Origin of the sequence: Paucibacter sp. DJ2R-2, from assembly GCF_025717675.1 — a bacterium.
Classification (GTDB): Bacteria; Pseudomonadota; Gammaproteobacteria; order Burkholderiales; family Burkholderiaceae_C; genus Paucibacter_A.
On sequence record NZ_JAJIRT010000004.1, the window covers coordinates 395,781 to 453,451 of the forward strand.

The window sequence follows — 57,671 nt, forward strand, 5'->3', positions numbered from 1 at the left end:
GCGTGATCGTCATCAAGGCGCAGGATTCGCGCAGCCAGGAGGCCAACCGAGCCGATGCGGTGGCCCGCTTGGTCGATCTGGTCCAGAGCGTGGCCCACACGCCCAAAGCCCGCAAGGCCACCAAGCCGACCTGGGGCTCCAAGCAGCGCCGCCTGGAGGGCAAGGCGCAGCGCAGCGGCATCAAGGCCAGGCGCGGCCGGGTGCAGGAATAGGCGATCCGCGGGTATACCCTGATTCCATGCAGCTGAGGCCCCGAGCCTTGCAGTTCGTCGCAGGCCGCTGGACCGACCCTGGCGGCCTGCGCACACTGACTTCCATGGCAACTCGCCATGCAAGACCAGGAGCCCCGCATCATGTCCCTCAGCAACGAACTGGAACGCCTGGCCGAACTGCATCAGCGCGGTCAACTGTCCGACGATGAGTTTCAGCGTGCCAAGGAGCGGCTGTTGCAAGGGCAGGCCAGCGAGTCGTCCAGCACCTACAGCCGTGCCCAGGCCCAGCCGGATCGCAAGGAGCAAGGCTTGGGCTCGGCCATCAACCGCCTGCAGCGCAGCCGCGATGAACGCTGGTTGGGCGGCGTCTGCGGCGGCCTGATGGAGATCAGTGGCACAGCGGCCTGGATCTGGCGCCTGATCTTCCTGTCCCTGCTGTTCTGCCACGGCGCCGGTCTGCTCGCCTACCTGCTGCTCTGGCTGCTGGTGCCCGAAGCGCCCAAGCCCGTCCCGGGCCTGGGCTGGCAGAACGACGAGGGCACTCGCAAAGCGCCCTCGCTTTGAGCGTGAACTCAATCGACGCGGAAGGCAAACTCCTGCTCGAAGCGATGGTTGCCGGGACAGACATAGTGTTCGCGCAGCGTGCTCTCGATGGCGCCCATCAGTTGGCGGCGTGTCTTGCCATCGAGGGCGCCGCGCGCGGCCAGCAGCTCGGTGGCCACCACGCGACCCTCGCGCACGGTGGCCAGGATCTTGAACACCGCCTCACCACTCCAACTCAGGGCGGGCAGCTCGGGCCGGGCCATCTGCGTGCAGACCATGCCGGCCTGACGAATCGCCGGCTCGACCACGGGCGGGCTCTGCACGGGCTCGGCCACGGTCGGCCGCGGGCTGTAGTCCACCACCGGCGGACCGTCGTAGCGGGTCTGGATGTCGGTGGGGCTGGGATCGCGCTGGATCACGATGTCGGGCAACGGCACCTTGATTGGCAAAGGAATGTCGCGCAAGTGCTGCGGCAGCTCCACCGCGATCGGCTGGGGCACAGGCTCGGGCGGCTTGGGCGCATCCATCAGAACCTCCACCTCGGTCTTGGCCGGTGGTTTGGGCAGGCTGGGTCGGGCAAAGCCCTGAATCAAGCCGACCACCAGAGCCACATGCACCAAGACCGCAATGCCCAGGCCGGTGTAGCGGGCCGGGCCCGGCTGAGGCTTCAGTGCAGTGTCGAATACAAAAGAGAGAGAAGTTGAAGAGGTAGCGAGCTGCTGAGTCATGCGATCCATCCTTTCGATCAAGGCAAGAGGGTCTTCGATGAAGGGCCTGACGTCTTCACTGGCGCGGGCCTGAGCCCAGGCTAAGGAGGAGCGGTGCCGCGCGTCAACGGCGAAACAGGACGCCCACCGCGCCTGTGGCTGCACGCAGACAAGCCCAGCCATGACCTCCGGGACCCCTGCGCGCTTGTGCCAAGCTCGGGGGTGCACCGCCCCCGCTTCGGGAAGAACGGCGGCACGCTTCAGGAGGCCCGTCCATGCCCGATTCCTCCGCCGCCCCGCAGCGGCTTGAACACGACAGCTTCGGCGACATCGCCGTTCCCGCCGAGCACCTCTGGGGCGCGCAAACGCAGCGCTCCTTGCAGTTCTTTGCCATCTCCACCGAACGCCAGGCGCCCGAGCTGATCCATGCATTGGTGCTGGTGAAGAAGATCAGTGCCCGTGTCAACGGCGAGTTAGGTCTCTTGGAACCGGCCAAAGCCGAGGCCATCGTCGCGGCCGCCGATGAAATACTGGCCGGGCGCTGGGCCGAGGAGTTCCCGCTGTCGGTCTGGCAGACCGGCTCGGGCACGCAGACGAATATGAACGTCAACGAGGTGCTGGCCAACCGCGCCAGCGAGCTGCTCGGCGGCCCGCGCGGCCCCGCGCGCCGGGTGCACGCGAACGACGAGGTCAACCTCGGCCAGTCCTCCAACGACGTCTTTCCTACCGCCATGCACATCGCCGCGGCGCTGGCGATCGAGCAGCAGCTGATGCCGGCCCTGGAGGAGTTGCGCAGCCAGCTCGACCTCAAGGCCCGGGCCTTCGCCGACATCATCAAGATCGGCCGCACGCATCTGCAGGACGCCACGCCCCTGACCCTGGGCCAGGAGTTTTCGGGCTATGTGGCGCAGCTGGCGCAAGGCCGGCTGCACCTGCAAGCCGCCCTGCCCCATCTCTACCAACTGGCCCTGGGCGGCACGGCGGTCGGTACCGGCCTGAACGCCCACCCCGCCTTTGCCGAGCGCGCTGCGGCCGGCATCGCCGAGGCGACCGGCCTGCCCTTTGTCAGTGCGCCCAATAAATTTGAGGTGATGGCGGCGGCCGATGCCCTCGTGCACGGCCATGGGGTACTGAAGACCGTGGCCGCCAGCCTGATGAAGATCGCCAACGACATCCGCTGGCTGGCCAGCGGTCCGCGTTGCGGCCTCGGCGAGCTGCAGATCCCGGAGAACGAACCGGGCTCCTCCATCATGCCGGGCAAGATCAACCCGACCCAGAGTGAAGCCCTGACCATGATCTGCTGCCAGGTCTTCGGCAACGATGTGGCGCTCAATTTCGGCGGCGCCAGCGGCAACTTCGAGCTCAATGTGTTCCGACCGATGATGGCCCACAACTTCCTGCAAAGCGCCCGCCTGCTCAGCGACGGTGCGCGCAGCTTCAGCCAACACTGCGTTGCGGGCATCGAGCCGCGGCGCGAGCGCATCCAGCAATTGCTCAATGAGTCCCTGATGCTGGTGACGGCCCTGGCTCCCCATATCGGCTACGACCAGGCCGCTCAGATTGCCAAACTGGCGCATACCCAGGGCAGCAGCCTGCGCCAGGCGGCCCTGCAATTGGGCCTGCTGAGCGAGCAAGACTTCGACCGCTGGGTGCGCGTCGAGGACATGGTCGGCCGCTGAGTCAGGAGCGGCCATGAAAAAAGGCGAGCGGCCCGAAGGGCGCTCGCCTCTCAGAAAGCTGCGTACGGAGGTTCAGGCGGCCGCGCCGGGCGCCAGCTTACGGCGGCGCGCCAGGGCGCCGATGCCGGCCAGGCCCAGCGCCATATAGACGTAGGAGGCGGCTTCAGGCACGGCCGTGACCGAGAAGCTGATCGGGGTCTCGATCGCCTGGCCATCGACCACCTGCAGGTCGAAATGCTGACCCTCGAAGAAATAGACATTGAAGTGGCCCGCATCTCCACCGCCCACGTCATAAAGCATGCCGGCATCGGTGAAGTAATTGCCGCTGTTGGCGAACTGGTTGTCGTAGGCAAAGTTGCCGTCTTCGCCCACGGGCACCAAACCTAGGATGGCCACACCATTGCGGCTACCGCTGATGCTGAGGATGTCCTCGGGTACCAGGGCGGCACCGGCGGTCGTGAAAGTGCCAGAGGCGCTCACGCCCGTGCCGGTATAGGACCAGGCCCAGCTCGTGTCGGCCTGCGCCAAGCCAGAGGCCATGAGGGCGGCGCCGCTCAGAAGTGCAGCAGCGACTTGCTTGAGAAACTTCATGGGACATCCTTTGCGTGAGTGGTGTCGCCCGGAAACCGGGAACTGAAAACCAAATCACGATAGGCCGGGCTTTCAGCAGCGTCAACGAGGGCAAAGCCCAAGAGGGCTTGCCCGGCCCCTAAGTTCAATCAAACCTGCCGACGCCGACGGGCGACCAGACCCAAGACACCCAGACCGGACAGCAGCAAGGCGTAAGTTTCAGGTTCCGGCACGGCCGCGACGGCTGCCAGGGTCAGGTTGTCGGCGGTGGGCCAGAGGACCGTACCGGCAGCCGGGGCCGACTGCAGCGTGGCGGACAGCAAAGCACCATCGGATACAAAACCGACGAAGCTGCTGGTCGTGGCGCCCGTGATGGTCTGAGTGACCGTGCCGCTGGCGTCGGTGGCGGTCAGCACCACATCGCCGGCCGCAAATAGGCCCGAGATGTTGGAACCGAAGAAGTTGCCGCCGAAGGCGCTCACACCGCCGGTGAAGCCGTTGAAGGTCACGGAGTCGGTGGCGATATTGGTGGACAACCAGGGATTGGCCACGGTGCCGGCACCCCAGAAGCTGCTGGTGCTGGCGGTCGCGGTGTAGCCATAGGAACCGGCGGTGCGATTGATGGGGCTGGGGGTGGCGCCAGTGATGGAAAAGCCGGTGAAGGTGTCGACGCCAGGCGCAGTCACAGCAGCCAGGAAGGCCGCTTGTGAGGTGTAGACCGTCACCGTGGCATGGGCGCCGCCGGCGAAGCAGACCAGCGTGGCCAGAGCCAGAGGCTGAAGCAGGAATTTGGATGTGAGCGACATGGACAGTTCCCTTGAGGTCAGTGCGTGGAGTTCGCGAAACGAGGCGCCAGGGTGGCGCTTCGAAGCCTCAGTGTCAGCAGCGTGACAAATGCTCACAAGTCTATGAGCTAGGGGGATCTGTCCCCGGCAAAGGGCTCAGGCCAACCCTGTGTTTCAGACTGGCACGGGCAGCCCAGGCACCGGGCCTTGGCACTCAAGGCCGCAATCAGCCCGTCTGATGCAGATCGCAAAAATGGTGGGACGCTGAGATTTGATTCGCGGTTAGCATGCCACCGCGCGCCTTCGCCATTGGGGTCAAAGGGCAGCTACGCAACCCTCCGCTTCATGCAATCGTGGCGCCAAGCCTTTCGTGAGCAGTCCCTGGCGCGCCAGCTGCTGTTGCAGCTGAGCGTGCTGGTGTTCCTGATGCTGCTGTCGCTGGCCGGCATGGCCTATATCTTGGTCGGGCGCCTGGTCGAGCAAGGCGTCCCGCCGATCTTGCAGCGCAGCGTGGAGCTGCAAGCAGCCCTGCAAGGCCAGACCTTCAAGTCGGCACAGATCAGCGTGGAAAGGCTGGCCAAGGAATGGCTGCATCGGATTGACCAGCCTTCCGACGCCGAGATCGAGCGCCGGTTTGCACAGCTGTTTGAGCGCCAGGCTGATGGCGTCTGGCGCATCCAAGCGCCATGGATAGACACGCTCCGAGCGCCGACTTTCTACCTTCAGCATGGCGCACAAGGACCCGATGCCTCGGTACGCCGCCGCGCTGTTGTCAGCCATACCCTGCTCAGTGAGCAGGGGCCGGCGCTCGTGCCGCCGTATTTTTCGGTGTACACCGACTTTGTCGAGAAGGGCCTGATGGTGTTCTCGCTGGGCATCGACTGGGGCAAGAGCGCTAGCTCGGCCACCGACAACTTCAGCTACCCCACCATGACCGGTTCGGACCCGGCTCGCAATCCGGAACGACGCAGCTTCTGGACGCCCGTCTACTACGACGGCGAAGCGAAGGCGTGGATGGTTTCGGTGATCCAGCCCCTCGATTGGCGCGGGCGCTGGGTGGGCACCATGGGGCATGACATCACCATCGACACCTTGCTGCAGCAGATCGCCGAAACCAAGGCACCGCTGGCTTCGGTGTCCATGATCTTCAGCCGCGACGGCCATCTGATCGCCCACCCCGAACTGCGCGAACGAATTGCCGCAGCCCAGGGTCAACTGGCTTTGGGTGATTTGAAAGACCCGGTGCTGAGCTCGGTGCATCAGCTGATCAAGAGCGCGCCCTCCGAGCAGCGCAGCGCACGTACACCGGATGGCCGCTATCTGCTGGTTTGGTCGCGCATCGATGGGCCTGACTGGTGGTCGGTGCAGCTGCTGCCGCAAGCGGCCATCAATGCGCTGCTGGAGCGACTCGTGGGCGCCTTGCTGACAGTCGGCGCCATCACGCTGCTTCTGACTTTGTTGCTCTTGAAGGCTTTGATCCGTCAACGCCTGCAAAGACCGCTGAATGCGATCACCGCGTCCACGGAAGCCTTGGCTGCGCACCTGCTGAGCGGGGCCGAACCGCAGGCCCTGCCGCCGCAGGCTTCACGGGATCTGCGGCGCCTGAACCAGGCCTTCGACAGCATGGCGACCGAGTTGGCGGTACATCGGCGCCAGGAACAAGCGGCCTTGCTGGCCTTGGAAGGCGAAGTGCAAGAACGCCGCCACGCCGAGGAAGCGGTGCGTTTACTGAACCTGTCTCTTGAAGCGCGCGTGCGCGAACGAGGCGACGCCTTGCAGCAAGCTCAGAACGAGCTGGTTCAGCGCGAAACCCTGGCCAGCCTGGGCTCCCTGGTGGCGGGGGTCTCGCACGAGCTCAACACACCCATCGGCAATGCCTTGATTGCCGCCGACACCGCGAGCAGCGCACTCCAGCAGGCACAGCAACAGCTGGCCGGAGGCACGGTCAAGCGCAGCGAACTGCTGTCCCGCATCGCCTTGGCCGAGCAATCACTGGAGCTGTGCCTTGGCAATCTGCGCCGCAGCGCCGGCTTGGTGCGCGACTTCAAGCAAGTTGCAATCGACCGGGCCAGCTTGCAGCGCCGCCCTTTTGAGCTGAGAAAAGTCAGCGAGGAGGTGGTGCATCTGCTGCATTTCGCCTTGAAGACAGGGCACCATGAAGTCTTGATTGACCTGCCCGAAGACCTCAGCCTGGACGGCTATCCGGGTGCTTTTGGCCAAGTGCTGACCAATTTGGTGCAAAACGCGGTGCTGCATGGCTTCGACGAGCGCACGGGTGGCCGCATCGAGATCAAGCTGAAGTCAGCCGATGTACAGAGTGTGGTGATCACCGTCAGCGACAACGGCTGCGGCATTCCGCCGGAGCATCTGGACCAAGTCTTCAAACCCTTCTTTACCACCCGCTTCGGCAAAGGGGGCAGCGGCCTGGGCCTGCACCTGGTGTACAGCCTGGTGCGCAATGTGCTCGGTGGTCAGATCGAATTGCACAGCGAGCTGGGCAAGGGCACCAGCCTGACCTTGACCCTGCCGCGCCATGCGCCTGTCGACAGTGGACCGAGCAAAGTGAACGGCTGAGCCGAAGAGGCGTCAGGCAGGCCGTGTCGCCATGAAGATGCTGCCCAGGCACAGCCCCATGCCCGCGAGCGACAGCACATTGGGCACCCAGCCCTCCAGAGCTGCCGAGATGCCCAAGGCAATCACCGGAATCACCACCCCGGTCAGCGCCGCCCTGGCCGGACCCTGCAATTGCGCGAGCTTGAAATAGAGCACAAAGGCCGTCACCGAGCCGAACACCGCCAGGTAAAGCAGGCTCAGCACATAGGGCGCACGCCAGTCGAAATGCAGGCCTTGGCCGCTCAGCAGCGACATCAGCAGCAGGAACACCGCGCCATAGCCCATGCTCCAGGCCAGGATGGGCACCAGGGGCAGGCCGCGCCGCGTCAAGGTCAAGGTCAGCACATTGCCGATGCAGGCGGCCAGCACAGCCAGCAGGCCCAGGCCCAAGCCCAGTGCCGCGGTCGGGCGCGCGCCGGTCTCGGCGATCTCGGGCCAGAAGATCATCACCACGCCGACCACCCCGCCGCTGGCGCACAGCAAAAAGCGCCGCGTCACCTTCTGGCCGAAAAAGAAACGGCCGCTCAGCGCATTGCCAAACACCATGAGGCAGAACAACACGGCCACCAAGCCCGTCGGGATGTGACGTTCGGCCTCGTAGACCGAGTAGTAGTTGCCGCTGTACTGAACGATGCCGGTGGCCAGCATCAGCAGATGGGCGCCCGCCGGCATGCGCAGCGATTCACGGCGCCAGAGCGCCAGCCCGAACAGCAAGGCGGCCGCGATGGCAAATCGCCAGCCCACGGAGTTGAGCACCGGCACGCCGCTGTCCAACTGGTACAGGATCACATGCCAGGTGCTGGCCCAGATCAGGGTCGGGCCCCAGAACAGCCAACGGGTGGAAATGGTGGGCATCGAAAAAAGAAAACGCCTGCTTCAGGCGTTTGTGAAAGGAAGGAAGGGGGAAGGAAAAAAGGCAGCGCCAAGCGGCCCAACACCAAGTGTCTGTCCCGGCTCAGCCTAACAGGCTTCGACCATAGACCCAGAAGACATAGGCTGTTGCCGCCAAAAGCACAGAAAAAGTCATGGCCATGCCAGCAATGCGAAAGCTGAAATTCTCACGCGCCTGGCTGACACCGTAGGCATGCGAACAGCGGCCAAGCACCAACAGGAAGCCCAAGCCAAGCATCGCCCAAGTCGGAGCGCCCAGGTTCTCGGCGAAAAACAGGAGCAAGAGCGTGATGGGCACATACTCAGCGAAATTCGAATGCACCCGCACCGCGCGCAGCATCTCGCTATTGCCCGCATCACCCAGACCAATCTTCAGCCGATGGCGCAAACGCAGGGTTCGCACACTCAGCGCAAAAAACAGCAAGGCCAGAATGGCTGCAAACAAGGGGACGATGGGCATCACGAACTGTCCTTCTACAAATCGCCGTCAAACGATTCAAACGCTGCGCTTGAAACTGGCCAGCAGGGCGCCCGCCACCACGAACAAGCTGCCGAAGGTGCGGTTCATGGCCTTGATGTGGGCGGGCGAACGCAGGGCCGACAGCACGCGCGCGGCCAGCACGGTATAGCCGGCCATCACCACCAGATCGGTGAAGCCCAGGGTGGCGGCAATCACCAGATATTGATGCAACAAGCTGGCCTTGAGGTCGAGGAACTGCGGCACCACGGCCAGCAGGAAGACCGTGCCCTTGGGATTGACGGCATTGATGGCCCAGCCACGCAGCACCAGCTGGCGCCGTGTCACCTGGGCCGCTTCGCTGTCGGCCGCCACCATGGGCGTAGCCGGCGCGCGCCATTGCTGGATGCCCAGGTAGACAAGGTAGGCCACACCGAGCCATTTGACGATGGCAAAGCCCAGGCTGGAGGTGGCGATCAGGGCGCCCAGTCCCGCGCCGACCAGCAGGATCTGGGTCAGGATGCCCAGGATCAGGCCGAAGGTGGTGAAGTAGCCGCGCCGAAAGCCATGGTTGAGGCCGGAGCTCATGGCAGCGATCGCGCCGGCACCCGGCGACAGGCTGATGGCCCAGGAGGCGGCAAAAAATGTCACCCAGGTCGAAAACTCCATGTACAGCTCCTTGCGGCCCTGGCAAGACGCCGGCCAGGGCCGGATTCTGTCATCTCGGCCACGAACTTGCTGGGGGCGATCTGCGCCCGATGCCCACCCCTGGCGCCGGCCCCGCTTGCCCAGCATCTCTGGCTGAGGAACACTTCAGCCCCATTCAACTTGATGGCGCTCGCCCTCCTTCTCAATGCACAAGACCCGACTCGAAGCCTTCAGCGACGGCGTGCTCGCCATCATCATCACCATCATGGTGCTGGAGCTGAAAGTACCCCATGGTGAAGACCTCGCCACCTTGCTGCCCCTGGCGCCGGTGTTTCTCAGCTATGTGCTGAGCTTTGTCTATGTGGGCATTTACTGGAACAACCATCACCATATGCTGCACGCCGCCCGCCAGGTCAGCGGCGGTGTGCTCTGGGCCAATCTACACCTGCTGTTCTGGCTTTCCCTGTTGCCTTTCGTCACCGGCTGGATGGGCGAGAACCATTTCGGCGCCCTGCCCACCGCCTTTTACGGGGGCGTGCTGCTGATGGCGGCCGTGGCCTACTGGATCTTGGCGCGCAGCATCATCGCCACCGAAGGCCGCGAGTCGACCTTGGCCCAGGCCATCGGCCGCGACGGCAAGGGTCTCCTCTCGGTCTTGCTTTACGCCCTGGCGATTCCACTGGCCTTCTGGCAGACCTGGCTCGCGCAAGCCCTGTTCATCGGCGTGGCCTTGATGTGGTTGGTGCCGGACCGGCGCATCGAGCGCCAGCTTCAGCATCCCGGCTGAGGACTAGCGGGCTGCCTGACGGCGAGCGAGGACAATCGCCCCATGGCCAAAGAGAAATCCATCTACACCTGCTCCGACTGCGGCGGCATCAGCCCCAAATGGCTGGGCAAATGCCCGAGCTGCGGCGCCTGGAACACCTTGATCGAAGGCGTGGCCGAGGCGCCCGGCGCCGGCGGTAAGAACAACCGCTACCAAGCCCTGGCCAAGAGCCAGCCAGTGGCGACGCTGAGCGAGATCGAGGCCACCGATTTCGAGCGTACCCCCACCGGCCAGGATGAGCTGGACCGCGTGCTCGGCGGCGGCATCGTCGCTGGCGGCGTGGTGCTGATCGGCGGCGACCCGGGCATCGGCAAATCGACCCTGCTGCTGCAGGCCATCGACGACCTGTCGCAGAAGCTGCCGGTGCTCTATGTGACCGGCGAGGAATCGGGCGCCCAGATCGCCATGCGCTCACGCCGCCTCGGCCTGGCCGGGCACAAGGTGCGCGTGCTGGCCGAGATCAGCCTGGAAAAAATCCTGGCCACGCTGGAGGCCGAGCGCCCGGCCTTCTGTGTCATCGACTCGATTCAGACGCTGTACTCCGAACATCTGAGCTCGGCCCCCGGCTCGGTGGCGCAAGTGCGCGAGTGCGCGGCCCAGCTGACCCGCACGGCCAAATCCAGCGGCTGCGCCATGGTGCTGGTCGGCCATGTCACCAAGGAAGGCTCGCTGGCCGGCCCGCGCGTGCTGGAGCACATCGTCGACACGGTGCTTTACTTCGAGGGCGACACCCACAGCAGCTTCCGCCTGGTGCGGGCAATCAAGAACCGCTTTGGTGCCGTCAACGAGATCGGCGTGTTCGCCATGACGGAGAAAGGCCTCAAGGGCGTGGCCAACCCCAGCGCCATCTTTCTGAGCACCCACGGCGAGCCGGTGCCCGGCAGCTGCGTGCTGGTGACCCTGGAAGGCACGCGCCCACTGCTGGTCGAGCTGCAGGCCCTGGTCGACGGCGGCGGGCCCAGCCCGCGCCGGCTCTCGGTCGGCCTGGACCGGGACCGTTTGGCCATGCTGCTGGCCGTGCTGCACCGCCACGCCGGTGTGGCCACCCAGGATCAGGACGTGTTCGTCAACGCGGTCGGCGGCGTGCGCATCAGCGAGCCGGCGGCCGACCTGGCTGTGCTGCTGGCCATCCAGAGCTCGCTGCGCGGCCGGCCGCTGCCCAAGGGCTTCATCGCCTTTGGCGAAATCGGCCTGGCCGGCGAGGTGCGGCCAGCCCCGCGCGGCCAGGAGCGGCTCAAGGAAGCGGCCAAGCTGGGCTTCAGCGTCGCCGTCGTACCCAAGGCCAATGCGCCCAAAAAGCCGATCGAAGGCCTGACCGTCCATGCGGTCGAGCGCATCGAAGAGGCCATGGACTGCGTCAGGGGCTTGTGAAGCCTTCGCCCCCAGCGCCGCTGGCCGGGTCGCGCGAGGGTGCTGCAGGCGCGGCGGGCGGCGGGCCATAGCGGGCCTCGCCCAGCCAGGGTCGACCGGCGCGCTTGTTGCGGTACATGGCGTCGTCGGCGCTCTTGGCCAGGCTCAGCTCGTCCTGGCCGTCCTCGGGGAACAGGGCCAGGCCCAGCGAGCAGGTCATCTCCAGGCGCACGCCGCCGAGTTCCATGGGCTGGGCCACCTGGGTGTAGATCTTGTCGGCCACGCCCTGGGCCGACTCGCGACTCAAGGGCCCGGTCAAGAGCACCACGAATTCGTCGCCGCCGATGCGACCCACAGTGTCGGTCTCGCGCACGGCCGCCTTGATGCGCCGCGCCACGGTCTGCAGCAGCTGGTCGCCGACGGCATGACCGAACTGGTCGTTGATGGGCTTGAATCGGTCCAGGTCGAGCAGGATCAGGCCGATGGGCTCCTGATAGCGCCGCGCATTGGCCAGGGCAAAACGCAGGCGCTCGTCGAAATGGGCCCGGTTGGCCAGCTCGGTCAGGGGGTCGTGCAAAGCCATGAAACGCACACGCTCCTCGGACTGGCGGCGCGCATTGATGTCGGACAGGGTGCCGATCATGCGCACCGGCCTTTGCTGCAGGCTGCGTTCGACCACGGTGCCACGGGCCAGCACCCAGTTCCAACGCGCGGCCGGACCGGCCACCCGGTACTCGACCGAAAACTGGGCGGCCGAGCCCTCCAGGCAGGCTTGCGCCTCACTCTGCACCCGGGTCAGGTCCTCTGGATGAATCAAACCCCAGACCTGGCTGATCGGGCATGCGGCTGGCTCGGCCGGCAGACCCATCAGCTGCTTCCAGCGCGCCGAGCTGGCGAGCTGGCCGCTGGGCAGGTGCCAGTCCCAGACGCCGTCGCCGGCACCCTCGACCGCAAAGGCCCAGCGCTGCTCACTCTCACGCAAGGCCTGGGTCATTCGCTCGGCCAGGGCCAGGGCGCGTTCACGGGCGCTGCCCAGCAACCAGGCCAACAAGGCCAGAAGCAGGCTCAGCACCACCCCGGCGCACAGCACATTGGGCGCGTAGTCCGCACCGTGTCGGGCCGCAAAGCCTGGCCCTGCGGCCAGTTGCAGCGTCCAGGTGCGCCCGCCCAGCACCAGGAACTCGCTGGCCTGGCGCACGGCCGGCGGCGGCGCCTCGGCCAAGCCCAGGGGGTCGGGCCGCCAGCCGGCATCGGCACGGCGGTAGAGCAGGCGGCTTTCGTCCAGATCTTGTCCGTCGAACAAGGCCAGGGACAGGGATGCGGGCAGCTCGCCATACAGGCTGGCCATCAGCTCCGCGGCCGCCACCGGTGCCAGCACCCAGGCCTGCAGGGCCTGGCGCCGCTCCTCGATCGAGGCCGGCATGCGCCCGCCACGGTAGATCGGCAAAGCCAACGCGAAGCCGGGCTGCGCCGTCAGGGCCAGCTCACGCAGATTCAACAGCGGCGACAGGGCCAGATGGCCCGAGTCGCGCGCCAGCAGCAAGGTCTGGGACAGGGCCGGCAAGGTGCCCAGATCGAGTGCCATCAGAGCACGGTTGCGCAGCAGGCCAGGTTCCATCTGCTGGATCTTGAATGCCTGACCGGCGCGCGAGGCTTGTGGCAGCACGACGGCGATGCCCTGCAGGCCGGCAAAATCGGCACCCAGGGGCAAGGCATCCACATAACGCTGGAATGCCACGGCATCGAGCGGGCCGTGAACGCCCAGAAAACCCTGCACGCCTTGCAACAGATGCTGCTGTGCGGCCATGCGCTGCTCGATGCGCTCGCTGAGTTCGCGCAAGCTGGCATCAAAGGCCTGGCGCTGCACGGCCTGCTCGCGCGCCTGCTCGGAATGCCAGAAGCTCAGGGTCAGGCCCAGACTGAGCAGCAAGACCGCCAAGGGCAGGCCGCGCCCGCGCAGCCAGTTCGCTTGCGAGTTCAGGCCAAGCACGCCGCTGAAACCTCTGAGGCTGAAACGCTTCATGGCAAGGCCACCATGGCCCGCGCCATCTCGGGGCGAAAGTATTTTTCAAAGATGCGCAGCAGGCTGCCATCGCGGCGCATGCCTTCGATCAGCTCGCGCCAACGCGCCTGCTCGGCCTCGCTGAGGCTGGCGCGCGACATGATCAGGCCATGGGGCACGGGCGCGTCGCCGAAGTCGAGCACCTGGGCCAACTCGCGGATGCGCGCCGATTGCAAGGTCGGCAGGTCGAAGGGCTCGATGATCATGGCCTGAATCTGCCCGGCGCTGAGGGCATCGAACAAGGCACTGAGGCCGGTGGACTGCACCAGGCGTTGCTGCTCGGCCAGGCTGTCGACGAGGCGGTTGGCGCTCTCGCTGTAACGGAAGCTGCGAATCACGCCCAGCTTCAGGCTGCGCTGCCGCTCGAAGTCCTCGATCTTCTGGACCTGACTGTCACGCCGCAGCAGCAGTTGGTAGCGGTTGCTGAAGCACCAGGCGAAGCTGGCAAATTTCTCGCGCTGCGCATTGCTGATGCCGGACAGGCTGAAGTCGAGCGCGCCGCTTTCGACCAGCTGCCAGATGCGGGCGCGCGGCAAGAGCGAAACGAAAAACCTGCAGCCACTGCGCCGGGCCATCTCGTCGGCAATGTCCTTGTCGATGCCGCTGCCGGTCTCGGCCGAGTAGAGCAGGCCATGGTCATGCAGGGCCAGGCTGAAGGGGCGCGAGCAATCCGGGCCGCCGGCGGCATGGGCCGGAGCCACCGGGGCAAGCAGCAGCCCGGCCATCAAGGCGCCGAACCTGATGCACCGCCCGACTCCCATGCTTGCGCTGCACAACTGCACTGCTGCGTCCTCTCTTGCTGAGCCCGGGCCATCACTGGCCCTCCGGCCAGCGGCACCCAAAGCCTGCTGAGGCGCGCTCTGCTGTTGGAGCGCGGCCGCAGCCCTCCCGGAAAAGACTTCAAGAATACGCCAAAGCCATGACCGGCCCAAGACTGGATGGTCAGAAGCCGTAGGATGCAGCCATGAACACATGGATCGGTATTGGTTTGGCGCTGATCGCCCTGCTGGGCGGCGGCTTTCTCTATGGTTGGCAAGGCGTGATGCTCGCCCTGACGGTGGTGGTGTTCTGGCTGCTGCTGCAGTTCTCGCGCCTGATGCGGGTGATGAAAGCGGCGTCAGAGGGCCCGGTCGGGCATGTCGACAGCGCCGTGATGTTGAATGCCAAGCTGTGCAGCGGCATGAAGCTGGTCGAGGTGCTGCCCCTGACGCGCAGCCTGGGCCAGAAGATCAGCGAACAGCCCGAAACCTATGGCTGGACCGACGCCGGTGGCGCCCGCGTCGAGTTGCAGATGGAAAAGGGCACGGTGAGCAGCTGGCAGCTGATCCGCCCCGACGATCAAGCCTCGTAAAATCACGTTTTTGCGTCCGACCTTGTTCACACGAAAGCACCCTCCCATGAGCGAAGCCAAATCCATCGTCGAAGTCACGGCCGCCGATGTACAAGGTCCGGGCGTCGTTGCCTGCCCCAACCCCAAGATGAGCTTGTGGAGCAGCCACCCCAAGGTCTTCATCGACATCAGCCACGACGGCCAGGGCAAGTGCCCCTATTGCGGCACCGTCTACAAGCTCAAGGCCGGCGAAACCCTGCACAGCCACCACTGAGCATGCAGCCGCGCAGCAAAGCTCAAGCCGCCGCCCTGCTGGCCTCGCCCGAGGACACCGAACAGCAGTTCTACGAGGCCCTGCAGCAGGCCGACCTGGAGCGGCTGATGGAGGTCTGGGCTGACGAGGATGAGATCTCCTGCGTGCACCCGGGCGGCCCGCGCGTGGTCGGCCTGGGCGCGATCCGCGCCGCCTTCGAAGCGGTGTTCCAGCAAGGCGCCATCCCAGCCCATCCCGAGCGCGTGCGGCGCCTGCACACCGGCGACACCGCCATCCACCAGGTGCTGGAGCGGGTGCAGGTGCAGGGCCCGGACGGCCAGCAAAGCGCCTGGGTGATTGCCACCAATGTCTACCTCAAGACGGCCTTTGGCTGGCGCATGGTCTTGCACCATGCCAGCCCCGGCAATGCGCATGACATTCAAGAAGTGATCGAAGAGCCCTCGGTCCTGCACTGAGCGCGCCGCAAGCGATGCAGTATTCCGCGCCGCGCTGGCTGCCCGGCGGCCACGCCCAGACCATCTGGTCCGCCCTCTATGCCCGTCACAAGGGTGGCCCCGAGCTGCGCTTCCAGCGCCAGCGCTGGGACACGCCGGATGGGGACTTCGTCGATGTCGACTGGCTGAACTACGCGCCGCCCGAAGCGCCGGCCGGCAGCTTTTTGGCCCACCCCGGAGCAAGTGACGAGCGCATGCCGCCCCTGTTGGTGCTGTTTCACGGCCTGGAAGGCAGCTCGCAAAGCCAGTACGCGCAAGCCTTCGCCACGGTGGCCCGCTCGCGCGGCTGGGCCTGTGCCCTGCCGCATTTCCGCGGCTGTTCGGGCGAGATGAACCTGGCCCCGCGCGCCTACCATTCGGGCGACTTCGAAGAGATCGGCTGGATGCTGGCCCGCTGCAAGCAGCAGCACGAGGGCCCGGTTCTGGCGGCTGGCGTTTCGCTGGGCGGCAATGCCTTGCTGCGCTGGGCCGAGGAGTCAGGCCAAAGCGCCGCCACCACGGTGCGCGCGGTCTGCGCCATCTGTTCTCCGATCGACCTGGCGGCCTCGGGCCGCGCCATCGGCCGGGGTTTCAGCCGCCTGGTCTACACCCGCATGTTTCTACGCAGCATGGTGCCCAAGGCCTTGCGCAAGCTGGAACAGCACCCGGGCCTCTTTGACGGCGAACGCCTGCGTGCCGCGCGTGACCTGTACGAGTTCGACAACCTCTTCACCGCACCCCTGCACGGCTTTCGCAACACCGAGGACTACTGGGCGCGCGCCTCGGCCAAACCCCATCTGAAGCGCATCGGCATCCCGGCCCTGCTGCTCAATGCCCGCAACGACCCCTTTGTACCGGCGCACTGCCTGCCGCGGCAGCAGGACGTCGGCTCCTTCGTGCGCCTCTGGCAGCCGGCCCATGGCGGCCATGTCGGCTTCACCCACGGCAAGCCGCCCGGTGAAGTTTTCACCATGCCCGAGCAGGTCTGCGACTGGCTGCTGCGGGCCTTGGACTGAGCCGTCAAGGCCATTCATAGCGCATAACCTTCCACTCAGGCGTGCCAGGCCTCCAATCGCCCGAGCCGCACAGCTTGTCATTTCGTTCGCCGTATGCTGCGGGCGCCCGACAGTCAGGAAGGAGGGGCGTCAGATGAATCAGAGTTCGACACCGGCCGCAAGGCAGGCGCCGCTGATGCAGCTCAGCGCGGCGGCCAAGCGCTACCAGCGCGGCGGGTCCGCCGTCCAGGCGCTGCAGGATTTCGAACTGCGGCTGGACACAGCGGAGGTGATCGGTTTGCTGGGGCCCAATGGCTCGGGCAAAACCACCCTGGTCAAGATTCTGACCGGCCTCTGCGGCGCCGACCAAGGCGAGCTGCGCTGGCGCGATGGACCGGCCCAGGCCGCTGGCTTGCCCGGCCCGCATCTGCGCGAGATCGGCGTGTTGCTGGAGGGCCGGGGCGCCGCCTACGAGCGCCTCACCGCCCAAGAGAATGCGCGTTACTTCTGCGAACTGCGCGAGCAGCGCTTCAGCCCTGAGTACTTCCGGCACTTGGCGCGCCTGCTGGGTCTGGCTGATGTGGACACGCCAATCCGCCAGCTCTCCACCGGCAACAAGCTGCGCGCCGCCTTGATCGGCGCCCTGATCCACCGGCCGGCCCTGGTGCTACTGGACGAGCCCACCCTGGGCCTGGACCTGGAAGGCGTGGAGCGACTGCATGAACTGGTACACCAGGGTGCGTCCGCAGGCCAGACCTTTCTGATCGGCTCGCACGATCTGCATTTCATCGAGCGCCTGTGTCCACGCATCGTCAGCATCCACCGCGGACACAAGCGTTTTGACGGGCCGCGCGAGACCTTTCTTCATCAGGAGTTCCGCTACCGCCTGCAGGTGTGCAGCGACAGCCCCTGCCCGCCGCCTCCCGACTGGCTGAACGGACGCCCTTGGCAGCAGCAGGCCGGCCAATGGGTCTTGCCCCTGCGCGACCCGGCCGAGGCCGCACGCCTGATGGCCGAATGGGCGCCCTGGCTGGGCGCCTGCAGTTCGCTGCAGCTGCGTGCCGTCGAGCTGCGCGAACACTATCTGGAACAACTGGGAATCTCGGCCTCAGAAGGCGGGCTTGAGGAGGCGCTGGCGTCATGAACAACACGCCCTGGATTCGCCACGGCCTCAACGAGGCCCGCCGCAGCCTGGCCCTGGCTCGGCGCTACTGGGTCGAAACCTTGCTGGGCCTGGGCTTTGTCTTCAGCCTGTTCGGCGGCCTGGTCTTCGCCGTGCTCAAAGCCAGCGGCCAGTCCTTCGACTCGGGTCAGGCCGATGGGCTGATCACCGGCTTTGCCCTGTGGATGTTCGCCAGCGGCCTGGCCCATGGCTGCGCCAAGGAAATCACCGAGGAGACCCAGCAGCGCACCCTGGAGCAGTTGCAGCTGGCACCGCTGAGCCTGGAGCGACTGCTGGCCGTGCGCTTGCTGCTGGAGACGGCCGTCGGCCTGGTCCTGTTGGTGCTGACCTTGGCCTTGATCGCCCTGCTGACCGAGGGGCGGGTGCAGTTGAGTGTGCCGGCCCTGAGCCTGGCGGTGCTGGGTGCGCCGGCCATGGCCGGCCTGGGCTATGCGCTGGCGGGCCTGAGCCTGCTGGTCAAGCGCGGTGAGTTGCTGATGATCGCCGCCTACCCCCTGGTGATCGGCCTGGTGTCCTTGCCCGCCTTGCCGCTCTCGGGACTGTCGGCCCTGCCCTATGCGCTGGCAGCGGCGGCGGCGCGCGCGGCATCCGCTGGTGACGCCATCCCGAGCGAGGTCTGGGGCTGGGTGGCACTCGATAGCGCGGTCTTCCTGACGCTGGGCCTGATGGTGTTCCGTGCCTGCCTGCGCCAGGCACGGCAGCTCGGCGTGCTCGGCCACATCTGAGCGGAGCACTGGCAGCGGAACCTACACTGGGGCCATGGATGCCATCGTCGAAGCGGCCTTGAAGAAGTGGCCAAATGTTCCGCACTGCTACGGCTGGCTTGCCCTGGATGCGCGCGGCAACTGGTATATGCGCGACGAGCGCTGCCAGGCGGCCGGGCCCTTTCCGCAGGTCAAAGGCAGCCGGGTCACGCATGAGAAATTGCGCGAGTTCATCGAGCGCAACTACGCCGTTGACGAACGCGGCGCCTGGTTTTTCCAGAACGGCCCGCAGCGCGTCTATCTACAGTTGGAGGCCGCCCCCTGGATCTGGCGTCTGGACGGCGATACGCTGGCCACACCGTCGACGGTGCGCAGCCACACAGGCTTGAGCAGCACGGTCGACGCGGTCTGGCTCGATGAACAGGACCGCCTGTTCTTGAGCACCCCACTCGGCCTGGGCCTGGTGCACAGCCTGGACATGGACTGGGCGGCCCAAGCGGTCGAACAAGGTTTGTGGGTGCCCGAGGTCCGCAGCCACGAAACCTTGTTGCAACAGTTCGGCATCGTGCTGGCGCCCGCTGCCGACTGAGCCCTGCCGCTGTGGCCCGGGCGAGTCAACCCGCCCTCAGGAAGCGACGTTCAGGAGCATTGCTGCTCGAAGGTCTTGCATGAGAAAAAACACCCTGGTCGCGTCCAAGCTCTGTGCCATCGCCATCGGCGCCATGCTGTTGGCTCCCTCGGCCTGGGCCTTCCGCTGCAACTCCTATGTCATCGACGCCGGCATGCCCAAGTTCGAAGTGCTGCGCAAATGTGGGCAGCCGAGCAACAAGGAGCAACGCATCGACCGCCGCATCGTGCGGGTTCGCGTGCCCGCGCCTGCAGGCCCGAATGTGCCGCTGGGCGGCCAGGTCGAAGTCGAGCGCGAGGTGCAGGTTCAGGTCGAAGAGTGGATCTACAACTTCGGACCCAACCAGTTCATGCAATTGCTGGTTTTTGAAGACGGGCGTTTGATGTCCGTGAAGGACATCGGCTACGGCAGCTGAGGCGCAGCGCTCGCCTTGCCTCGCCTCGGTCGCTGGCATCGTTCCATCAAAGCAGCGGGCACAAAAAAACCGGCCAGAGGGCCGGTTTTCGGGAGGTAGAGCTTGGCTCAGTTCGCAGCAGAAGCGGCAGCAGCCGGCGCCTTGGGCTCATCGAACTTGGCACCACCCTTGTTGGACATGTAGACCACGGCGCGCGCGATTTCGAAGTCGCTGAAATCACCGCCGCCTTGTGCGCCCATGGCACCCTTGCCCTTGAGTGCCGAGTTCAGCAGCGCTTCGTAGCCGGTCTTCACGCGCGGGCCCCAGGCGGCTTCGTCGCCGAGCTTGGGAGCGCCCGCTGCGCCGGTGGCGTGGCAAGCCGCGCATTGGGCCTGGAACACTTGTTCACCGGTCTTGAGCGCTGCGACATTGTTCAGGTCCTTCAACTCGATCGCGCCGACCGGCTGGATGCGGGCCGCGACGGCCTGGGCTTCCAGGGCCTCGGTACCTGCCGAAGGCTTGCTGTCGGTCGTCACGTAGTTGGCCAGCATGATGATCACGATGACGGGCACGACAAAGGCGAAGAACACGGCCCAGGCCAGTTGCTTGGGCGTCTTGATCGGGCCTTCATGGGCTTCGTCAGCATGATCGTGCTCGTGTGCGTGATTCTGGTTTCCGCTCATGAAATCCTCGTTGGCGTCGGCAAGGGAAGATGCGCTGCCCGGCAAATCACCGGACGCAAAACCGACAGATTATATCGTCGCCTACCCCGGAGCCTGGGCAAGGATTGAGCGTGATCACGGAGCTGCCGGCCACTGAGGTTAGAATGCGCGCTCCCGGCGACCGTGGTGAAGTGGATATCATTGGGCCCTCCGAAGGCTTAGGCGCAAGTTCGATTCTTGCCGGTCGCACCACCGGGACACTTCATTTTTCCCCACCAAGCCTGACAAATAAAGCATTTCCTGGCGGTATTGCCATGAAATGCCTGATGCCAAGTGGCGCCAGTATTTGCTTGATGCCGGCGCTGTCAGAGTGATTTCGAGACCAATAATGACAAAGCCGCTGCAGGCAGTGCCTGGCAGCGGCTCTTTTCTTTCCGGGTGGCGCGCGAGGCGCCCGGCCCGTCAGTCCGGCGAGAGGGGCAGTTGCAACTGATCGCCCTCGATCTCGGCACGCAGGCGAACGATGGACTCGTTGATCCGGAGGATGAACCGGTGCCCGAGGCGCGTTGCCGAAGCAGACAGCCGTGCTGACCGGTCACCGAGACCAAAGCGCATAAGGCTGAACACTGCAGCCTCCGCGCTGCTCGGCATGATGCCACCGACACCCAGACCCTGAGCATTCCGGGGCGTCAGCCGCCTGCCGCGCTTCGCAAGCTCCCGCGCCATGCCCTCCACCTTGTCGATCGCTGCGAGATGGCGAGCCTCTTCCTCCTGCGCTCTGCGCGCCGCCGCCGCCGCCCTCACCTGAACATACAGGTCACGGTGGCGTGTCAGCGTTTTGATGTCCACTCGTTGCGCCCTGGCCACCTCGGTCAGTGACAGGCCCTCCGCCAGGGCGCCAATCAGCGCCTGCTGAACTGCATCGTGGTCTACGCGCTTGGCCTGCCGGCGCTCCCGCGCAGGCGCCAGCCCCCCGGCCCCTGCCGGGTGTTCGACGCGACCTTGCATGAGCTCGGCCAGCTCCAACCCATCGGCCGCGCAGATGTCGAGCAGTTGATCCAGACTCATTCGCATGCCGGGCGTCCGCATCCATTCCGACAGCACCGACTTGTGCATGCCGGAACGGTGAGCCAGGCTGCAAGCGGTTCCACGCGGCGCGCAGTATTCACGCATGGCTGCACGCATCGCTTCAGGGCCCGCAGTCTCGATGGCGGAAGAAGCGGCAAGCACCTGCCGGCACTGTTCAGCCCGCCACACCTCGGCATCCGTCGCTGCTTCCGCTTGGTTGCGCCGGCAACGATGTCCGATCGAACAGCATTTCGAGCAGACCCCGCTGAACCTGATCCGCTCGTATTCGGGTTTCGAGTCCCGCGGGCTACGCCCGCACTCAGGCACGATCAGGCGCTTGCGATGAATTGGGCAGCAGTTCACCGGACGCATCCGCCACAGCAGGCGGCCGTAGGGGAGACCACCGTCAATCATGTCGACATCAAGGCAGTCGGTACAGACGCGCTCCTCGTCGGTGATCAGGTTGCCAGTCGTGAACTCCTGTAGTGGCAGAAGCGTCGCGCATCTCAGGCCCTTCAGCCCGGTGGCCGCCTCCATCACACGCACCCAGCGCTCAGCGGAGCGATGCATGCCGACCAGATCCAGGCCTGCATGTTTGTCCCAGCCCCAGCCGATTTGGTAGCGGGGCGTGTAGATGGTGGTGTCGATTCGCCGCTCCACCACGGGGAGAACGCGGTCGACGACCTGCCGGGGCGAGAGATGATGCGCATGACAGACAGACAGCAGGTGGCTGAACAGGGACTCAACATCTCCTGTCGAAGCGCCACGCGGCGCCAGGTGATAAAGCACTGTTGCCTGTACTGCCATCGTCGGAGACTGCAACGGCTCGACTGGGATGGGCTTCTCACGCACGGCGCTTCTCCAGCTTGGCCAGCCAGGCTTGCTGCCCTTCTCCAGAGACGAACTCCGCATCGCCATAGCAGGCGTCTCGGAGAGCCTGCTCGCCCTCGGAGATTTCAATCTCAATCTGATTGAGCATCTTGTTGGCCTTGAAGGCGCGCTGCACGTCCTTCGAATTGAACTTCTCGCCCTTGCTATGAGTTTGCAGTTGGGCCGCTTGCTGGAGCTGCGTTTTGAGCAGCCCGACCGAGCCCAACGACGCCATCATCAAATCCCTCCAGGCTGCAGACAGGTTCGGAACGTCCTCGCAGGGCCAGTGAGCTTCGAACTTGGCCAGCACCTTGCGGAACTCAGCTTCGTCAGCAGTCGGCGCATCGTCCTTCGGGGCGCTGGATAGGTGGTACCGCTTGTAGTGCAGGATTGCGCCGCGCCGGGCCAGCTGACCGTACGTCGTCATCAGAGGCGCGATCTGATACGTCCCGACCAGCATCAGCTTGGTCTCAGGCTGGATGTCCGCCATGCTTTTCAGCGTATCCATCATGGCCTCGGTCTGACCGAAACGCAGAAGGTGGTGTGACTCGTCGATGCCGAGCAGTCGAACATTTCGATTGCGAATCTCCGCCTCCAGCAGCTCCCGACGCTGCGCCACGCCGATCCTGCTGGCGTGCAAGGCGCGGAGTTCGCCGTCGAGCGGGGCATGGCTGCGCTGCTGGTCGGGCAACAGACCTCCACATGCATGGTGAAGCCGCGAATAGACGACCTTCCACGACAGCGAACGCTCCCCATTGGCTGGGGCGGAGATGAAGGCGACCGGCACCTCATGAGGCAGCCGCACGGGTGCATACCGCTGCACGATGGTACGCAGGCATTTGTCGACCAGCGAAGTCTTGCCGATGCCAGTGGGGCCGATGAGCATGATGAGCTTGACGTCGTTGTGCGGGTCCATCAGCTCGTGAAGGTGCCGGATGACCGTACGTAGATTTCGATGTTCGAAGCGCAACGACGCGAACCAGTTCAGCCGTTCTTGTGCGGACAGGCTCATGACTTCCTCGCGAGAGAGGCAGGCCAGATTTGCGGAGCTCCCGATGGCTGCTGCCGCAGCGACGGAATCAGCGGCGTTAGCGTTGATTTGGGTGTTCATGATGTTTCCTTGTCTTGGAGTCCATTCGATCAGCGCAGGCCCATGGCGGCACCCATGGATTCGAAGTTGTCGTCGTCGACATCGCACTCGTCCCAAGCAGGTCCTTCGATCGGAAACGCCGGCATGCGAATGGGCAGCACCTCCGCCTTGGGGGCCTGCGAGGCGCCAGGCTTGATCGCCGCACCGCCAGCCCTAAGCTTGTCCATGTGGGTAGCCTGCGCCGTCGCTTCGGAGTCATTGGCAGCAGTACCGATGGGCAGGGGCAACGCCGAAGCACCCATCCCAGCCAGCCCTTGATACATGCGCTTCACTTCACGTTCCTGCGCCGCAATCACAGGATCGAAGTCCTCAGGGCGGAGCTTTTCCGAGCCGAAGCCCGTGCCGACCCGAGCCAGGCCGTCCTCGCGAGCACGCGCCTGTGCCTCGCGCATGCGGGCGCGGTAGGCCAGCTCGATCTCGCGGTTGCCTCGGTCAGCGATGAACCGGGATGATGTGCCGACCGCCGTGACCCACACGCCATTGATATGCGCATAGACCACGCTCGCGTTCCACCATTCCACCCTGACTTCCACCGACTTACCCTCGGCACTCGCCATCGAGGGATGTCGGTAGTAGACGCCGTAGACATTCACTCCGCGACCTGACACCACCTTGCGCGTGGGCCGCCGCATAGGATGAGGAGATGTCAGCAGCATGAGGTTCTCGCCGAGTTGATGAATGACATGAGAACGCATGCCGGTGTCCTGCATGCGCTTCTCCTCGTAGTCGTTCGGCGACATGCCCAGTTCGGGATGGACGCGATTGGCGTGCTCCTCAAACAGGTACTTCGTCATGACGGCGTGCAATGCCACCAGGTTCCAGCGCACCCGGTTTTGAGGATTAACCGAGGCAGTGATCTCCCGCGTCGACGACTTCATGCAGCGCGAGTTGCCCTCGAGTTCTGCCAACACTTCTTCGTTGATGGAGCCGAAGGTGCGCTCAATCAGTGCGCCGCCACGAGGCTCCGCTGGTGGGCGGTAGCGAATTTCGATGCCGAGAATTCGGCAGAGGTACTCCAGCGCGTGGCTGTGGAATTCCTTTCCGTTGTCCACGGCAAGAACCCGTGGCAATCGCCCCCACCTGGCGACGTAGTCTCGAATCAGCAGCATCACCGCGCGTGCCGAAGCGGGCTCATATAGCAGCACGAATGCCCGAATCTGCCGAGTGCAGCCGTCGATAGCGACCGATAGCGTCGGCTTGCGCAGCGGCAGGCCATCCGGGCTTTGCGTTTCGATGTCCGCAATCGTGTGATCCGCATAGATCACTTCGTGGGGACGAAACCCGTGCGCAGGGTGCTCATTGCTAAGCAGCGGCACGAGGGCAGCTTGCCGGTAGGCCGAGCGCTTTCCTTCGCGGTCTTTGATGGATTTTCGTTGCTTGCATCGTCGCGTGAAAGTTTGCAACGAAACAGGAAGGACAGGGCCGCCGCCAGGCTCGCTCAGCTCCTGCACTGCTCGAACGTACTTCTTGTAAGCGCCCTTGGCCGTCGGGCGATCTGGCGTGTTGAAGTGGTCGGAGATGGCACATTGAATCTGCTCCTCGTTCAGCTCGGAGACGCGGGGCTCCCGGTTGCCTCTTTTTTCCTCGGCATCCATCAATGCCTCGAGAGCCTGGAGATCGTTCTGTGCACTGGCGATGCGCGCGCGGAATCGATCCAGCGAGCGCTCCGAATAGGCGGTTTGATGAGGATTCCGCACTGCCTCGAGTCGCGCCATGGCCTGTTCGACTTTTTTTGGTGGCGCCATCCACAAAGCCATGCGCTCATTGGCCAAGCGAAAGCCCTCTCCCGTCGCTTCGCCCCGACTGTGCAGCTGGCGAACCTCTTCGACAGACTTGCTGGTGGTTTTGCCCATAGGATCCTGCAGCAGTACATCTCGCTCGCCCTGAAGGATCACTTTGTATTCACGCCCGTAGATGCTGATCTTCCCGCCAGAGCGCAGCATCAACGTGCCAGGGATCGGCGGAAGAGGAGGTGCCTCCACGGCATCAATCAACGCGTGTGTCTGTGCAGTTACTTCATCTGCAAACACTTTCACCTGCTCTGTGTCAGCCAGCCGAGATGACTCAAGAGGAACGTAAATGACCCGCTCAGCAATCGCCTTGTAGACGGTGTCTGCGGAAATGCCTTGCCGGATCAGTTCACGAAGTGGAACCCAGCGGTCTGCGGCTACCGCCGCGACGACCGCTTGGCACTCTTGATCTGAGAGGGGCGGGCAATCCTCGCGGTAGTAGTCCTCAAGGAACCGACTGTTCTCGATCAAGCGGTGCGGCAGCTCACTGACCACGACGAACTGGTACGCAAGCCCCATCTCTGCGAAGTGGTCTTCTGCTGCGATGTTGTGGTGCACGCCATCGACATCCCGAAAGTACCGCTCCGGATTCTTCTTGCTGTCGGCATGGAAGCGCGCGTCATCGCGGACTTCGATGATGGAGATGCCGTCATCACGGACGACCATGAAGTCTGCGGTGTACTGATGCACCGACGCACGACTGCCATCTGCCCTACGAACCTGCATTGTCACCGTCGTAGGCTGAGCGAAGTACGCATGCACCGAGGTGTCCGACTCGAGCTTCCATGCCATTGCACTTTCACCGCGCCGGCTTTCCAGCATCATGGTGGCCTGCATCTTTCTGCTGAAGTGGCGAATGCAGGTGTTGCCGCGCCTGCCTTGCACTTGCCGAGCAGGCCCGCTGGCAATGGTGTGCCTCACGTAGTTGCGACCGGATTCAGGCATTTGCGTTCGGCGGAAGATTGTTTCGAGGTGCGCGTGTAGTTCTGGGCCCATGCGCCAAGGCTTGATGTGATTGGGGTTCATTTGATTGGACTTTTCTGGTTCGCCGCCTCTTGCGGCATTGGCTTGTGATGGCCCGCTTCGCTCCCCAGCGTTCAACTGGGAAGTTCGGGCGTGGCTCCGCCCATACCGCCTGAATTGGCGGCAGAACGGTTGGCGATGAAGATGCAGGGCCCGGCGCCCGGGTCAGGTCAGGCCGGCGGCGGTTGCGGTCGGCATTCGATGGGGCAGTGGTGGCTCAGATCAGGATTCATGGTGCAGCGCTCTTGCGATTTGGGGTGAGCTCCGCCCTGACCCACGCAACAAGGGTCATTTGGCGGTAGACAAAGGGGACAGGGGTGCTGAGGTGTCAGGCCCCTTTTGCTCGCGGCGCTACGGTGGATCCGCTGTGCAGGGAAGGATGATGGTCATGGAAGCGTCCTTGGTGAGACGTCCATGGCCAATACTGCCGGGCGTCTTGAATGAATTAACGGCACCGCGCCGAAAAGCATGAGGAATATTGCAAGCCAGTGCACAAATAAACCCAAGGAGCTTTATTTGATACCCGCCAGATTGGCTCACTCACACGAATGCAATATTCGATTTTGGTGTACCAATAGGAATATCAAGAATAGATTTATAAAAATAATCTGAATTCCACGAGACTGAAAAGACGTCGGCCATCCCAGCCCTGCTTGTGTCTTTGCAAATCCTGTCCTGCGGATCGCCATTGACGACATGCTAAGAGCATTTTTTGCAGCCCGCAACCGCGCATCGCTCATGATTTAATACCGTATTTCTGTAACGGAAACAATGGCTTAGCGAAGCTGGCTCGTATCTCTGTCACGAGTGCTTTTGCCTCCAGCACTTCGCTACCAATGGACCGCTCATCACGTCCCAAGTCCTTGACGGGCGGGGCTTTTTGCCAGTTTCTTCCGAGACTTCATATTAGATTTCAGACAGGTGAAGCAAAGTCAAAAGAGCCTCCCAAAGCCACCGCACGCAGGTTCGTATTTCGGGTACGGATACCGATACGGACACTATCCCGACAAAAACACTCGGCTATTCGGGTGGAATTTGGTCGCATGCTGAGTCGCACTTCGATCGAAAAACGAGCGCTCGCGCTCGCGCTGCTGTCGCCAAACCCACGATCTGGCAGGCGTGTGAGTGGGCCGGTAGTGCGTCAAGCGATCCCAAACGTTGAGCCGACCTGCGCCCCCTCGGCCCAGTCAGATCGAATGCGAGAGGTAATAGTCTTTACAAGACTGGAAGTTGTTTATCATGGCTAGATGGCTGGCAAAAAGTGGCTCATCTCTTGGATCGGCAACGCCGACCACCTAGCGTCAGAGGGGGGCTCTGCCTCCAGCGATGGCCCAATCGCCACTGCCCTGACCAACTCGCCGAAGTTCGATCGAGTCTGCCTGCTGACCAACTACGCGCATGAGCGCAGCGCCGCCTACTGCGCCTGGCTGGAGCAACGTTGCAGCTACACAAGCGCCGCGGTCGACCTCCAGGAAATCAGCCTTAGCAGCCCAATCGACTACGCGTCCATCTACGAGCAGGTCAGCAAGCACCTCAAGAATCTTGGCCTTCCTCGGTCAGACGTTGAACTCACTTTCCACCTGAGCCCAGGAACTCCCGCCATGGCGGCCATCTGGATCATGTTGGCCAAGACGCGCTTTCCCGCTAAGTTGATTCAGACTTCCAAGGAGCAAGGTCTGGAATCGGTGGACTTTCCCTTCGACCTGGCCAGTGACTTCCTGCCCGAGTTCCTTCAACGCAGTGCCGAGCGGATTGAACGGCTCTCCCAAGGCCCCGTCGAAAGCGCCCCGCAGTTCAGCAAGATCCTTCATCGCAGCGATGCCGTCCGTCAGCAGGTGCACCTCGCCCGGCGCATCGCAGCCCACGACGTTCCGGTCTTAATTCTTGGCGAGACCGGCACAGGCAAGGAACTCTTCGCCGAAGCGATCTGTGCCGCAAGTGAGCGTGCCAGCAAACCATTCATTGCCGTCAACTGCGGAGCCCTCTCGCCCGAGTTGGCCAACTCAGAGTTGTTTGGCCATGTCATAGGAGCGTTTACAGGCGCGACCAAAGCAAGAAAGGGACACTTCCAAGAAGCGCAAGGCGGCACCCTGTTCCTCGATGAAGTCGGTGATCTGCCACCGGAAACCCAGGTACGACTGCTGCGCGTGCTCCAAGCCAAAGAAGTCACGCCGCTAGGAGACTCGAAGCCAGTCAAGGTAGACGTCCGGATCGTCGCCGCCACGCATCGCGACCTTGCCGCAGATGTCGCCTCGGGGCGTTTCCGCGAGGACCTGTTCCACCGCTTGGCTGTCGGCATCTTGCGCTTGCCGCCTCTGCGCGAGCGTGATGGCGATGTCGACCTGCTAGCCGACGCCTTCCTTGACAAGATCAATGCCGATGCCAAGGGGAAACCAGAAACGCAAGAGAAGAAACTTTCCACAAGTGCAAGGAAACTTCTCGAACAGTATCCGTGGCCGGGCAACATTCGCGAGCTTTACCACTCACTACTTCGGGCTGCGATTTGGTCGACCGGGCCGGTCATACAGGCTGAAGATGTGCAGGCAGCTCTGCTGCAGGTTCGGCAGCAGGGCCATGATTCAATCCTGAAGCCACTGGGCCAAGGCTTTGATTTGCAAGGCATTTTGGATGACGTCTCGCGCGACTACATCGCCAAAGCACTGAACCGGTCGGGCGATCGGAAGACGGTGGCAGCCAAGATGCTGGGGTTCGCCAATCATCAAACGCTGGGCAATTGGATGAAAAAACTGGGACTGGAAAGCAGCGACACTAAAGACTAGAGGGAGGCTGGCACGGTTCTCGCAAAACAACAGGCATGAATGCCACGAGAGCCGGCCAGATGTTGATGCAAGATATTAAATCGCTGAACTTCGAGCCGCTGCGTGCGGTCTACCCGGAGCTCGCCAATATGGGCGGGTACGCGGAGCATTACGCGCACACCGACCCGGAAAGCGCACTCGTCAAGCTGCGCAACTTCGCCGAACGTCTGGTCGACCGCGTTTACCTGAAGTTGAAGCTCGAACGAGCCCCTCAGTCCAACTTCGTCGATTTGCTGCACAACGCCAGCTTCAGGGAGATCGCCCAACCCCTGGTTCTCGACAAGCTGCACCTGCTGCGCCGCCTCGGCAATCGCGGCGCCCATGGCGAGGACGTTGAGGCCACTGACTCGCTGCGTTGTGTGCAAGAGGCCTGGCAGCTTGCTCGCTGGCTCCATGTGACCTTTCTGGGCGGCAAGGTCGACGACTTTTCAGATTTCAAGCAGCCCCCAGCGGAAGGCATCGACAGCAAAGCTGAGATCAAGCGCAAAGCGAAAGCGCTGGCTGAAGAGAACAGCATCAAAGAAGAGCGGCTCAAGCAAGCTCTTCAGGAACTCGCTGAGTTGCGAGCTGCTGATCGCGCCGCAACACCGCCGACAGCCCCTGGCACCTCGCCCACTGTCGAAGCACTGGTGCAAGTCGGCCAAGCCTCCACTCAGGTCGCCAGTCAGCTGCGCTTCAGCGAAGACCACACCCGCAAATGGCTGATTGACCGCGACCTGCGCATGGCCGGTTGGGATGTCCCGCCGGGTACTGCCAGCAACGAATCCGTCAGCCAGGAATTCGAGGTTTCGCATCAGCCGACTGCAAGCGGCACAGGCTATTGCGACTATGTGCTCTGGGATGACAACCGCAAGCCCCTGGCGGTTGTGGAGGCCAAGAAGACCCGTGTTGATGCCCGAACCGGGCAGGAGCAAGCCAAGCTCTATGCCGATGCGCTTGAGAAGGATTACGGCCAGCGGCCCATGATCTTCTACACCAACGGCCACGACATCTGGGTCTGGGACGACGCGGGCGGCTATCCGCCTCGCTCAGTGTTCGGCTTCTACTCCAAGGACACGCTTCAATACCGTATCGGCTTCCAGCGCCGGGAAAAACTCGACCTGCTCAAGGACGTCCGGCCCGACGCCAAGATCGCCGGCTACCTTCACCAAATCGAGAGCATCACGCGCGTTGCCGAGCGTTTCAGCCAGCGCCACCGCCGTGCGCTGGTGGTTCAAGCCACCGGCACCGGCAAAACTCGTGTGGCCATCGCCCTGGCCAAGCTCTTGATCGACGCACGCTGGGTCAAGCGTGTGCTCTTCCTGTGCGATCGCAAGGAGCTGCGCAAGCAAGGCAAGAACGCTTTCAACGAACACGTCAAAGAACCGATCTACGTCATCGGGCAGGCCAATGACGTGGGCAAGATGGATGCCCGCATCTACATCGGCATCTACCAAGGCCTGATCAACGACTACGAGTCCTTCGACGTCGGTTTCTTCGACCTGATCATTGCCGATGAATCGCACCGCTCGATCTACAACCTCTACGGCGATCTTTTCAAGTACTTCGACGCCCTCCAGGTTGGCTTGACCGCCACGCCGGTCGAGATGGTCAGCCGCAGCACCTGCCAACTTTTTGGCTGCGACTACAAATTGCCCACGGCCAACTACCCCTTGGAGCAGGCCATTGCCGACCGCAAGCTCGTGCCCTTCAAGGTGGTCGCCCATACGACCAAGTTTCTGCGTGACGGCATCAAGGCGGCGTATCTCAGCGACGAGCAAATCGCTCAGCTGGAAGACCAAGGCTTCGATCCCAATGAGCTGGAGTTCGACGCCCAGGAAATTGACGAGGCCGTTTTCAACAAGGACACCAACCGCGTCATCCTGCGCAACTTGATGGACAAAGGCATCCGCGATGCCGACGGTCAGCTCCCGGGCAAGACCATCGTCTTCGCCCGCAAGATCGAGCATGCCCGTCTATTGGCCGACCTCTTCAATGAGATGTACCCGCAGTTCGCCGGCAAGTTCTGCCGAGTGATCCACTCCAAAGAGCCGCGGGCCGAGGACCTGATTGATCAGTTCAAAGACCCAGCGAGCGATCTACGCATTGCTGTCTCAGTGGACATGCTGGACACCGGCATTGATGTGCCCCAAGTGGTGAACCTCGTCTTCGCCAAGCCGGTCAAGAGCAAGGTGAAGTTCTGGCAAATGATTGGCCGCGGCACGCGCCTTTGCGAAAACCTGTTCGGCCCCGGTCTCCACAAGAGCGAATTCCTGATCTTCGACCACTGGAATAACTTCGAATTCCATGAGCTCAACGCCGACGAGGTCGAACCCACGGTACCCAAGCCGCTGACGCAGCGTCGCTACGAGGCCCGTATTGAACTCGCAGCCTTGGCCCTTGCCAGGTCCGACATTGCGGCATTCGATGCGCTTGCGTTGCAGCTCCAGCAAGACGCCGCTGCACTGCCCGACGGCGGCATCGCCGTGCGCGAGAACTGGCAAGCCGTGAATCAGGCCCGTGACGCCAAACTGGTCCACCATTTCGCCCCCGTCACCCGGCAACTATTGACCGACATCGTCGCGCCCCTGATGAACGCACTGGATGTGCGCGGTCAAGGCGATGCCCTGCGCTGGGACCTTCTGCTCGCCAAGGCCCAAGCAGCGGCGATCTCTGCGCCAGGGAAGCCCAATGCCCATCGCGATGCGATTTTGGAATGGGTCGACCGCCTACCGCCGCATCTGAACCCGGTGCGCGCCAAAGCGAATGAGCTCAGAACCATCCGCTCCGATGCGTTCTGGCAAGCCCCAAGCTTCGCCGATCTGGATGCCATGCGCGCTGCCCTGCGCGACCTGATGGAGCTGGCCGACGCCCCCGTGACGCCTCCGCCTAAGCCTGTGGTGCACCTGGATATTCGCGAGGATGAAGCCGAGTACCAAGTTCATTTGCGGCCAACCAAGATCAAGTCGGTTGACTTCGGCATCTACCGCAAGGCCGTGCAATCGGCCCTGGAACCATTGTTCGAAACCGACCCGGTTCTGCTCAAGCTGCGCCGTGGCGAGCTCATCACGCCCGAAGAGTTGGACAAGCTCAACAGCCTGCTGCACACCCGCAACCCCGATGTGGACCTGTCCACACTGCGTGAGTTCTACCCCGACACAGCCGTGCAGCTAACGCAAATTCTGCGCGGCATTGTTGGCATGGACCACGAAGCCGTGGATCTGCAGTTCTCCACCTTCGCCCAAGCCCATGCCCTCAATAGTCAGCAACTGCGTTTCCTCGCGCTGCTGAAGGACCACATCCGCCAGTTTGGCGCCATCGCCGTCGGGCAATTGTTCGATGCTCCTTTCAACACCGTCCATGCCGAAGGCTTGGGTGGTGTCTTTCCCAATCAAACGCAACTAGACGAAGTCGTGCGCATGGTGCGTGCCTTCGGCGAACCCTTGCAGCCGCCTGCGGCACACTGACGCAGCGATAACAACAACAAAGAAGTAGTACAGCCATGATCACAGGCGCACTGAGAAGCCGTATCGACAGTCTCTGGACCGAATTCTGGACCGGCGGCATCACCAACCCGCTCACCGTCATCGAGCAGATCACCTTCCTGATGTACAGCCGCCTGCTGGACATGCAGGAGCGCACCCAGGAAAAGCGCGCAGCCCTCACCGGCAAGCGAGAAGCCAGCCTGTTCAGCGAAGAGGATCAAAGCTGCCGCTGGGAAACCTGGCGTCACTACGGGGGCGCTGAAATGCTGCCCCATGTGCGTGACCGCGTGTTCCCGCACTTCCGCCGCCTTGCCGAGCGCAGCACGGGCGAAGGCAGCCATTTCGCCGCCTTCATGAAGGACGCGCAGCTGATGATTCAAAAGGAGTCACTGCTGGTGAAGGCCGTCAGCGCAGTGCACGAACTGCCGCTGGAACAAGGCGACACCAAGGGTGATCTCTACGAGTACCTGCTCGGCAAGCTCACCACGGCCGGCATCAACGGCCAGTTCCGTACGCCGCGCCACATCATCCGCATGATGGTGGAGTTGATGCAGCCCCAGCCCACTGATCGCATCTGCGACCCGTCCTGCGGCACCGCTGGCTTCTTGATCGAGTCCTACGACTACCTCTTGCGTGAGCACAGCAGCGCCGCCGGCACGCACAAAGAAGTTGTGGAAGGCGAAGAGCACATCAGCTACAGCGGCGATCTGCTCGGCGAGCATCGCAAACATATCGACAGCGATATGTTCCACGCCTACGACTTCGACGCCACCATGCTGCGCATCGCCACCATGAACCTGGTGATGCACGGCGTGAAGCAGCCCGATGTCCATTACCAAGACACCTTGAGCCAGAGCTTTGAGGAACGCCACCCCAAGGGCTCCAAGAACGCCTTCGACCTCATCCTCGCCAACCCACCGTTCAAAGGCAGCCTGGACGAGCAAGACGTGGCCCCGGACATCCTGCGCACCGTTAAGACCAAGAAGACCGAGTTGCTCTTCATTGGCCTGATCCTGCGTATGTTGAAACTCGGCGGCCGCAGTGCAACCATCGTGCCGGACGGCGTGCTTTTCGGTTCCAGCAAGGCGCACGTGCAACTGCGCCAGCACTTGATCGAGAACAACCAGCTCGAGGCCGTGATTTCGCTGCCCTCGGGCGTGTTCAAGCCCTACGCCGGCGTGTCCACTGCCATCATCATCTTTGCGAAGGGTGGCAAGACCGAGAACGTGTTCTTCTACGACGTTCAGTCGGATGGCCGTACGCTGGATGACAAACGTACTCAGATCGGTGACGGGTCAGGCGATATGCCCGATGTGAAGGCCAAGTTTCTGCAATGGTGCGAGGGCAAGGGTGATTTCAGTGATCGGACGGCCAAAGCGTTTGAAGTGACTGCTGATGACATACGGGCGCAGAGTTATGACTTGTCTATCAATCGACATAAAGAGCAAGTGCATATCGCTGAAACACACGACGCACCTGCGGCCATCGTCGCCAAGTTGCGTCACCTGGAGACGGCGATACAAAGAGAGCTAACGGATCTGGAAGACTTGTTGAAATGAACCGGCTTGTTCAACTAAGCGATGTCGCCCTCGTGTTCAACGGCAAGACACCCGCTCGCGTAGATCAGAGACAGGGCGGGCACCCAGTTTTGAAAATCAAAGACGTGAATTCCCTCGGGCGTTTCGCTGGCAGCTTCGAATCATTTGTTGATCATGAATTTGCGGCAAGATTCTCTGAAAAACTAGTTGAGGTTGGCGATACTCTAATCCTCAACGCCGCGCACAACGCCGACTATGTAGGCTCAAAGTCGTATTTGGCAGAGCCAAGCGTAGTTGGCAGTCTGCCAACTGGTGAATGGCTTGTGGTCAGAGCTATGCAGCACTGCACCGATGCTCGTTTCATCCATCATTGGATTACAAGCGCTCGGATTCGACAAAGGCTTCGGGACCAAGTAAAGGGGATTCATCTCTACCCAAAGGACGTTGCTGCATTGCCCGTGCTGCTGCCGTCGTTGCATGAGCAACAGCGCATCGCCGCCATCCTCGACAAGGCCGACAGCCTGCGCCGCAAACGCCTAGAAGCCATCCGCCTCGCCGACGAATTCCTTCGGGCTGCCTATTTGGACCTCGCCACGAAGCACCCGGACCGAGCTTCGGTTGACAGTGTCCTCGCATCCATTCCTAACGCAGCGAGGACGGGACCCTTCGGCAGTCAGTTACTCGTTTCAGAGTTCACCGAATCGGGCATCCCAGTCCTCGGGATCGACAACGTTGTCTCCAACTCATTCACCTGGGGCGCACGCCGATTCGTCTCACCTGAGAAGTACAAGGAACTAGAGCGATACACCGTTCGCCCTGGGGATGTCATGGTCACGATCATGGGCACCACAGGTCGGGTCGCAATCGCACCTGAGGATTTGCCTGTTTGCATCAGCACAAAGCATCTGTGCACGCTGTCGCTTGATCAGCAGAAGATGCGGCCTTCCTATTTATGGGCTTGCTTGCGCTGGGACCCAGAAGTCCGGGCACAGACTCAGCGCGAATCAAAGGGCGCCATCATGGAAGGATGGAACATGGGCATTGTGAAGGGCTTGATGGTCAGCAAGCCGCCGATGGAAGCGCAACTTAAGTTCGAGGCGCTGCTAGCGAAGATCACCCAGTTTTCCCAGAACGCAGGCAGCGCTGCAGATCAGACGGATGCTTTGGTAGCTTCACTTTCAGCTAAGTACTTCAGTTAGCCCATCTCTGTCTGATTGCACTTGCCTAAACCATGGCTTCATTGATCAAGTCACTCTCGCTCAAGAACTTCAGAGGTTTCCCTTGTGGGACTTTGATGGGCCACAGACGCTGCCAGCCCAATGGTCTCAGCTTTCAGATCGACCCGCCAGAGCTAAGGCTTCACGCAGCCCCGCGCATCTCAATGCAGAGTGCAGGACTCTCACAGTGCAAGGCGTTCTTTATGTAACTAACCGTATAGTCACTTTGTGCTGGAACTAACCTCCAGCGACCCACCGACAGATATCAGGGAGGAAAGCGATGGCAGCAAAGACTGCACGCTTTCAAGTTGATTCGAGGTTGGCTCGTTTGTTGAGCCAGGAATACTCGTCGACTGAGAAAGCACTCAAGGAACTGGTCGACAACGCCTGGGATGCGGACGCCGAGAACGTTCACATCTCGCTGCCGGCGCCGATGACCGATGCGCCTATCGTCATTTCGGACGATGGCTCCGGCATGACGCGGGCCGAGCTCGAATCGCACTACCTGGCCATCGCTCGAGATCGGCGAGTACATCGAGGTGAGAGAACTGCAGGCAAGCAACGCTTGGTCAAGGGGCGCAAAGGCATCGGCAAATTTGCGGGCTTGATGGCTGCCGCCGAGATGACCCTCGAGACCCGCACGCGAGGCACACTCAGCCGCTTCACGCTACGGATGGCGGACCTCGCTGGCGTTGAAGATATCGAGCACTTGCCGATTCAAATCGATACCGAGCGTAGCGACCCGGAGTCACACGGCACCACCATCACGCTGCGCACCCTCCACGGTGAACTGGCCTTCCCGGATGCAGCCAGGATGCGCCAAGCCCTGATTTTTGAGTATGGCCGGTCGGCGGACTTCACTGTCTACGTGGATGGGAAACTGCTCGGCGTCGACGATGTTGTTGGCACCTACACCGACCAGACGGTGGATGTCTCCGGTGTCGGCCCCGTCCAGCTTCGGTTTGCGATTGCCGAAGAGCGATCGGCCCATCGACAGGCGGGCATCGTGTTGCGGGTGGACGGCAAGGTGGTTGGAAAGCCGTCCTTTTTTGGCCTTGAAGAGCGGGAAGACTTTCCGCAGAAACTGAAGTCCAAGCTGTACGGTGAGGTCCAGGCTGACGGTCTGCGCGACCATGTGACGGCGGGCTGGGATAGCGTGATCGAAAACAGCAGCCTGCTTTCTGCGGTCACCGAGCAAGTACAGCCCATCCTGATCGCGGCTTACAGGGAGCGATACCGTCGCGAGATTCAGCTGGCGCAGGCTCGGATCAGCCGTTCAATCAAGGACCGGCTTGCAGCGATGCCTGAGCATCGCCGCGAGTTCGCCGACAAGGCGGTGCGCCGCGCGCTGGAACGCTTCTACGGCGAAGAGCCAACCAAGCTTGAGCAATACGTTTATGTGTTGCTCGAGGCCATCGAGCACGTTGAGTACGGCGCAGTCCTGTCTCACATCCACGATGCCTCGCGAAAAGACGTTGTAGCCATCTCGGCAGCGCTTGACGAGTTCGGCATGGCCGACATGGCCACTTTGGTTACCCAAGCTAAAGCGCGCATGCAGTTCCTTGACGAGTTGGAAGCGCTTGCACGAGCGCCCGAGACGCGTGAGGCCGAGATGCACAAGGCGATCGAGCGCAACCTGTGGATTCTGGGCGCGACCTACACCTTCTTCCGCTCCAACCAGACGCTCAAGCGAACGGTGGAAGAGGCGCTAGGGCGCAAGTACCAGGGCGCCAAGGCGGCTGAGCGCCCCGACCTGGTGCTGAATGAAGACCTCAACGGTTCGTGCCTGCTGATTGAGTTCAAGCGCCCATCACATGCACTGAACCACGAGGACTACCTCCAGGCCATCAGCTATCGGCATGAGCTGTCGAAGCACATGACCAAACCTATTCGAGTGATGCTGATGGGAGGAAGGAGATCGCCGGACTTCCCAACGATGCAGCGCGAAGCTGAGGTGGAAGCACTTGCCTTTTTCGATGTGATTGCATCGGCGCGAAGGGCAATCGACTGGCAGCTTTCAGCCCAGCATTGAATGGGCACTCTGGGAGCCGATGAAGTGAATACGGCCGTTGATTCGTTGCGGAAATTTTTCCAGGCGAGCGGTGCGTTGCTGTTCAGCCACCGCACCGCCAATGCCGCCTACCTTGACCTTGACCGCGCTTTCCAATGCACTGGCATAACAAGTTCTTGGCGCGGCTAATTGCATGCCATCCTTACAGAAGTTTGGGCTTCTCGTCCGCCAAGGCGAGGTCCCGTTACCAGCCTTGGCTTGAGATCGTCGAGTCACACTGCGCCGCAAATGCGGCCCGCTACTCCTAGAAGATGCAATGGACGTTCTGTACTACTGGAAAGACTACGAGTCTGACATTCGCCAAGGCCGCATCGGCTACTTCCGATCTTCCAAGGACAAGCTCGACGAGCTGCAACAGCGATCCCCGGATGACATCTGGGTGGTGAAGACGCCACGCGGGAGCAAAGGGCAACTGCAGTTGTTGGGGCGCCTGGCTTGGGCGGACTCGCCAACGACGAAAGTTCTGGCGGCTCCTGGCGACAGCCTGATCCACTACCAGCCGGACCATCCGCGGTCTGTGTGGTTCGACGAGGGGCTTGCGCTGCAGCACCTTGACGAGGTAACGGCTTGGTTGCGCGCTCACCAACCCAGCAGCGTTCGAGCCAACTTCCAGGGGGCCAACGGCCAGTTGGCCATCGAGCAATCAGCGTCGTTGGAACTAAGGAGACTGACCGCCCGATGGCCCAGCCTGCCATTCAAGGATGCCGTGAGTAATAAAAAGTTTGCGGATTCCGCAAACAATTTTCCGCAATCCTCATGAGGCCTGCTTGTAAGTCATTGATTTATTTAGGACAAGGACGACTCCTTGCTCTGGCACGGCATTCGCAATATGTCGAGTGTCAGCCAACCTTGGAGTCTCCCCATGAGCCAGCGCCTAAAAGAGAACCAGCTACTTGATCGCAAGCCCGAAATGAGCAGTCACGCAGAGATCAGGATGCAACAACGTGGAATTCAACGGACCGACATCGAACTGGCGATTCAGTACGGCAGGCGCATCCATGCCAAGGGGCTCACCTACTACGTGATCGGGCGCAAAGAAGTCAAGCTACTGGCCCAACAGGGGCAGAACATCTCGGGCCTCTCGGGCTTGCAGGTTCTGGTTCAAGAGGAACTGGTGGTCACCACCTATCGCAACACCGATTTCCATGCCATTCGCACCACGGTGCGGGACAAGCGCCGCATGCGGTTGCGGCACCGGCACTGACGCTTCCGCAAGCACTGGACGAGGGGCATTTCTGCCGGGCAAACATCAGAGCCCGAGATGCGTATTGATCCGAATTCGAGACATCCAACAGGGGATTAAAGACATGGGTTTTGCAAGCTACGACGAAGACATACAGAGCCGCTTCTTTCAAGCAACTCGCATCAGGGAAAAGGAACACGAGGCCATGAAAAACGAACCTGCAACCGCCACCAAACTGAAAGCTTTTGCTGCCCCGCAACCGCGGCCGCTTCCCATCATCGTGCTGGCTGACACCAGTGGCAGCATGGCCGAGAACGGCAAGATCGACGCCCTCAACGTCGCCCTCGGCCAGATGATCAAGAGCTTCGCGCAAGAGTCACGACTGCGTGCCGAGATCCAGGTCGGGCTCATCACCTTTGGTGGACGGGAGGCGCAGCAATACCTGCCTTTGGTGGCTGCGCAGCGCATCGAGGGCATGCAGGCGCTTCAGGCCTCAGGCGCTACGCCCATGGGATCGGCGTTCACATTGGCGCGCACACTGCTGGAGGACAAGGTCTTGGTGCCCTCGCGAGCCTACCGCCCTGTGGTGGTGCTGGTGTCTGACGGCGAACCAAACGACGACTGGGAAGCGCAGCTGGAGGCACTCAAGACTTGCGAGCGCGGTAGCAAGGCCTCGCGGTTTGCCCTAGCCATTGGCGCAGATGCCGATCGGGACATGCTGGCGCGCTTTGCCAATGACCGTGAGGCGCCTGTATTTGAGGCTCATGAAGTGCGCGACATCGTGCGCTTTTTCCGCGCAGTGACCATGAGCGTGGTGGCTCGCTCATCCAGCGCCACACCAGACCAGCCCGTCGGACTGGAGCTGGACGCGGCGCTGGATGACCTCGATCTGGACGCACTGTAATTGGCAACGAGAGCGACGACGCTGCGAGCAGCTGGGGCCTGCGTGACAGGGCCCGCGCATCGCGCTCAGGGTACCCAGGGTCAGGATGCGCTGCAGTTGCGCGGATGGCGCGGCGGCTGGATCGCTGCGGTGGCCGATGGCCTGGGCTCGCGTGCGCACAGCGCCACAGGCGCGCGTCTGGCGGTGAAGGTGGCCCAGCAGGTAGCAAGAGATTGGCCTGCTCGGAGCTGGCTTGAGGTGTCGGCGCGCGAGGTTGCGACAGACATCTATCGTCGCTGGCTGGCAGCAGTGCCATGGGCTGACAAGGGACTCGCGGCTACCACCCTGCTGCTGGTGGTCTGCGACGCCGCAGGGCGTGCACGCACTTGGCAGATTGGTGACGGTCTGGTGCTGCTGTGTACGCAAGGCATGGCTCAGCCTTTGACCCCCGCGCGAGATGGCTTCGGCAATCAGACGCGCGCCCTAGGCGTGGACCGGGCCTGGGCAGCCTGGCACACGGCTGACTTCGCGCTGAAGGAACCGGGCGACATGGTGCTGCTGATGACGGATGGCGTGGCCGACGACCTTTTGCCAAATGCCCTTGGCGGTTTCGCCAGCGCAGTGCGTCGAGACTTGGCGTGCAGAAGCCGGCGCGGGGGGCGGCGATGGCTGAACCACGAACTTACCCACTGGGCGACGCCGCTTCATGGCGATGACAAGACGCTGGCAGCGGTGTTCAAGGAAGAGAGATGCGGATGACGGACAAGACAGAGACGGCTGCGCGCAAGAAGAAGCAGTTTGTGGTGGATGAGCAAGGTACTCAGCACGAACTGGGACTGAAGTTGGCCGAGGGCGGCGAGGGGATCGTGCTGCGCATTGCCGGAGATGCGAGACGCCTTGTGAAGGTCAGCCGCTGGCCCGATGCCGACGAGCGTACACAGCGCTGGCGCCGGCGCATCGAATCCGTTCGCCGGATGCCCATCTTGGAGAACCGATTGCCGATCGCCATGCCACAGACGCTGATCATCAAGCCGCGCGCGGGCTATGTGATGGAGTTGATGGATGGGCTGATCCCACTTGAGGAATTGCTGAGCCAGGCTCACGAGGCGTTTCTGAAAGACCAGGGAGCTGCCGGTTATGTCGCCTCAGGCGGACTGGGTCGTCGACTGCGGTTGTTGGCGCGACTGGCCCGTGTGCTGGCCCAGTTGCATGGACTTGCTATTGCCCACGGTGACCTGTCGCCACGGAATGTGTTTGTCTCCAGTTCGCCGGAGCATTCACAGGTTTGGCTCATTGACTGCGATAACTTGAGCTACGCGGTACGCGACAGCAACTTGCAGCTCTACACGCCAGACTACGGTGCGCCGGAGATCCTTCGCCGCGACGCTGGCATCAGCACCTACACCGACATCTGGAGTTTTGCGGTGATGGCGTTCCAGTTGTTGACGCTGCTGCATCCATTCAAGAGCGGTGAGCAAGTAGACAGCGACAGCGAACTGGAGGAGCCAGCGCTGCGCGGTGAACTGCCCTGGGTCGACCATCCTGAAGACGACAGCAACCGCGCCATCTGTGGCATGGCACGGGAGTTGGTATGCACGCCCGCCTTACAAGCGCTGTTCGACCGCTGCTTCCGGGGCGGCTTGCAACGGCCCGAAGCACGTCCCGTGATGGCGGAGTGGGCCGAGGCGTTGGAAGCCGCCGCAGCACTGCAGGTGACGTGCAGCGAAGCCGCTGAGGGTTGCGGCAGCACCTTCATCTGGAATGCCGGTCTGGAGTGCCCGTTCTGCGGCACCGTGCACCCGGCCAGCTCCGTACTGCGTATGAAGCACGAGCTCTTTGCTCCGCTGCAAGAGCTGGGAGAAGAGGCCCGCCCTGCGGACTGCTGGATTCCGACGTCACATGAGCAAGTTGTTGGCTCGCAAATGACCGAACTTCGCAGCTCGCCGCCGGGTTCAGCCACCTACTTGGAAAGCGGGGTGGTGGCATCGCTTTGGATCGATGGCAACACTTTGGTGGTGCGCCCTACTGGTGAGCGGGGCCTATGGATATTGCACCAGGGAAGCAAGCAACTGATGCCGGTGGAGCGGCGGCTTTCGCTTGAGCGTCAGGGGATTTGGCACAAGCTGCTCCTTGGCAAGTGTGACCAGATGCATGGCGCCTGGCGTTTCAAGTGGTGAGGAAGCACTGAAATGAAACTGCATGAATCGCCACTGCTGGGCAAAGACTTGCTGGCAGCACGCGTGGTCAGCCGCGCATTCGACCCGAGTGAATGGCAGCCCGGCCTTGAGGCCGTGCTGCGACTGCGCGGAGAGGATTTTCTCTTGCGTCAGGAAGAGCAGGTTGCCACGCTGGAGCCCGCTGCAGATTCACGTTCGCTGGAATTCCTGGCTCAAAACCAGGATGCACTTTGGCTGCTGGCCCGCATCAAGTCGGACCGGGTGTGGCTGCAATGCCTTGCACCGATGCAACGCTACACCGCGGAGGGCGAACTGGTGCTGGGTGTTGACCAGCGTGTGGCCGACCAATTGCACCAGATCAAGTTGATCGCTCGCCCTGAGGTCGCTGACGCCGTCACATGGTTGGCGGACGAGTTCCTATGCCCGACCGAAGCCGGGGCTCCTACACGGGCTTTCATGACACATCACGTCCGTATGGACCGGCAACAAATGCAGCTCATCGGCCGCCACCATGTGGTGGACCTTAGGCGCGACGATGGGCAGGCACTGCTGGTAGAGCGCGTCTCGCGTCGCCAACGCACGGCACTCCAAGCTTTTGTGCTCGTGGAAGGCGACGTGCAATTCGCCGATGTTCTGCAAGGGATCCACGCTCAGGATGACGGAGAGCGGGCAGCGATGGATGCGGCCTTGACCGGCTTCAACACTTACCTGGAGCTTTGGAAACTCTACGGCCAGAAAGAATGGGAGCGCGATGTGCAGCGCGCCGCCAATTTGGGGGCATTGCGCTACAGCGGCTGTGAGCCCGCCAGCGATGAAGGGGGCGGCTGGAGGTTGCAAGCGCAGCCGGAAGCGCTGCTGACCTTCAAGAAGCGTTGGCAGGAACTTTGCACCCAAGACGACCAGTTGGAGGTCGACGAGGACTCGCCGGCCTGGGACAGCGAACTCTACACAGACCTTGGGCAGCGCGACAAGCGCCGCTTGTTCCGCGGCCGCCCTCGTTGGGACCACGGACGTCTGGTACTCGAGGGGGATGGCAACGTTCAACCCAGGGAGTCCGGCTTCGTCTTCCTGTCATTGGCAGGCAACCGCACGCAGCAGGAGCGGCGATGGCGTGCTCGGCAGAGCATTGAGGCCGGACTGGGTGTGAAGTCCTTGCGCATGCTGCTGCAGGACTTGCCCACGCCCACGGTGCGCCCCTCGGGGCTGCCTGCGCTCACTCCCTATGCGCGCCAGAGCTTTAAAGGCGGCAGCCCCACGCCGCGCCAGAAAGAGGCGCTGGAGGTTGCCCTGAATACACCGGACGTGGCGCTGGTCATCGGGCCGCCTGGCACGGGCAAGACCCAAGTCATCGCAGCACTAGAGCGACGCTTGGCGGAGCTCGGCGAAGGCGGCTCGCTGGCGCACCAGGTCTTGGTCTCGAGCTTCCAGCATGACGCGGTGGAGAACGCGCTGGAGCGCACCAATGTGCTTGGATTGCCGGCGGTGAAGATAGGCGGCTCCAACCGACGCGAAGGCACAGACCCTGTGGAGCAGTGGCGCAAAGTGCGGCTGCAGCAACTCGATGCGCGCCTGGTGGGCATGGAGCAAGACGAACCGGTACAGCCGCTGCTGCGCCGCTTCAGTGGACTCCTCAACCGCCTTCTGGTTCTGGGTGCGCCACCCGCAAAACATTCCGCTCTGTTCCAGGAGCTTGATGAGCTGCTGGCAGCGCTGAAGGATGGGGCACGCATCCAGCCAAGTTCGCGCTGGCAGACCGAATGGGAAGCCTACCGAGTAGAGGGGTGTGAGCCGGGTGCCACGAAAGGTATGGAGCTTGCTGCCGATCGGAGGCTGCAGCTGACGCGTGCAGTGCGTTCGTTGCGGACGCAAGTTTGCTCCTTCGAGGACGACGGCCCACGGCAGGCGCGCCGCGTCCTGGGCTTGCTGCTGGATGTACCCGGAATGCTGGATGCGGCAGACAAGGCACTGCTTCGCGAGACCGCCATTCAGACAGGGGTTCCCACAACAATCTCGGAACTCGCGGCACTGCGTGACCGGCTGCTCGACCGCCTGCGCCCAGACCCCAGGCCAGCAGCCATGAGAGATCGCCTCGATGAGCAGGCCCAGGCCTTGCTGCTGCAACTGAGACGTGAACTGGCCGACAAGGTCGCTGCGGGCAGGCACGGACGCTTCGGCGTGCTGGAGCGCTACCGCGATGCCTTTGCCGCACATCCCAGTTGGATCCAACGAGCTGTTGAGAACTACAGCAGCATCGTCGGCGCAACCTGCCAGCAGGCCGCCAGCATGCCCATGAGTCGGCTCAAAAACGTCGTGGCAGATGCGCCGGGAGGGATCCAGTTTGACAGCGTCATCATCGACGAGGCAGCGCGTGCCAATCCGCTGGATCTTTTCGTGCCGATGGCCATGGCACGGCGGCGCATTGTGCTGGTGGGCGACCACAGGCAGTTGCCTCACCTGCTGGATGCCGAAATCGAGGAGGAGATTCGCGCCGAGCGCGGCGACCAGGCCGACAGCGATACCTATCGCAGCAGTCTGTTTGAGCGGTTGTGGCGGCAGCTCAAACGGCGGGAGCAAAGCGACGGCTATCCGCGAGTGGTGATGCTCGACACTCAGTTCCGCATGCATCCGCGGCTCGGTGACTTTGTCAGCCGGCACTTCTACGAGGCAGCTGGTCTGGGAAGAGTTCAATCAGGCCGCAAGGCAGAGGACTTCACCTTGCAAGTGCCCGGCTATGGCGACGCTGTGAGCGCATGGCTGGATGTGCCAGCTGCGCAAGGCGGAGACGAGCGTAGCGGCACCAGTCGCCATCGTCCGGCCGAAGCGCGACGTGTGGCCACTGAAGTGAAGCGGATTCTGGATGTACTGCCTGATGAGGCAAGCGTCGGCGTCATTACGTTCTACGCCGCTCAACGCGATGCCATCTTCGAGGCCTTGGCAAGATTGGACCTGGCAGAGCGAAGTGAATCCGGCTGGAGAGTGCGGCCGGAACACGCATCCAATGCAAGCTGCGCGGAGCGGCTGCGCATTGGCACCGTCGACGCTTTCCAAGGCAAGGAGTTCGACGTGGTGCTGCTATCCGTTGTGCGTAGCAACGCCTCACCGCTAGGCCTTCCCGATGGCGACAACGATGCTGAGTGGGAAAAAGCGGCCAGTCGCCGCTACGGGCACCTGCGTTCATCGAATCGCCTCAACGTGGCGATGAGCCGCCAGCGCCGGCTGCTGCTGGCCGTCGGCGACCGCGCCATGTTCGATGGTGAGGCTGCACAAGCAGCCGTACCCGAGATGTGCGCGCTCATGGACCTTTGCCTTGAGGAGGTGCGCCATGTCGCTGCCTGAGCGCTATTTGCGGTGGGACGAGCGCTTCCGCAGGCGAGGCCGTACTCTGGCTTTGCTGTGGCCTGTGAAGGTGTGGACGGTGCTGGCGCCCGAAGCTCAATTGCGCCTCAACGTGTTCCAGGAGGGGATCCTCGGCCTGTTGCACGCCGGAGTCCGAGATCGCATGCAGGTTGCCCAGATGCTGGAGCTCGATCCGGACCTGGTGGCCTATGTCCTGGCTCAGGAACTGGAGCCCTTTGGCTTCGTGGACCACGCGGGACGGGTGACCCCCGAAGGGCAACGGATGCTGACCGGCGAGGCTGGGCGCGCGCCGCGACTGTCGCAGCAGTACGCTTTCCAGGATGCCTGGTCCGGAAACTGGTTGCCGCGCGTGAGTCGTGAATTGCCTGAGATCCTGCCACGTGATGGCAGCCTAACGGAATCCCCGCAGTTTTCGTTCGACCGCGACAGCGGCAAGCAGTTGAAGCCTTTCGTGCTGCAAGCGCCGCGACATGACAAGCATGGACAGGCTGACCGCCACGCATTGCTGCAGGCGTGGCGACTGTGTGAGCGCGCGCGCGCTCGTGCCGCACAGGGGGATGGCGGTCAGCTGGCGGATCTGGGGAGCGAGGATATTGAGTTGCTGGGCGACGAGCCGATGCCGGCCTGGGTCTGGTGCGACATCTATGTCAACGAGGGCGACCCACAACCCTGGCTGGTGAGCGATCCATGGCAGCTAACGCCGGCGGCACGCTGGCTGCGAGAGTTGCTTCAGGCCCGTCTGCACGAGTTGCCAATGCTGGCACAACGCATTGTCCGCCTCTTGCCGGACGATGGAACGCAGTGCGATTCACCAGCACAGTGGCTACAGCACCTGGAGCATCGGACAGAGCTTGAGTTGGTGGGCATGCCGCACCTGCATCACCCCGGTAACGCGCTGATGCGGGAACACATGGGCCGTGTGCTGCGCCTGCGCGAACGACTCGAGCAGCAAAGGCAAGGGGATGGCCGGCTGCAGCCAGAAGATTTGTCTGCCCTGACTCAGGAAAGCGCATCCCTCCTGGAGGCGACTGTGATGCGCTTGCTCGAGCGCTGGCCCTGGCCCGCAGATGCCGCGCCTCCGCACTGGAGCGGCCGCGCCCAGGCTGGGGAACTGTTGCGGCAGCTTCCGCTGCCGCAGAGGATTGAGGCCGGACCCATCGGCGTGCTCAGCGGACAAGGGTCCAGGCAGGTGCAGCACGCCTTGCAACTAGACGGTAGTGCATTCAAGGCGTTGCTGTTTGCAGCACTGCTTTGTACGGGTCGCCATGCAGACCACCCGATGCGGCGCCTGCCTGCTGGAAGCCTGCAATGGGAACGCTTGCTGGCGTTGGTCGACACGCGAAATAAAGGGAGCCATGCGAGCGGAAACCGCCTGCATGGCAACGATGTGCTTGAGATGGCGAGCTTTGCCATCGCATGGCATAGACAGTTCGAACCTTGGTTCAGGGAGGAGTAAATATCTTGGGAAAGAAGAACAACAAGTTCGTAGCGCCACAGCGCACCTCGGGAGCAGCTGTTGCCGGGCAAGCTGCGGCACCGGCACCGAGCGCGGTCATATCGCGTCTATTGGCGACGGTGGCGCAGACGGCACCGTTGATAGGTGAAGAACCACCCGATTGGGACGAATCACTGGTCAAGGATCTGGCGCAGCACCTTCCCCAGTCGGAGCAACAGCGCTTCGTTGGAGTGATCGACCGCTTTGCCAGCTGGGGTACGCAGCTCAAAGAAGCCTGCGAGCGTGCGGAAGCCACCCGCTTGAAAATCGAAGCAGACGGAGAAAGAAAGCAGCTTGACCTGGACGATGCCAGAGGCCATCTGGATGAGCTTCGCCGCAAAGTGGAGCAGCAGCTTGCCGATTCCAAGATGGAGCGAGAGGAAATCGAGGCCACGCGGCGGACGCAGGAAGACAAGGGAATAGAGCAAGAAGCGCAGCGGCACTCGTTGGTGAAACGGGAAGTCGAGCTGGTCCAGCGCGAGGCAGAGCTGCGCGGAGGGCTGGTCGCAGAACGGGAACAGTCACTGGCAGTGCTGCGCCAACAAGTGGCAGAACTGGAAGCACGGCGCGATAGGCTGCCAGCAGAGATCGACGTGCAGCGCTGTCAGCTGCTAGAGCAGGCGCGCGCAGATGCCGAGCAGATCCAAGTCAGAGCACGTGCGCGCCACCAGCAACTGCAGCAGATTGAAATGGACCTGCTGGAGCGGCGCGAAAAGCAGGAGCAAAGCGAGCGCCAACAGCAGTTAGACGCGCAATTGTTACTGGAACGACGCAAAACGTTGGAAAGCGATATTCGCGCCGAATCTCAGCGCGATGTCGATGACATGAGGGCCAAGCTCCAGCGCAGCCAAGAGAAGGCAGGAAAGCTGCATGACAAGATCGATTCGTTGCAGCAGGAGCTCGATGAACTGAAGGATTTGCGCGAGTTGTCGCGGGGAAATCCGCAGCGCCTGGTCGAGGAAATCGAGACGCTGCACCTGACCAACCGGGAACTCGACCGCCGCGTCCAGGACCTTCTGGCCAGCCGTTCCCAGGAGGACGGGGACCGCCTTCGCCGCGAGCGTGACGACCTGCAGGAGCGTCTGGACTCGGCCGAGGCTGAACTGTACGACTTGCGTCGCCGCGAATCACAGTGGAAACGTAGCGTCACCGAGCGCGAGGACTGGGAAGCGACACGCCAGGTAATGGAGAGCAACCGCACCTTGTTGCAGAAGGCAGTGGTTCAACTCCAGGGCGACGTCAAGGAACTGGTGGACCGTCAGCAGCACGAGTCCGTGTTCCCCGAACTCACGCGCATGGACAGGGACTTCAACAAACCAGTCGTCACCGAGCCGGTGCCCGAGAGTCTGGGGCAGTTTGTGGATGAGTTGCAGGTGCGGATTGCGTACTCAGAACCTCGCAAGGTGCTGCACTTCCGCAAAGAGGAGCTGCAGCTTTTCCTGGGCGGCTTGGCCATGAGCCAATTGCATATCTTTCAGGGGATCAGTGGCACTGGCAAGACGACCCTGGCTGTAGCGTTCGCCGATGCCGTTGGCGGCAAGCTCACCCGAGTGCCGGTGCAAGCTGGATGGCGCGACCGTGCCGATGTGCTCGGCCACTACAACGCCTTCGAGAAGCGCTACTACGAACGCGAGACGCTGCAGGCCCTGTACCAGGCGCAGACGGCTGCTTACCGCGATCTGATGCACATCGTGCTGCTCGACGAGATGAATCTTTCGCGGCCGGAGCAGTACTTCGCCGACTTCCTCTCGACCATGGAGATGGGACAAGACAAACGCTGGATACGTCTGTTGGAAACCGCGCCCGCTCAGGCTCCTGCCATGTTGCGCGAAGGGCGGGACATCCTGCTGCCATCGAACCTATGGTTCATCGGTACCGCGAACCAGGACGAAACTACCAACGCCTTTGCTGACAAGACCCACGACCGGGCCTTTGTGCTGGACTTGCCAAAGCAGGAGGAGCATGGCGAGAGGCTTCCCAGGCCGCGTAACCCATCACCATGGAGTGTTGACAGCCTAACGAATGGCTTCGACGCAGCATGCAAGAAGCATGCACAGCACGTAGGTAAATTGGTCAAGCGTGTCAATTCCAGCGGTCTCACCAGTCTTCTCAGCGAGCGATTCGCGCTTGGCTGGGGCAACCGGCTGGAACGCCAGATGCTGCGTTTCGTGCCGGTCGTGATGGAGGCGGGTGGCTCAGATGATCTGGCACTTGACCATTTGCTGGCTAGCCGCATGTTCCGCGAGGGCAAGGTCACTGGCCGCTATGACGTCAAGCCCGAGGACCTTCTCCAGGTCCAGGACGCACTGCTGAAACTATGGAAAGACTGTGGGTTGGAGAAGGAACCAACGCGTTGCCTGCAAGCTATTCAGCGAGATGTCCAACGTCTGGAGCGACGCGGCTGATGAAGGTCTTCGATCGCTACGACGGTATCGAAGTGGAGTTGCCCGACATTGTCGAACCCGGCCGCTTTCGTCTGATGCAGCCGGTGGTGCTCAATGGCTGCATTGAGGTAGCGAAGGGTGAGGTGCTGTGGAGCGACGGCAGCAGCCGCTGCGCGCTGGCAGGCCACGGACTGACAGCGCAACCCCCGCTTGTTTTCAAGCAACCCTCTATGGAGCAGGATCCTGAACGACCAGATGGGGTGATCGACCATGCGCTGCGAGACGTGGTCCGGCAGATAGACGGTGCTGGGCACGGCGTCCTTCCGTCGCCTGTCATGCCTGCGCAGCTTGACGAGATGGCCGAGTTGCACAAGCTGGAGCGCATGCTGCGAGAAACCCTGGACACGGGACATCTCGATCACATTGCTCGCCGCCCCCGAATGGACATGCGCTATGACGCTGAGGTCCTTCCCGTGTCTCGTGCCAAACGCTTGGCGCCGGACATGCTCACGCGATTGGCCTCGCACTCGGAAGACTGGCATCGGCGCGACATTACTGGCGTGGTGCCATCACGACTTAAGGCTGAGGTCAGCGAAGACGAGTTGGCGATCTATGAGAACGTTGTGTTTGTACGTTTGCTGGAGCAACTGCGGAAGTGGCTGGACAGGCGAGTGACGGACCTAATGTCCTTAGAAGCCAGTCATGACGCGGCCAAGGGGCTGCAAGAAGCCGATCGCTTGCACTATCGGCTGCGCAACGCCCTATGCGCACTCTGGGGACGATCATTCGAAGATCAGCAGAGCGCGGGCCAATTGGTGACTCAAACGCGCCAAGTACTGCAATCCCTGCTTGGCCGAGTGCGGCAGTTGCTGTGCAGCGATGTCGCAAAGGCTGTACCGATGACGCGGCAGATCCCAATGATGCTGCGCGACACCAACATCCTCCGCCATGATCCGCATTACTTGCATTTGCGGCCCCTCTGGTTGTTGGCGCATGCAGCAGATTCGGCGGGCGGGGCTTCACCGACTCAGCGGTTCGAGGAAGAGCGACAGCGCGGAGAACGTCATAGGCGCTATGTGGAGCTGCTGCTCCGGCATGCTCTCGGTGAAATCCGCCTGCTTGCGCCGAACGCCGATGGAAGCTGGAGTTTCGGCCCCTGGAAGCTGTCAGCCAAGCAAAGTGGCGACGAATGGGTTTTAGCTCTAGATACCCATGAACAGCGGGGTCCGGCTTTGCTCTGGTTGGTGCCAGGCATGAGAGGTCATCGCGATTGGTCGCAGCAGAAGCCGGATCGTTTGGTGGTCTTCTGTATGCCAGAGAGGCGACGCGGAGACGAAGATCAGTGCGGCGGCGACAGCGTCCTCAATCCGATGGAGTTCTATGGGGTTGAGCGTGTACGGTTTGCCGTCGAGTCGTGGTTGCTTTCTCAGCTCGCCAGGCAATGGCCTTTCAAGGTGGAGCCCGTGCCTACGGGACTTGCTCTCGCGCTGCAAGAGGCCGGCGAAGGCACTATCGTGAGTCAAGGGCGAAGCATGCTGATTCTTGCGGGCTCGGCTTCTAGGAAGTTGAAAGAAGCGACCTTAGATGCCAGCACTGCGACTGCTGATACGAAACGGGCATTGGTCAACGCGCTGGAATTGGCCAAGCTGATCGGAACTTGCCGGCTGTGCAGCTCAGAAGTTCCGGGGCAAAACATCAGGTCCTCGAGTCTTGGGTACAAGGCGACCTGCAACTGTGGACACGAATGGACACTCTCGCGCCAGAGCGGCAGCAATTGCGAGGCTCAGTTCGGGCTTAGTGACTCCCCAAGGCCATTCGCGGAGATTGGGAGTCTGAAACTCTCCCTTAGGGGGTAGCACACCCTGTCCGTACCACTTGCGCATGTCGAGGTCATCGTGCGCAAGCTCAAAGAGTTGAGATCCAAACGACGGACTGGGAGAACGACGAACACAATCTGCGCCGACTTCCCGCACTGGGCACGGAGTTAAGGGTGGGCCAGAACCCACGCCCCATGGACCACAGTCTCGCGGTCTTAGTATGTGACTTGACCGGCATGCACGGAGAGGCCAAAGCCATTTACCTTCAGCACCATCGTTCGATGCTAGGTTAGACGCCCAAATGGGTCTTGCCGGAACAAGCGCCACACTTGCTCAGGGCTGCGGCAACCATCCTTTGACCCTGGGTAATGCCGCATGACAGTTCTCCACAGGTTGGCTGTCTCGCTCCCCATGCGGCCAACACCGGCCAGCGACTCGAACAGCACGCCGGCTTCAAAGATGACCTCGGTCTCAGCCAAAGATGGCGGCAACGGCTGTACTTCAGTGTGCGCCGACCACTTCTGACAATTCGGGAAGCGATCAATGAGGGCCGCTGCCAGCTCGCGACTCTGAGGGGCCACGGCAGCGTCTGCATGTATGCACACCAGCAACTCTGAGCCGAGGTGTAAGGCGCGCACCCTTTCCGATGGCGTCGTCATCGCGAGCCTCCTGAACTTCTGCTCCAACACACACATGATTGGACACTTACCAACGCTGATTGCAAGCCCCGGGCCTCGAGGCACGACGGGCTGTCAGAGCATAGCAATGTGCAGACAAGTGAGATCGACCGTCTATCATCACCACACAGCCAAAACCGCTGCCGTCGAGGGCAAAGCGGAACCGCCGAAGTCGCGGGCGCCTGCTCCTGCCGATGCCGACAAGGAGAAGAATCCATATTCGAGTTGCAGGAGCAGGGCTTCACGCGCACCAAGCTCGTGGGCAGGTTTCCGGGCATTCGTCACTGCCGGCGTCTGAGGCACCGCGCCAGATCAAGGATGATGATCGCCGCAAGTTGCTGTCAGCGATGGCTCTCATCTGATGGTTTTGTCGTTTGTGAAACCTCATGGGTATGACGTTAAGGTCTTCGTCAACTGCCCGTTTGACGACAAGTACAAGCCGCTGTTAGATGTGATCGTGCTCACGGCTCAAGAGCTGGGCTTGTAGCGAGCCACACATTGATCAACAACAGATCAATCGTTCATGTCGAAAGTTTGCAGCCGAGATCGCGTCCTGTAGGTACTCAATCGACAATATCAGTCGCATTAAGTGAGTTTCGGGGCACTGCTCTGGGCATGCCCCGATGCCCGAACTCGTGTTTGAGCCACCTCTGCAGCGCGCGCTGTTGCCGACCATATGGATTGGAAAATTTGCTCCCTCTCTTCAGCGATGAGCGCTGCAAGTTCCCTGTCAGCTACGTCAGTCGCTCGCTGAATTGCAAAGTCTGTTGTGGTTCGATCGAGAAGGTGGTCAGACTGCCCTCCGTTTGTGGATGTCTCTTCATGCATTGGATTGTTCAGACGTCTGAGGCGGGCGTGTTTTTGGTATGTGCGAGGTGAGCTGTGGCAAGAGAAGGAGCTGGAGTTCTAGGCTGACCGGCTGAGTATTCTGGGCTTGCAAGTGCAACCGCTTCGAGCGCGATCAAAGCACAGCGCTGGTTGTTGACATCTAGGGCATGGAGCCCTTTGCGAATGTGGTACTTGACCGTAACCACAGCGCGATGCTGCCGTCGAGCAATGACCTTCAATGAATCTCCGCGATCAAGAACTTCGCGCCAAACTTCCAAGGTGCGGTCACCCAGCCCAAGGCAGCGTAAGTGGGACAGTTTGAGCTCAGTCAACGACGAGGCGGGCATGTTGAGAATCCAGAAAAAATGGGCATGGTTTGGCCTGCAGGCTTTAAAGGTCCGCATGGACGATTCGCGTCAAGTGGCAGGCCTGCTGGGTACGTTGGTCTGTAGTTGTCGGCTGAGCGCTTAGCGCTTGTTGTTGGAGAACTTGGTTGTGGCCTGCACATCGCGATCGGTGTTGAAGGGGCGGGTCTCCGTGGGGCGGGAGTCGCCATAGGCCTGGCGGTACTGGGCCGGCGCGGTGGGCGTGTACAAGCCGGTGGTCGACGCCGAGCTCGAGGTGTGGGCGGAGGCTTGGGTGTGGGACTGGGCCGAGGTGCTGGTGTTGGGGGCGGCAGAAGCAGCGGAAGCGACAGCCAGGGCGGCGATGGCGATGAAGAGCTTGTTCATGAAAAGGGGGCGTGAGTGGATGATGTGAAGTGATCCTGCTGAAAGGACTACGCTGCGAGCCTGTCAAACAGGACAGAGGCCGGCGGGATGCCTTAGCCGTTCACCACGCCCCAGCCGATGCGGGGGTCGTAGCAGTTGTTGCCGATCGGCTGGTAGCCGATCCAGACCCAGCCGTAGGCGCCTTGGCAGACGTTGCCGTACCACAGGCCGTTGTAGGGGTTGAGGTAAGTCGCCGCATTGCTGGCCGTGGGCAATGCCGCGATGGCAGCGATGGAGGCGGCGGCGAGAAGTTGCTTGATGCGCTTGGTGTTCATGGGGGGATCTCTCTGAGGTTCGGGTTGGGGCGCGGGCTCGAAGTGAGGCTGCTGAAGGAACTACGCTGCGAGCCGGTCAAATAGGACAGAGGCTGGCGGGATGCCTTAGCCGTTCACCACACCCCAGCCGATGCGGGGGTCGTAGCAGTTGTTGCCGATCGGCTGGTAGCCGATCCAGACCCAGCCGTAGGTGCCTTGGCAGACGTTGCCGTACCACAGGCCGTTGTAGGGGTTGTAGTAGGTGGCGGCGTTGCTGACGCCCGGCAGGGCTGCGAGCGTGGCGATGGCGGTGGCGGCGAGGAGTTGCTTGATGCGGGTGGTGTTCATGGGGGGATCTCTCTGAGGTTTGGGTTGGGGCGCAGGCTCGAAGTGAGGCTGCTGTAATGACTACGCTTTGGGCTCGCTAAACAGGACAGTTGCTGCAGATGGGGTGTTGACTGTTGAGTCCTTAGCGCTTGTTGTTGGAGAACTTGGTCGTGGCCTGCACATCGCGATCGGTGTTGTAGGGGCGGGTCTCCGTGGGGCGGGAGTCGCCATAGGCCTGGCGGTACTGGGCCGGCGCGGTGGGCGTGTACAAGCCGGTGGTCGACGCCGAGCTCGAGGTGTGGGCGGAGGCTTGGGTGTGGGACTGGGCCGAGGTGCTGGTGTTGGGGGCGGCAGAAGCAGCGGAAGCGACAGCCAGGGCGGCGATGGCGATGAAGAGCTTGTTCATGAAGAGATTTCCTTGTGGTGAGTGAATGAGTGAAAGAAGTGAAGTGGTGCTGTTGAAAGAACTACGCCGCGAGGGCGGTCAAACTGGACACATGGCTACAAAAAGTTTCTGAACCGTTGCAATGCGTTGTGCGCATCGCTGAGCCGACAAGCCTCAACAGAGCCACGTCGCAAACTCCATAGATCTACGCGACCGGTACAGCAAACAGGACACCATGGAGGTCTGGCGGACTGACCCCAGGTTCAGTTCTTGCGCTCACTCGCTTGGGCAAAATGAGGACCAGTGCGATCAAGCGCGGGTCAAAGCGCACGAGTGAAAGGAGCGGGTCTGATGCCAGGGAATCCGACAGGACAAGTACTGCTGTTGCTGGAGCGCAAGACCCAGGACACGCAGGGGCTGGTGATTGACCGAGCGGAGTTGCGAGAGGCCCCGGATCGTCTGGAAGGTGCGCTGAACGCCAAGCAAGATGACTTGGTGCGCTCCTGCGGCGAGGCGGCGCTTCTGGTGTGGCGCATGCTGCGCTCCAGCGACTACCCGGGCAAAGATGAGATGAGCCAGCCGCTGAGGCTGCGCTACACGCTGGCGGATCCGGCCCTTGCGCCGCAAGGCGCCAGCGCTGATCTGGCCTTCACGGTGATGCTGCTGATGGACCGCTTGAGTGCGGGACACCGCACTGACGAGCCCCAATCGCTGGTGGCAGCCACGGGGGAGCTGTTCGGCACCGCCAAGCAATTGCAGGACGGCTACCGCAACCCCTTGCTGGAAGTGCGTGCAGTGGGTGGCGTGCCTGCCAAGGTGCAAGCCGCGCTGGACTACTTTGAGCAGCACGGTCAAGCGCAGAGCGGCCGCATCCTGGTTCCGCAGGGCAACTTGGCGGAGCTGGAGAAAGTAGGGCTGGGCGACAAGGTTCGCCAAGGCGTGATCGTGCCGGTACGCCAGTTGCAAGACGTGCTGGACGCGCTCAGGCAACTGCCTCTGCTGCCGCAGCGGTTGCGCCAGATACTGCAAGAGCTCAGGGCGCCGTTCTCAGGCAACCCCTTCCAGGGCCTGCTGGCCTTTGACATTGAGCATCGAGCTCAATACTTTGGTCGGGACACGGCGGTGGATGAAGTGCTGAAGCACCTGCCCTCGGATCCCGGCGCAAAGTACCTGCCCGGCGTGCTCATCACCGGCTACAGCGGCAGCGGCAAGAGCTCGCTCATGAAGGCCGGGGTGCTGGGGCGCGTGCTGTACACCGCCCCCAAGGGCTACCGCTTCCTGCCGCAGCCCCAAGCGCTCACGGCAACGCGCCGACCCGTGTGGCGAGTGCCCGCCTTGAGCAGCCCCACCGAGGCCGAGTGGGCCAAAAGTCTGGCTTTGCACTGGCAAGGCTGGCTCCCGAACTGCGTCCTCCCGCAGGACCGCTTGGCAGAGCTCGGGCGGGCTCTGGGTGAGCGGCTCCGGGAGGAGTCGGGCCATTGGATTCTGGCCATCGACCAGATGGAAGAGCTGGTGAGCCAGACCGTCCAGAGCGCAAGCCCGGAGGTTGATGGCCTGTTACGGCAGTTGGATGGGTGCTTGGTGCAGTTGGAACAAGCCGGTGTGTGGCTGCTGGCCACGGTGCGAGAGGAGTACGCCTCTCGGCTCAAGAGAACCTTGCGTCAAAGCTTCCCAGAGCAGATCGAACTGGATGCGCCCGACGACAGGGAACACCAGCAGTTCCTCTTCGAGGTCATCGACAAGCCCTGCCAGCTAGCCGATGTTGGGCGTGAACCAGCCTTGCTCGACGCGCTACGCACCGATGCCAAGGACCCAGCCAGCGTGCCCCTGCTTCAGTACGCACTCAACGAGCTCTACGGCATGGCCCAAGCCCAGCAGGCGGCCAGCAATCAGACACCGCCCCCACCCACTCGGTTGACCCAGGCGGACTACGAGGCGATGGGGCGGCTGCAAGGGGCCATCAACCGCACGGCGCAGCGCCTGCTCAAGGATCGGCCCTTGCAGGCTAGTCAGGTTCTGGGCTTGCTGGGGCGCATGGCACGCAAGGCGCTGGGCAGCACAGCAGCGCAGCGCGGCTATGTCAGAGCGCCCCTGAGCGCCAGTGCGCAAGAGGCAGAGTTGCTGGAACCCTGGATCCAGGCGCGTTTGGTCGTCAGGACGCAGGAGCACCTCGAGGTGGCGCATGAGGCGGTGCTCAACCACTTCACGGCGCTTACGGATTGGCTTCGGCAGCACGATGAGTTGCTGCAGTGGCGGCAAGAGCACTTGCTGCCACAGCGGGCCAAGTGGCTGGACACACAGCAGGATGAGGCATGGCTACTGCAGGAGCGGGACTTGCTCGATGCCAGGCGGGCATCTGACCAAGAAGGGGTGCTAGGCGCCCAGGAACGGGAGTATGTGCGCTTGAGCGAGCAGCACATTGAGCGCAGCAAGCAGGAGCAAGCCCAGGAAGAGGAACGCAGGCTTCAGGAGATGGAGGCCAAGAATCAAGAGCTCGAACGGCGCAAAGCAGAAGTGGAAGCGGCGAACCACGAACTGGAGCAAGCTGCCGAGCAGATTGCCAAGCAGAACCAGACCCTGAGCCAGACAAATCAGGAACTTGATGATGCTGCCGTCAAGTTGAACCAGCGCAACCGGCGGTTGAAACTGGGTGCCTGGATCTTGTTAGGCTTGTCCATTCTGGCTCTATGGGCGGGATGGCAAGCATGGAAAGGCAAGCAAAAAGCGGATCGACGCACTTTAGAGTCCCTGGCCCTGCGCTGGACCAACGAAGTCGATGCCGACACCAGCCATTCGGCGCTGCTGCGTCGCACGCTTGCCTTACGAGTTCTTCCTCATGACGCGGTGACAAGCGACTCGATTCTGAACGCCATGCAGGCCATCGCTAGGCAAGGCTTGTTTGAGATCAGCCAGAGCCGTGCGCACACCCGCGCCGTGACTAGCGTGGCGTTTTCACCGGATGGAACGCGGGTGGTGTCCGGAAGTGCGGACGCGACCCTGCGTTTGTGGGACGCCCAGACCGGCCAGCCCATAGGGGAGCCGATGCGTGGACACACCGATGGAGTGACTAGCGTGGCGTTTTCACCGGATGGAAATCGGGTCGTCTCCGGCAGTGATGACAACACCCTGCGCCTGTGGGACGCCCAGACCGGCCGGCCTATTGGGGAGCCGATGCGTGGGCATACCGATCGAGTGACTAGCGTGGCGTTTTCACCGGATGGACGGCGGGTGGTGTCCGGCAGTGGCAGTTTGGACAATACCCTGCGTCTGTGGGACGCCCAGACCGGCCGGGCCATCGGGGAGCCGAAGCGAGGGCATACCGACCTCGTGGCAAGCGTGGCGTTTTCACCGGATGGAAGGCGGGTGGTCTCCGGCAGTTGGGACACAACCCTGCGCCTGTGGGACGCCCAGGCCGGCCGGCCCATCGGGGAGCCGATGCGTGGGCATACCGATCGAGTGACTAGCGTGGCGTTTTCACCGGATGGAAGGCGGGTGGTCTCCGGCAGTCAGGACAAGACCCTGCGCCTGTGGGACGCCCAGACCGGCCGGCCCATCGGGGAGCCGATGCGTGGGCATACCGATCGCGTGACTAGCGTGGCGTTTTCACCGGATGGACGGCGGGTGGTGTCCGGCAGTCAGGACAACACCCTGCGCCTGTGGGACGCCCAGACCGGCCGGCCTATTGGGGAGCCGATGCGTGGGCATGAAAATGAGGTCACCAGCGTGGCGTTTTCACCGGATGGAAGGCGGGTGGTCTCCGGCAGTGTGGACTACACCCTGCGCCTGTGGGACGCCCAGACCGGCCGGCCCATCGGGGAGCCGATGCAAGGGCATGAAAATGGTATCACCAGCGTGGCGTTTTCACCGGATGGAACGCGGGTGGTCTCCAGCAGTTGGGACACAACCCTGCGCCTGTGGGACGCCCAGACTGGCAGGCCTATTGGGGAGCCGATGCGTGAGATTGAGCACCCGGTCTTTAACCCGGTCTTTAGTGTGGCGTTTTCACCGGATGGAAGGCGGGTGGTCTCCGGCAGTTTCGGCGACTCCCTGCGCCTGCGGGACACCCAGACCGGCCGGCCTATTGGGGAGCCGATGCGTGGGCATGAAAATAAGGTCACCAGCGTGGCGTTTTCACCGG

Annotated in this window: 46 protein-coding genes and 1 tRNA gene (2 of these 47 cut by a window edge); 30 read left to right on the plus strand and 17 right to left on the minus strand. The window is 62.4% G+C overall.

What is annotated here, in order from left to right; all coding sequences use genetic code 11:
- A protein-coding gene (arfB, locus tag LNV28_RS13090; RefSeq protein ID WP_411969972.1) for an alternative ribosome rescue aminoacyl-tRNA hydrolase ArfB crosses the window boundary here: on the plus strand, positions 1-212 show its 3' portion. 187 nt of this gene lie to the left of the window's left edge; 212 of the gene's 399 nt are visible here — the last part of the coding sequence; the start codon falls outside the window, past its left edge; it ends in the stop codon at positions 210-212.
- A 141-nt stretch (positions 213-353) separates the two neighbouring features.
- The gene (locus LNV28_RS13095; protein ID WP_263517986.1) at positions 354-776 is read left to right on the plus strand and encodes a PspC domain-containing protein; all 423 of its coding nucleotides are present in this window, start codon (positions 354-356) and stop codon (positions 774-776) included.
- Between the two features lie 8 nt (positions 777-784).
- On the opposite strand, the gene LNV28_RS13100 is transcribed toward LNV28_RS13095, so the two are convergent.
- Positions 785-1,483 (minus strand): hypothetical protein, encoded by a 699-nt coding sequence (locus tag LNV28_RS13100; protein WP_263517987.1) that lies wholly within the window; start codon positions 1,481-1,483, stop codon positions 785-787.
- A gap of 254 nt (positions 1,484-1,737) precedes the next feature.
- On the opposite strand from LNV28_RS13100, the gene fumC reads away from it, so the two are divergent.
- A complete protein-coding gene (gene fumC, locus LNV28_RS13105; RefSeq protein ID WP_263517988.1) occupies positions 1,738-3,141 on the plus strand; it encodes a class II fumarate hydratase in 1,404 nt (467 codons plus the stop codon).
- A gap of 72 nt (positions 3,142-3,213) precedes the next feature.
- Here fumC and LNV28_RS13110 read toward each other — a convergent pair whose 3' ends face one another.
- Together LNV28_RS13110 and LNV28_RS13115 are read right to left on the minus strand one after the other, a co-directional pair.
- The gene (locus tag LNV28_RS13110; RefSeq protein WP_263517989.1) at positions 3,214-3,732 is read right to left on the minus strand and encodes a PEP-CTERM sorting domain-containing protein; all 519 of its coding nucleotides are present in this window, start codon (positions 3,730-3,732) and stop codon (positions 3,214-3,216) included.
- A gap of 128 nt (positions 3,733-3,860) precedes the next feature.
- A complete protein-coding gene (locus LNV28_RS13115) occupies positions 3,861-4,517 on the minus strand; it encodes a PEP-CTERM sorting domain-containing protein (protein ID WP_263517990.1) in 657 nt (218 codons plus the stop codon).
- A 324-nt stretch (positions 4,518-4,841) separates the two neighbouring features.
- Here LNV28_RS13115 and LNV28_RS13120 point away from each other — a divergent pair, with 324 nt between their 5' ends.
- Entirely contained in the window at positions 4,842-7,070 is a 2,229-nt protein-coding gene (locus LNV28_RS13120; RefSeq protein WP_263517991.1) for a sensor histidine kinase, read from the plus strand.
- A 12-nt stretch (positions 7,071-7,082) separates the two neighbouring features.
- On the opposite strand, the gene LNV28_RS13125 is transcribed toward LNV28_RS13120, so the two are convergent.
- From LNV28_RS13125 to LNV28_RS13135, 3 genes are all read right to left on the minus strand, one after another.
- On the minus strand, positions 7,083-7,964 hold the full coding sequence (locus LNV28_RS13125; RefSeq protein WP_263517992.1) for a DMT family transporter: 882 nt from the start codon (positions 7,962-7,964) through the stop codon (positions 7,083-7,085).
- A gap of 100 nt (positions 7,965-8,064) precedes the next feature.
- Positions 8,065-8,460 carry an MAPEG family protein gene (locus LNV28_RS13130; protein WP_263517993.1) on the minus strand — a complete coding sequence of 132 codons (396 nt, stop codon included), beginning with the start codon at positions 8,458-8,460 and terminating at the stop codon, positions 8,065-8,067.
- Positions 8,461-8,496: 36 nt separating this feature from the next.
- A complete protein-coding gene (locus tag LNV28_RS13135) occupies positions 8,497-9,126 on the minus strand; it encodes a LysE family transporter (RefSeq protein WP_263517994.1) in 630 nt (209 codons plus the stop codon).
- Between the two features lie 184 nt (positions 9,127-9,310).
- Here LNV28_RS13135 and LNV28_RS13140 point away from each other — a divergent pair, with 184 nt between their 5' ends.
- Together LNV28_RS13140 and radA are read left to right on the plus strand one after the other, a co-directional pair.
- Positions 9,311-9,892: a TMEM175 family protein gene (locus LNV28_RS13140; protein ID WP_263517995.1), complete on the plus strand. Its 582-nt coding sequence runs from the start codon at positions 9,311-9,313 to the stop codon at positions 9,890-9,892.
- Positions 9,893-9,934: 42 nt separating this feature from the next.
- Complete coding sequence (gene radA, locus LNV28_RS13145; RefSeq protein WP_263517996.1) at positions 9,935-11,302, plus strand: DNA repair protein RadA; 1,368 nt, start codon at positions 9,935-9,937, stop codon at positions 11,300-11,302.
- Here radA and LNV28_RS13150 read toward each other — a convergent pair.
- Positions 11,289-13,304, minus strand: coding sequence for a sensor domain-containing diguanylate cyclase (locus LNV28_RS13150; RefSeq protein WP_263517997.1), 2,016 nt, complete (start codon positions 13,302-13,304; stop codon positions 11,289-11,291). The two genes, radA and LNV28_RS13150, sit on opposite strands and share 14 nt — an antisense overlap.
- Positions 13,301-14,068 (minus strand): substrate-binding periplasmic protein, encoded by a 768-nt coding sequence (locus LNV28_RS13155; protein WP_263517998.1) that lies wholly within the window; start codon positions 14,066-14,068, stop codon positions 13,301-13,303. Before LNV28_RS13155 ends, LNV28_RS13150 begins: the two co-directional genes overlap by 4 nt.
- Before the next feature lie 239 nt (positions 14,069-14,307).
- Here LNV28_RS13155 and LNV28_RS13160 point away from each other — a divergent pair, with 239 nt between their 5' ends.
- The 8 genes from LNV28_RS13160 (at position 14,308) to LNV28_RS13195 (ending at position 19,345) form a co-directional block, all read left to right on the plus strand.
- Positions 14,308-14,694, plus strand: a complete 387-nt coding sequence (locus tag LNV28_RS13160; RefSeq protein ID WP_263517999.1) for a hypothetical protein — start codon at positions 14,308-14,310, stop codon at positions 14,692-14,694.
- Positions 14,695-14,740: 46 nt separating this feature from the next.
- On the plus strand, positions 14,741-14,947 hold the full coding sequence (locus LNV28_RS13165) for a zinc-finger domain-containing protein (protein WP_263518000.1): 207 nt from the start codon (positions 14,741-14,743) through the stop codon (positions 14,945-14,947).
- Between the two features lie 2 nt (positions 14,948-14,949).
- The gene (locus LNV28_RS13170; RefSeq protein ID WP_263518001.1) at positions 14,950-15,402 is read left to right on the plus strand and encodes a YybH family protein; all 453 of its coding nucleotides are present in this window, start codon (positions 14,950-14,952) and stop codon (positions 15,400-15,402) included.
- A 14-nt stretch (positions 15,403-15,416) separates the two neighbouring features.
- Complete coding sequence (locus tag LNV28_RS13175; protein WP_263518002.1) at positions 15,417-16,436, plus strand: YheT family hydrolase; 1,020 nt, start codon at positions 15,417-15,419, stop codon at positions 16,434-16,436.
- 133 nt (positions 16,437-16,569) lie between these two features.
- Entirely contained in the window at positions 16,570-17,559 is a 990-nt protein-coding gene (locus LNV28_RS13180) for an ATP-binding cassette domain-containing protein (RefSeq protein ID WP_263518003.1), read from the plus strand.
- Positions 17,556-18,323 (plus strand): ABC transporter permease, encoded by a 768-nt coding sequence (locus LNV28_RS13185; protein WP_263518004.1) that lies wholly within the window; start codon positions 17,556-17,558, stop codon positions 18,321-18,323. Before LNV28_RS13180 ends, LNV28_RS13185 begins: the two co-directional genes overlap by 4 nt.
- Positions 18,324-18,357: 34 nt before the next feature.
- On the plus strand, positions 18,358-18,891 hold the full coding sequence (locus LNV28_RS13190; protein WP_263518005.1) for a DUF2946 family protein: 534 nt from the start codon (positions 18,358-18,360) through the stop codon (positions 18,889-18,891).
- 79 nt (positions 18,892-18,970) lie between these two features.
- Complete coding sequence (locus LNV28_RS13195) at positions 18,971-19,345, plus strand: DUF2845 domain-containing protein (protein ID WP_263518006.1); 375 nt, start codon at positions 18,971-18,973, stop codon at positions 19,343-19,345.
- 107 nt (positions 19,346-19,452) lie between these two features.
- Here the strand turns inward: LNV28_RS13195 and LNV28_RS13200 are convergent, their stop codons facing one another.
- Entirely contained in the window at positions 19,453-20,007 is a 555-nt protein-coding gene (locus LNV28_RS13200) for a c-type cytochrome (RefSeq protein ID WP_263518007.1), read from the minus strand.
- Between the two features lie 156 nt (positions 20,008-20,163).
- Here LNV28_RS13200 and LNV28_RS13205 point away from each other — a divergent pair.
- Positions 20,164-20,238, plus strand: a tRNA-Arg gene (locus LNV28_RS13205).
- A gap of 210 nt (positions 20,239-20,448) precedes the next feature.
- On the opposite strand, the gene LNV28_RS13210 is transcribed toward LNV28_RS13205, so the two are convergent.
- From LNV28_RS13210 to LNV28_RS13220, 3 genes are read right to left on the minus strand one after another with little or no spacing between them, the layout of a single operon-like run.
- Complete coding sequence (locus LNV28_RS13210) at positions 20,449-21,906, minus strand: TniQ family protein (RefSeq protein ID WP_263518008.1); 1,458 nt, start codon at positions 21,904-21,906, stop codon at positions 20,449-20,451.
- Positions 21,899-23,035, minus strand: a complete 1,137-nt coding sequence (locus LNV28_RS13215) for an AAA family ATPase (RefSeq protein WP_263568958.1) — start codon at positions 23,033-23,035, stop codon at positions 21,899-21,901. Before LNV28_RS13215 ends, LNV28_RS13210 begins: the two co-directional genes overlap by 8 nt.
- Positions 23,036-23,064: 29 nt before the next feature.
- Positions 23,065-25,890 (minus strand): TnsB C-terminal domain-containing protein, encoded by a 2,826-nt coding sequence (locus LNV28_RS13220; RefSeq protein ID WP_263568959.1) that lies wholly within the window; start codon positions 25,888-25,890, stop codon positions 23,065-23,067.
- 1,244 nt (positions 25,891-27,134) lie between these two features.
- Between LNV28_RS13220 and LNV28_RS13225 the strand changes: the two genes are divergently transcribed.
- The 5 genes from LNV28_RS13225 to LNV28_RS13245 all read left to right on the plus strand — a co-directional run bounded on the left by LNV28_RS13225 (position 27,135) and on the right by LNV28_RS13245 (position 36,957).
- Positions 27,135-28,667: a sigma-54 interaction domain-containing protein gene (locus tag LNV28_RS13225; protein ID WP_263568960.1), complete on the plus strand. Its 1,533-nt coding sequence runs from the start codon at positions 27,135-27,137 to the stop codon at positions 28,665-28,667.
- 35 nt (positions 28,668-28,702) lie between these two features.
- A complete protein-coding gene (locus LNV28_RS13230; protein ID WP_263568961.1) occupies positions 28,703-32,152 on the plus strand; it encodes a DEAD/DEAH box helicase family protein in 3,450 nt (1,149 codons plus the stop codon).
- 35 nt (positions 32,153-32,187) lie between these two features.
- A complete protein-coding gene (locus tag LNV28_RS13235) occupies positions 32,188-33,729 on the plus strand; it encodes a type I restriction-modification system subunit M (RefSeq protein WP_263568962.1) in 1,542 nt (513 codons plus the stop codon).
- Complete coding sequence (locus LNV28_RS13240) at positions 33,726-34,907, plus strand: restriction endonuclease subunit S (protein WP_263568963.1); 1,182 nt, start codon at positions 33,726-33,728, stop codon at positions 34,905-34,907. Before LNV28_RS13235 ends, LNV28_RS13240 begins: the two co-directional genes overlap by 4 nt.
- A gap of 298 nt (positions 34,908-35,205) precedes the next feature.
- Positions 35,206-36,957, plus strand: a complete 1,752-nt coding sequence (locus tag LNV28_RS13245; protein ID WP_263568964.1) for an ATP-binding protein — start codon at positions 35,206-35,208, stop codon at positions 36,955-36,957.
- Here the strand turns inward: LNV28_RS13245 and LNV28_RS13250 are convergent.
- On the minus strand, positions 36,943-37,131 hold the full coding sequence (locus tag LNV28_RS13250; RefSeq protein WP_263568965.1) for a hypothetical protein: 189 nt from the start codon (positions 37,129-37,131) through the stop codon (positions 36,943-36,945). The genes LNV28_RS13245 and LNV28_RS13250 overlap by 15 nt on opposite strands.
- Positions 37,132-37,252: 121 nt before the next feature.
- On the opposite strand from LNV28_RS13250, the gene LNV28_RS13255 reads away from it, so the two are divergent.
- The 9 genes from LNV28_RS13255 to LNV28_RS13295 all read left to right on the plus strand — a co-directional run bounded on the left by LNV28_RS13255 (position 37,253) and on the right by LNV28_RS13295 (position 50,331).
- On the plus strand, positions 37,253-37,756 hold the full coding sequence (locus LNV28_RS13255; RefSeq protein WP_263568966.1) for a hypothetical protein: 504 nt from the start codon (positions 37,253-37,255) through the stop codon (positions 37,754-37,756).
- 102 nt (positions 37,757-37,858) lie between these two features.
- Positions 37,859-38,200 carry a DUF4258 domain-containing protein gene (locus tag LNV28_RS13260; RefSeq protein ID WP_263568967.1) on the plus strand — a complete coding sequence of 114 codons (342 nt, stop codon included), beginning with the start codon at positions 37,859-37,861 and terminating at the stop codon, positions 38,198-38,200.
- A 184-nt stretch (positions 38,201-38,384) separates the two neighbouring features.
- Positions 38,385-39,083, plus strand: coding sequence for a vWA domain-containing protein (locus LNV28_RS13265; protein ID WP_263568968.1), 699 nt, complete (start codon positions 38,385-38,387; stop codon positions 39,081-39,083).
- Positions 39,084-39,125: 42 nt separating this feature from the next.
- The gene (locus LNV28_RS13270; RefSeq protein ID WP_263568969.1) at positions 39,126-39,821 is read left to right on the plus strand and encodes a PP2C family serine/threonine-protein phosphatase; all 696 of its coding nucleotides are present in this window, start codon (positions 39,126-39,128) and stop codon (positions 39,819-39,821) included.
- Entirely contained in the window at positions 39,818-41,239 is a 1,422-nt protein-coding gene (locus LNV28_RS13275) for a protein kinase domain-containing protein (protein ID WP_263568970.1), read from the plus strand. Before LNV28_RS13270 ends, LNV28_RS13275 begins: the two co-directional genes overlap by 4 nt.
- A gap of 12 nt (positions 41,240-41,251) precedes the next feature.
- Complete coding sequence (locus LNV28_RS13280) at positions 41,252-44,575, plus strand: DEAD/DEAH box helicase (protein WP_263568971.1); 3,324 nt, start codon at positions 41,252-41,254, stop codon at positions 44,573-44,575.
- A complete protein-coding gene (locus tag LNV28_RS13285; RefSeq protein ID WP_263568972.1) occupies positions 44,562-46,052 on the plus strand; it encodes a hypothetical protein in 1,491 nt (496 codons plus the stop codon). Before LNV28_RS13280 ends, LNV28_RS13285 begins: the two co-directional genes overlap by 14 nt.
- A gap of 5 nt (positions 46,053-46,057) precedes the next feature.
- Positions 46,058-48,496: a hypothetical protein gene (locus tag LNV28_RS13290; RefSeq protein WP_263568973.1), complete on the plus strand. Its 2,439-nt coding sequence runs from the start codon at positions 46,058-46,060 to the stop codon at positions 48,494-48,496.
- A complete protein-coding gene (locus tag LNV28_RS13295; RefSeq protein ID WP_263568974.1) occupies positions 48,496-50,331 on the plus strand; it encodes a hypothetical protein in 1,836 nt (611 codons plus the stop codon). Before LNV28_RS13290 ends, LNV28_RS13295 begins: the two co-directional genes overlap by 1 nt.
- A gap of 1,933 nt (positions 50,332-52,264) precedes the next feature.
- Here LNV28_RS13295 and LNV28_RS13300 read toward each other — a convergent pair.
- The 4 genes from LNV28_RS13300 to LNV28_RS13315 form a co-directional block, all read right to left on the minus strand.
- Complete coding sequence (locus tag LNV28_RS13300) at positions 52,265-52,528, minus strand: hypothetical protein (RefSeq protein ID WP_263568975.1); 264 nt, start codon at positions 52,526-52,528, stop codon at positions 52,265-52,267.
- Positions 52,529-52,620: 92 nt separating this feature from the next.
- Entirely contained in the window at positions 52,621-52,842 is a 222-nt protein-coding gene (locus LNV28_RS13305; protein WP_263568976.1) for a hypothetical protein, read from the minus strand.
- 105 nt (positions 52,843-52,947) lie between these two features.
- Complete coding sequence (locus LNV28_RS13310) at positions 52,948-53,169, minus strand: hypothetical protein (RefSeq protein ID WP_263568977.1); 222 nt, start codon at positions 53,167-53,169, stop codon at positions 52,948-52,950.
- Positions 53,170-53,290: 121 nt separating this feature from the next.
- Positions 53,291-53,554 (minus strand): hypothetical protein, encoded by a 264-nt coding sequence (locus tag LNV28_RS13315; protein WP_263568978.1) that lies wholly within the window; start codon positions 53,552-53,554, stop codon positions 53,291-53,293.
- A 330-nt stretch (positions 53,555-53,884) separates the two neighbouring features.
- On the opposite strand from LNV28_RS13315, the gene LNV28_RS13320 reads away from it, so the two are divergent.
- On the plus strand, positions 53,885-57,671 hold the 5' portion of the coding sequence (locus LNV28_RS13320; protein ID WP_263568979.1) for an nSTAND1 domain-containing NTPase. 185 nt of this gene lie beyond the right edge of the window; only the first 3,787 of its 3,972 coding nucleotides appear in the window; its start codon is at positions 53,885-53,887; the stop codon falls past the right edge of the window.

What these genes read in the sequence shown, in the direction of transcription:
- LNV28_RS13255 (WP_263568966.1), top strand. Translation starts at nt 37,253, where the DNA reads ATGGACGTTCTGTACTACTGGAAAGACTACGAGTCTGACATTCGCCAA.
- LNV28_RS13250 (WP_263568965.1), bottom strand. Translation starts at nt 37,131, where the DNA reads ATGCAATTAGCCGCGCCAAGAACTTGTTATGCCAGTGCATTGGAAAGC.
- LNV28_RS13265 (WP_263568968.1), top strand. Translation starts at nt 38,385, where the DNA reads ATGAAAAACGAACCTGCAACCGCCACCAAACTGAAAGCTTTTGCTGCC.
- LNV28_RS13175 (WP_263518002.1), top strand. Translation starts at nt 15,417, where the DNA reads ATGCAGTATTCCGCGCCGCGCTGGCTGCCCGGCGGCCACGCCCAGACC.
- LNV28_RS13130 (WP_263517993.1), bottom strand. Translation starts at nt 8,460, where the DNA reads ATGCCCATCGTCCCCTTGTTTGCAGCCATTCTGGCCTTGCTGTTTTTT.
- LNV28_RS13135 (WP_263517994.1), bottom strand. Translation starts at nt 9,126, where the DNA reads ATGGAGTTTTCGACCTGGGTGACATTTTTTGCCGCCTCCTGGGCCATC.
- LNV28_RS13295 (WP_263568974.1), top strand. Translation starts at nt 48,496, where the DNA reads ATGAAGGTCTTCGATCGCTACGACGGTATCGAAGTGGAGTTGCCCGAC.
- LNV28_RS13115 (WP_263517990.1), bottom strand. Translation starts at nt 4,517, where the DNA reads ATGTCGCTCACATCCAAATTCCTGCTTCAGCCTCTGGCTCTGGCCACG.
- LNV28_RS13200 (WP_263518007.1), bottom strand. Translation starts at nt 20,007, where the DNA reads ATGAGCGGAAACCAGAATCACGCACACGAGCACGATCATGCTGACGAA.
- LNV28_RS13235 (WP_263568962.1), top strand. Translation starts at nt 32,188, where the DNA reads ATGATCACAGGCGCACTGAGAAGCCGTATCGACAGTCTCTGGACCGAA.
- radA (WP_263517996.1), top strand. Translation starts at nt 9,935, where the DNA reads ATGGCCAAAGAGAAATCCATCTACACCTGCTCCGACTGCGGCGGCATC.
- LNV28_RS13100 (WP_263517987.1), bottom strand. Translation starts at nt 1,483, where the DNA reads ATGACTCAGCAGCTCGCTACCTCTTCAACTTCTCTCTCTTTTGTATTC.
- LNV28_RS13280 (WP_263568971.1), top strand. Translation starts at nt 41,252, where the DNA reads ATGAAACTGCATGAATCGCCACTGCTGGGCAAAGACTTGCTGGCAGCA.
- LNV28_RS13225 (WP_263568960.1), top strand. Translation starts at nt 27,135, where the DNA reads ATGGCTGGCAAAAAGTGGCTCATCTCTTGGATCGGCAACGCCGACCAC.
- LNV28_RS13195 (WP_263518006.1), top strand. Translation starts at nt 18,971, where the DNA reads ATGAGAAAAAACACCCTGGTCGCGTCCAAGCTCTGTGCCATCGCCATC.
- LNV28_RS13275 (WP_263568970.1), top strand. Translation starts at nt 39,818, where the DNA reads ATGACGGACAAGACAGAGACGGCTGCGCGCAAGAAGAAGCAGTTTGTG.
- LNV28_RS13310 (WP_263568977.1), bottom strand. Translation starts at nt 53,169, where the DNA reads ATGAACACCACCCGCATCAAGCAACTCCTCGCCGCCACCGCCATCGCC.
- LNV28_RS13245 (WP_263568964.1), top strand. Translation starts at nt 35,206, where the DNA reads ATGGCAGCAAAGACTGCACGCTTTCAAGTTGATTCGAGGTTGGCTCGT.
- LNV28_RS13095 (WP_263517986.1), top strand. Translation starts at nt 354, where the DNA reads ATGTCCCTCAGCAACGAACTGGAACGCCTGGCCGAACTGCATCAGCGC.
- LNV28_RS13315 (WP_263568978.1), bottom strand. Translation starts at nt 53,554, where the DNA reads ATGAACAAGCTCTTCATCGCCATCGCCGCCCTGGCTGTCGCTTCCGCT.
- LNV28_RS13155 (WP_263517998.1), bottom strand. Translation starts at nt 14,068, where the DNA reads ATGGCCGGGCTGCTGCTTGCCCCGGTGGCTCCGGCCCATGCCGCCGGC.
- LNV28_RS13180 (WP_263518003.1), top strand. Translation starts at nt 16,570, where the DNA reads ATGAATCAGAGTTCGACACCGGCCGCAAGGCAGGCGCCGCTGATGCAG.
- fumC (WP_263517988.1), top strand. Translation starts at nt 1,738, where the DNA reads ATGCCCGATTCCTCCGCCGCCCCGCAGCGGCTTGAACACGACAGCTTC.
- LNV28_RS13240 (WP_263568963.1), top strand. Translation starts at nt 33,726, where the DNA reads ATGAACCGGCTTGTTCAACTAAGCGATGTCGCCCTCGTGTTCAACGGC.
- LNV28_RS13300 (WP_263568975.1), bottom strand. Translation starts at nt 52,528, where the DNA reads ATGAACAAGCTCTTCATCGCCATCGCCGCCCTGGCTGTCGCTTCCGCT.
- LNV28_RS13285 (WP_263568972.1), top strand. Translation starts at nt 44,562, where the DNA reads ATGTCGCTGCCTGAGCGCTATTTGCGGTGGGACGAGCGCTTCCGCAGG.
- LNV28_RS13220 (WP_263568959.1), bottom strand. Translation starts at nt 25,890, where the DNA reads ATGAACCCCAATCACATCAAGCCTTGGCGCATGGGCCCAGAACTACAC.
- LNV28_RS13165 (WP_263518000.1), top strand. Translation starts at nt 14,741, where the DNA reads ATGAGCGAAGCCAAATCCATCGTCGAAGTCACGGCCGCCGATGTACAA.
- LNV28_RS13160 (WP_263517999.1), top strand. Translation starts at nt 14,308, where the DNA reads ATGAACACATGGATCGGTATTGGTTTGGCGCTGATCGCCCTGCTGGGC.
- LNV28_RS13260 (WP_263568967.1), top strand. Translation starts at nt 37,859, where the DNA reads ATGAGCCAGCGCCTAAAAGAGAACCAGCTACTTGATCGCAAGCCCGAA.
- LNV28_RS13110 (WP_263517989.1), bottom strand. Translation starts at nt 3,732, where the DNA reads ATGAAGTTTCTCAAGCAAGTCGCTGCTGCACTTCTGAGCGGCGCCGCC.
- LNV28_RS13230 (WP_263568961.1), top strand. Translation starts at nt 28,703, where the DNA reads ATGAATGCCACGAGAGCCGGCCAGATGTTGATGCAAGATATTAAATCG.
- LNV28_RS13305 (WP_263568976.1), bottom strand. Translation starts at nt 52,842, where the DNA reads ATGAACACCAAGCGCATCAAGCAACTTCTCGCCGCCGCCTCCATCGCT.
- LNV28_RS13170 (WP_263518001.1), top strand. Translation starts at nt 14,950, where the DNA reads ATGCAGCCGCGCAGCAAAGCTCAAGCCGCCGCCCTGCTGGCCTCGCCC.
- LNV28_RS13190 (WP_263518005.1), top strand. Translation starts at nt 18,358, where the DNA reads ATGGATGCCATCGTCGAAGCGGCCTTGAAGAAGTGGCCAAATGTTCCG.
- LNV28_RS13125 (WP_263517992.1), bottom strand. Translation starts at nt 7,964, where the DNA reads ATGCCCACCATTTCCACCCGTTGGCTGTTCTGGGGCCCGACCCTGATC.
- LNV28_RS13215 (WP_263568958.1), bottom strand. Translation starts at nt 23,035, where the DNA reads ATGAACACCCAAATCAACGCTAACGCCGCTGATTCCGTCGCTGCGGCA.
- LNV28_RS13185 (WP_263518004.1), top strand. Translation starts at nt 17,556, where the DNA reads ATGAACAACACGCCCTGGATTCGCCACGGCCTCAACGAGGCCCGCCGC.
- LNV28_RS13120 (WP_263517991.1), top strand. Translation starts at nt 4,842, where the DNA reads ATGCAATCGTGGCGCCAAGCCTTTCGTGAGCAGTCCCTGGCGCGCCAG.
- LNV28_RS13140 (WP_263517995.1), top strand. Translation starts at nt 9,311, where the DNA reads ATGCACAAGACCCGACTCGAAGCCTTCAGCGACGGCGTGCTCGCCATC.
- LNV28_RS13150 (WP_263517997.1), bottom strand. Translation starts at nt 13,304, where the DNA reads ATGAAGCGTTTCAGCCTCAGAGGTTTCAGCGGCGTGCTTGGCCTGAAC.